Origin of the sequence: Pantoea eucalypti (assembly GCF_009646115.1) — a bacterium.
GTDB lineage: Bacteria > Pseudomonadota > Gammaproteobacteria > Enterobacterales > Enterobacteriaceae > Pantoea > Pantoea eucalypti.
The window spans coordinates 1-56,571 of record NZ_CP045721.1 but is presented as its reverse complement, the minus strand read 5'-3'; the positions used below and the strand labels follow the sequence as shown (position 1 = coordinate 56,571).

General features: G+C 51.6%; 56 protein-coding genes, 3 pseudogenes and 1 riboswitch (1 of these 60 only partly in view). Of the genes and pseudogenes, 34 read left to right on the top strand and 25 right to left on the bottom strand.

Annotated features, from left to right (window positions below):
* Positions 1–1,262, top strand: partial view of a hypothetical protein gene (locus tag EE896_RS19065; RefSeq protein WP_140915638.1) — the 3' portion only. 400 nt of this gene lie to the left of the window's left edge; the window shows 1,262 of its 1,662 coding nt (coding positions 401–1,662); its start codon lies beyond the left edge, outside the window; its stop codon occupies positions 1,260–1,262.
* A gap of 29 nt (positions 1,263–1,291) precedes the next feature.
* The gene (locus tag EE896_RS19060; protein ID WP_008924579.1) at positions 1,292–1,708 is read left to right on the top strand and encodes a hypothetical protein; all 417 of its coding nucleotides are present in this window, start codon (positions 1,292–1,294) and stop codon (positions 1,706–1,708) included.
* Between the two features lie 47 nt (positions 1,709–1,755).
* On the opposite strand, the gene EE896_RS19055 is transcribed toward EE896_RS19060, so the two are convergent.
* Complete coding sequence (locus EE896_RS19055) at positions 1,756–2,100, bottom strand: hypothetical protein (RefSeq protein ID WP_008924580.1); 345 nt, start codon at positions 2,098–2,100, stop codon at positions 1,756–1,758.
* 1,211 nt (positions 2,101–3,311) lie between these two features.
* Here EE896_RS19055 and EE896_RS22440 point away from each other — a divergent pair.
* The 4 genes and pseudogenes from EE896_RS22440 (at position 3,312) to EE896_RS19040 (ending at position 6,213) form a co-directional block, all read left to right on the top strand.
* Entirely contained in the window at positions 3,312–3,509 is a 198-nt protein-coding gene (locus EE896_RS22440; protein WP_003848181.1) for a hypothetical protein, read from the top strand.
* Positions 3,475–3,726, top strand: a pseudogene (locus EE896_RS19050) (DUF4113 domain-containing protein); the annotation flags it as partial. The gene EE896_RS22440 and the pseudogene EE896_RS19050, both read left to right, overlap by 35 nt.
* Positions 3,727–4,106: 380 nt before the next feature.
* Positions 4,107–4,847, top strand: coding sequence for a nitroreductase family protein (locus EE896_RS19045; protein ID WP_008924582.1), 741 nt, complete (start codon positions 4,107–4,109; stop codon positions 4,845–4,847).
* Between the two features lie 163 nt (positions 4,848–5,010).
* Positions 5,011–6,213, top strand: a complete 1,203-nt coding sequence (locus EE896_RS19040) for an MFS transporter (protein WP_008924583.1) — start codon at positions 5,011–5,013, stop codon at positions 6,211–6,213.
* Positions 6,214–6,276: 63 nt separating this feature from the next.
* On the opposite strand, the gene EE896_RS19035 is transcribed toward EE896_RS19040, so the two are convergent.
* On the bottom strand, positions 6,277–6,492 hold the full coding sequence (locus EE896_RS19035; RefSeq protein WP_003848189.1) for a YdgH/BhsA/McbA-like domain containing protein: 216 nt from the start codon (positions 6,490–6,492) through the stop codon (positions 6,277–6,279).
* Between the two features lie 109 nt (positions 6,493–6,601).
* Positions 6,602–7,519: a LysR family transcriptional regulator gene (locus tag EE896_RS19030; protein ID WP_003848191.1), complete on the bottom strand. Its 918-nt coding sequence runs from the start codon at positions 7,517–7,519 to the stop codon at positions 6,602–6,604.
* 161 nt (positions 7,520–7,680) lie between these two features.
* Between EE896_RS19030 and EE896_RS19025 the strand changes: the two genes are divergently transcribed.
* Positions 7,681–8,361 (top strand): type 1 glutamine amidotransferase domain-containing protein, encoded by a 681-nt coding sequence (locus EE896_RS19025; protein WP_008924585.1) that lies wholly within the window; start codon positions 7,681–7,683, stop codon positions 8,359–8,361.
* Between the two features lie 1,128 nt (positions 8,362–9,489).
* Positions 9,490–10,014 carry a phenolic acid decarboxylase gene (locus EE896_RS19020; protein ID WP_003854933.1) on the top strand — a complete coding sequence of 175 codons (525 nt, stop codon included), beginning with the start codon at positions 9,490–9,492 and terminating at the stop codon, positions 10,012–10,014.
* Positions 10,015–10,031: 17 nt separating this feature from the next.
* Here EE896_RS19020 and clcA read toward each other — a convergent pair whose 3' ends face one another.
* Positions 10,032–11,423, bottom strand: coding sequence for a H(+)/Cl(-) exchange transporter ClcA (gene clcA / locus EE896_RS19015; protein ID WP_140915639.1), 1,392 nt, complete (start codon positions 11,421–11,423; stop codon positions 10,032–10,034).
* A gap of 93 nt (positions 11,424–11,516) precedes the next feature.
* Positions 11,517–11,825 (bottom strand): YicS family protein, encoded by a 309-nt coding sequence (locus tag EE896_RS19010; RefSeq protein ID WP_003854940.1) that lies wholly within the window; start codon positions 11,823–11,825, stop codon positions 11,517–11,519.
* 163 nt (positions 11,826–11,988) lie between these two features.
* Here EE896_RS19010 and EE896_RS19005 point away from each other — a divergent pair, with 163 nt between their 5' ends.
* Together EE896_RS19005 and EE896_RS19000 are read left to right on the top strand one after the other, a co-directional pair.
* Positions 11,989–13,215 carry an FAD-dependent oxidoreductase gene (locus EE896_RS19005; protein WP_003854942.1) on the top strand — a complete coding sequence of 409 codons (1,227 nt, stop codon included), beginning with the start codon at positions 11,989–11,991 and terminating at the stop codon, positions 13,213–13,215.
* 151 nt (positions 13,216–13,366) lie between these two features.
* Positions 13,367–15,139: a sensor domain-containing phosphodiesterase gene (locus tag EE896_RS19000; RefSeq protein ID WP_003854944.1), complete on the top strand. Its 1,773-nt coding sequence runs from the start codon at positions 13,367–13,369 to the stop codon at positions 15,137–15,139.
* A gap of 33 nt (positions 15,140–15,172) precedes the next feature.
* Here EE896_RS19000 and EE896_RS18995 read toward each other — a convergent pair whose 3' ends face one another.
* The 6 genes from EE896_RS18995 to ascF all read right to left on the bottom strand — a co-directional run bounded on the left by EE896_RS18995 (position 15,173) and on the right by ascF (position 21,513).
* Complete coding sequence (locus tag EE896_RS18995) at positions 15,173–16,108, bottom strand: ABC transporter substrate-binding protein (RefSeq protein ID WP_003854946.1); 936 nt, start codon at positions 16,106–16,108, stop codon at positions 15,173–15,175.
* A 23-nt stretch (positions 16,109–16,131) separates the two neighbouring features.
* Positions 16,132–16,887, bottom strand: coding sequence for an ABC transporter permease (locus tag EE896_RS18990; RefSeq protein ID WP_003854948.1), 756 nt, complete (start codon positions 16,885–16,887; stop codon positions 16,132–16,134).
* Positions 16,884–17,624 carry an ABC transporter ATP-binding protein gene (locus EE896_RS18985; RefSeq protein WP_140915640.1) on the bottom strand — a complete coding sequence of 247 codons (741 nt, stop codon included), beginning with the start codon at positions 17,622–17,624 and terminating at the stop codon, positions 16,884–16,886. The genes EE896_RS18990 and EE896_RS18985 overlap by 4 nt, the downstream gene beginning before the upstream one ends.
* Complete coding sequence (tenA, locus tag EE896_RS18980; RefSeq protein WP_003854952.1) at positions 17,621–18,322, bottom strand: thiaminase II; 702 nt, start codon at positions 18,320–18,322, stop codon at positions 17,621–17,623. Before tenA ends, EE896_RS18985 begins: the two co-directional genes overlap by 4 nt.
* A gap of 68 nt (positions 18,323–18,390) precedes the next feature.
* Positions 18,391–18,493: riboswitch (TPP riboswitch) on the bottom strand.
* A 105-nt stretch (positions 18,494–18,598) separates the two neighbouring features.
* Positions 18,599–20,029, bottom strand: coding sequence for a 6-phospho-beta-glucosidase (locus tag EE896_RS18975; protein WP_003854953.1), 1,431 nt, complete (start codon positions 20,027–20,029; stop codon positions 18,599–18,601).
* 35 nt (positions 20,030–20,064) lie between these two features.
* A complete protein-coding gene (ascF, locus tag EE896_RS18970) occupies positions 20,065–21,513 on the bottom strand; it encodes a PTS cellobiose/arbutin/salicin transporter subunit IIBC (RefSeq protein WP_140915641.1) in 1,449 nt (482 codons plus the stop codon).
* Positions 21,514–21,770: 257 nt separating this feature from the next.
* On the opposite strand from ascF, the gene EE896_RS18965 reads away from it, so the two are divergent.
* Positions 21,771–22,787, top strand: a complete 1,017-nt coding sequence (locus tag EE896_RS18965; RefSeq protein ID WP_003854958.1) for a LacI family DNA-binding transcriptional regulator — start codon at positions 21,771–21,773, stop codon at positions 22,785–22,787.
* Here the strand turns inward: EE896_RS18965 and EE896_RS18960 are convergent.
* Positions 22,784–23,533: a DeoR/GlpR family DNA-binding transcription regulator gene (locus tag EE896_RS18960; protein ID WP_008924592.1), complete on the bottom strand. Its 750-nt coding sequence runs from the start codon at positions 23,531–23,533 to the stop codon at positions 22,784–22,786. The genes EE896_RS18965 and EE896_RS18960 overlap by 4 nt on opposite strands.
* Before the next feature lie 76 nt (positions 23,534–23,609).
* The gene (locus EE896_RS18955) at positions 23,610–24,875 is read right to left on the bottom strand and encodes a DUF1479 domain-containing protein (RefSeq protein ID WP_039661478.1); all 1,266 of its coding nucleotides are present in this window, start codon (positions 24,873–24,875) and stop codon (positions 23,610–23,612) included.
* Between the two features lie 254 nt (positions 24,876–25,129).
* On the opposite strand from EE896_RS18955, the gene EE896_RS18950 reads away from it, so the two are divergent.
* Positions 25,130–25,951, top strand: coding sequence for a Cof-type HAD-IIB family hydrolase (locus EE896_RS18950; protein WP_140034045.1), 822 nt, complete (start codon positions 25,130–25,132; stop codon positions 25,949–25,951).
* Between the two features lie 13 nt (positions 25,952–25,964).
* On the opposite strand, the gene EE896_RS18945 is transcribed toward EE896_RS18950, so the two are convergent.
* Positions 25,965–26,369 (bottom strand): winged helix-turn-helix transcriptional regulator, encoded by a 405-nt coding sequence (locus EE896_RS18945; RefSeq protein ID WP_003854965.1) that lies wholly within the window; start codon positions 26,367–26,369, stop codon positions 25,965–25,967.
* 110 nt (positions 26,370–26,479) lie between these two features.
* Between EE896_RS18945 and EE896_RS18940 the strand changes: the two genes are divergently transcribed.
* Positions 26,480–27,529: an NAD(P)-dependent alcohol dehydrogenase gene (locus EE896_RS18940; RefSeq protein WP_140915642.1), complete on the top strand. Its 1,050-nt coding sequence runs from the start codon at positions 26,480–26,482 to the stop codon at positions 27,527–27,529.
* 225 nt (positions 27,530–27,754) lie between these two features.
* On the opposite strand, the gene EE896_RS18935 is transcribed toward EE896_RS18940, so the two are convergent.
* Positions 27,755–28,441, bottom strand: a complete 687-nt coding sequence (locus EE896_RS18935) for a RipA family octameric membrane protein (RefSeq protein ID WP_140915643.1) — start codon at positions 28,439–28,441, stop codon at positions 27,755–27,757.
* Positions 28,442–28,778: 337 nt separating this feature from the next.
* Positions 28,779–29,003: a hypothetical protein gene (locus EE896_RS18930; RefSeq protein WP_039661474.1), complete on the bottom strand. Its 225-nt coding sequence runs from the start codon at positions 29,001–29,003 to the stop codon at positions 28,779–28,781.
* 229 nt (positions 29,004–29,232) lie between these two features.
* Between EE896_RS18930 and EE896_RS18925 the strand changes: the two genes are divergently transcribed.
* Positions 29,233–29,541, top strand: coding sequence for a hypothetical protein (locus EE896_RS18925; RefSeq protein ID WP_003854970.1), 309 nt, complete (start codon positions 29,233–29,235; stop codon positions 29,539–29,541).
* Between the two features lie 188 nt (positions 29,542–29,729).
* Positions 29,730–30,824 carry a sensor domain-containing diguanylate cyclase gene (locus EE896_RS18920; protein ID WP_008924597.1) on the top strand — a complete coding sequence of 365 codons (1,095 nt, stop codon included), beginning with the start codon at positions 29,730–29,732 and terminating at the stop codon, positions 30,822–30,824.
* Between the two features lie 36 nt (positions 30,825–30,860).
* Here the strand turns inward: EE896_RS18920 and map are convergent, their stop codons facing one another.
* A complete protein-coding gene (gene map, locus EE896_RS18915; protein WP_003854972.1) occupies positions 30,861–31,646 on the bottom strand; it encodes a type I methionyl aminopeptidase in 786 nt (261 codons plus the stop codon).
* Positions 31,643–31,888 carry a ParD-like family protein gene (locus tag EE896_RS18910; RefSeq protein ID WP_003854973.1) on the bottom strand — a complete coding sequence of 82 codons (246 nt, stop codon included), beginning with the start codon at positions 31,886–31,888 and terminating at the stop codon, positions 31,643–31,645. The genes map and EE896_RS18910 overlap by 4 nt, the downstream gene beginning before the upstream one ends.
* Before the next feature lie 222 nt (positions 31,889–32,110).
* Here EE896_RS18910 and EE896_RS18905 point away from each other — a divergent pair, with 222 nt between their 5' ends.
* On the top strand, positions 32,111–32,530 hold the full coding sequence (locus EE896_RS18905; protein WP_238343246.1) for a cell envelope integrity TolA C-terminal domain-containing protein: 420 nt from the start codon (positions 32,111–32,113) through the stop codon (positions 32,528–32,530).
* A 962-nt stretch (positions 32,531–33,492) separates the two neighbouring features.
* On the opposite strand, the gene EE896_RS18900 is transcribed toward EE896_RS18905, so the two are convergent.
* On the bottom strand, positions 33,493–33,741 hold the full coding sequence (locus EE896_RS18900) for a hypothetical protein (protein ID WP_003854978.1): 249 nt from the start codon (positions 33,739–33,741) through the stop codon (positions 33,493–33,495).
* A gap of 576 nt (positions 33,742–34,317) precedes the next feature.
* Between EE896_RS18900 and EE896_RS18895 the strand changes: the two genes are divergently transcribed.
* Positions 34,318–34,860, top strand: coding sequence for a GNAT family N-acetyltransferase (locus tag EE896_RS18895; RefSeq protein WP_140034043.1), 543 nt, complete (start codon positions 34,318–34,320; stop codon positions 34,858–34,860).
* A gap of 39 nt (positions 34,861–34,899) precedes the next feature.
* On the opposite strand, the gene EE896_RS18890 is transcribed toward EE896_RS18895, so the two are convergent.
* The gene (locus EE896_RS18890) at positions 34,900–36,072 is read right to left on the bottom strand and encodes an EAL domain-containing protein (RefSeq protein ID WP_003854980.1); all 1,173 of its coding nucleotides are present in this window, start codon (positions 36,070–36,072) and stop codon (positions 34,900–34,902) included.
* 609 nt (positions 36,073–36,681) lie between these two features.
* Here EE896_RS18890 and EE896_RS18885 point away from each other — a divergent pair.
* From EE896_RS18885 to EE896_RS18840, 10 genes and pseudogenes are all read left to right on the top strand, one after another.
* Positions 36,682–37,653 carry a D-2-hydroxyacid dehydrogenase family protein gene (locus EE896_RS18885; RefSeq protein ID WP_140915506.1) on the top strand — a complete coding sequence of 324 codons (972 nt, stop codon included), beginning with the start codon at positions 36,682–36,684 and terminating at the stop codon, positions 37,651–37,653.
* Between the two features lie 185 nt (positions 37,654–37,838).
* Complete coding sequence (locus EE896_RS18880; RefSeq protein ID WP_003854984.1) at positions 37,839–38,156, top strand: ArsR/SmtB family transcription factor; 318 nt, start codon at positions 37,839–37,841, stop codon at positions 38,154–38,156.
* Positions 38,153–38,680 (top strand): rhodanese family protein, encoded by a 528-nt coding sequence (locus EE896_RS18875; RefSeq protein ID WP_140033905.1) that lies wholly within the window; start codon positions 38,153–38,155, stop codon positions 38,678–38,680. The genes EE896_RS18880 and EE896_RS18875 overlap by 4 nt, the downstream gene beginning before the upstream one ends.
* Before the next feature lie 349 nt (positions 38,681–39,029).
* Positions 39,030–39,398 (top strand): annotated as a pseudogene (locus EE896_RS18870) (methyl-accepting chemotaxis protein); the annotation flags it as partial.
* 193 nt (positions 39,399–39,591) lie between these two features.
* Complete coding sequence (locus EE896_RS18865) at positions 39,592–40,152, top strand: fasciclin domain-containing protein (RefSeq protein ID WP_003854991.1); 561 nt, start codon at positions 39,592–39,594, stop codon at positions 40,150–40,152.
* A gap of 61 nt (positions 40,153–40,213) precedes the next feature.
* Positions 40,214–40,762 carry a sigma-70 family RNA polymerase sigma factor gene (locus tag EE896_RS18860; RefSeq protein WP_033763280.1) on the top strand — a complete coding sequence of 183 codons (549 nt, stop codon included), beginning with the start codon at positions 40,214–40,216 and terminating at the stop codon, positions 40,760–40,762.
* Complete coding sequence (locus EE896_RS18855; protein ID WP_003854997.1) at positions 40,759–41,436, top strand: anti-sigma factor; 678 nt, start codon at positions 40,759–40,761, stop codon at positions 41,434–41,436. Before EE896_RS18860 ends, EE896_RS18855 begins: the two co-directional genes overlap by 4 nt.
* Before the next feature lie 40 nt (positions 41,437–41,476).
* A complete protein-coding gene (locus EE896_RS18850) occupies positions 41,477–41,989 on the top strand; it encodes a GNAT family N-acetyltransferase (protein ID WP_238343245.1) in 513 nt (170 codons plus the stop codon).
* Positions 41,990–42,283: 294 nt separating this feature from the next.
* Positions 42,284–42,832, top strand: coding sequence for a GNAT family N-acetyltransferase (locus EE896_RS18845; protein ID WP_140033902.1), 549 nt, complete (start codon positions 42,284–42,286; stop codon positions 42,830–42,832).
* A gap of 115 nt (positions 42,833–42,947) precedes the next feature.
* A complete protein-coding gene (locus tag EE896_RS18840; protein ID WP_140915520.1) occupies positions 42,948–44,372 on the top strand; it encodes an alpha,alpha-trehalose-phosphate synthase (UDP-forming) in 1,425 nt (474 codons plus the stop codon).
* A 171-nt stretch (positions 44,373–44,543) separates the two neighbouring features.
* On the opposite strand, the pseudogene EE896_RS18835 reads toward EE896_RS18840, so the two are convergent.
* Positions 44,544–44,960 (bottom strand): annotated as a pseudogene (locus EE896_RS18835) (GNAT family N-acetyltransferase).
* A gap of 107 nt (positions 44,961–45,067) precedes the next feature.
* The gene (locus EE896_RS18830; protein ID WP_167518483.1) at positions 45,068–45,994 is read right to left on the bottom strand and encodes a LysR family transcriptional regulator; all 927 of its coding nucleotides are present in this window, start codon (positions 45,992–45,994) and stop codon (positions 45,068–45,070) included.
* Positions 45,995–46,075: 81 nt separating this feature from the next.
* On the opposite strand from EE896_RS18830, the gene EE896_RS18825 reads away from it, so the two are divergent.
* Positions 46,076–47,053 carry an MBL fold metallo-hydrolase gene (locus EE896_RS18825; RefSeq protein ID WP_140915518.1) on the top strand — a complete coding sequence of 326 codons (978 nt, stop codon included), beginning with the start codon at positions 46,076–46,078 and terminating at the stop codon, positions 47,051–47,053.
* Positions 47,054–47,163: 110 nt separating this feature from the next.
* On the opposite strand, the gene EE896_RS18820 is transcribed toward EE896_RS18825, so the two are convergent.
* Entirely contained in the window at positions 47,164–48,372 is a 1,209-nt protein-coding gene (locus EE896_RS18820; protein ID WP_140915517.1) for an MFS transporter, read from the bottom strand.
* A gap of 177 nt (positions 48,373–48,549) precedes the next feature.
* Here EE896_RS18820 and EE896_RS18815 point away from each other — a divergent pair, with 177 nt between their 5' ends.
* Together EE896_RS18815 and EE896_RS18810 are read left to right on the top strand one after the other, a co-directional pair.
* On the top strand, positions 48,550–49,167 hold the full coding sequence (locus EE896_RS18815) for a TetR/AcrR family transcriptional regulator (protein WP_003855012.1): 618 nt from the start codon (positions 48,550–48,552) through the stop codon (positions 49,165–49,167).
* A 114-nt stretch (positions 49,168–49,281) separates the two neighbouring features.
* Positions 49,282–49,668: a YkvA family protein gene (locus tag EE896_RS18810; protein WP_140915522.1), complete on the top strand. Its 387-nt coding sequence runs from the start codon at positions 49,282–49,284 to the stop codon at positions 49,666–49,668.
* On the opposite strand, the gene EE896_RS18805 is transcribed toward EE896_RS18810, so the two are convergent.
* Positions 49,649–51,610: a sigma-54-dependent Fis family transcriptional regulator gene (locus EE896_RS18805; RefSeq protein WP_140915516.1), complete on the bottom strand. Its 1,962-nt coding sequence runs from the start codon at positions 51,608–51,610 to the stop codon at positions 49,649–49,651. The genes EE896_RS18810 and EE896_RS18805 overlap by 20 nt on opposite strands.
* A gap of 186 nt (positions 51,611–51,796) precedes the next feature.
* On the opposite strand from EE896_RS18805, the gene EE896_RS18800 reads away from it, so the two are divergent.
* From EE896_RS18800 to EE896_RS18785, 4 genes are all read left to right on the top strand, one after another.
* Positions 51,797–53,245: a sugar porter family MFS transporter gene (locus EE896_RS18800; RefSeq protein WP_140915515.1), complete on the top strand. Its 1,449-nt coding sequence runs from the start codon at positions 51,797–51,799 to the stop codon at positions 53,243–53,245.
* A gap of 12 nt (positions 53,246–53,257) precedes the next feature.
* Positions 53,258–54,271, top strand: coding sequence for a Gfo/Idh/MocA family oxidoreductase (locus tag EE896_RS18795; protein ID WP_003855019.1), 1,014 nt, complete (start codon positions 53,258–53,260; stop codon positions 54,269–54,271).
* Positions 54,271–55,050 carry a TIM barrel protein gene (locus EE896_RS18790; RefSeq protein ID WP_140915514.1) on the top strand — a complete coding sequence of 260 codons (780 nt, stop codon included), beginning with the start codon at positions 54,271–54,273 and terminating at the stop codon, positions 55,048–55,050. Before EE896_RS18795 ends, EE896_RS18790 begins: the two co-directional genes overlap by 1 nt.
* An 86-nt stretch (positions 55,051–55,136) precedes the next feature.
* A complete protein-coding gene (locus EE896_RS18785; RefSeq protein WP_140915513.1) occupies positions 55,137–56,060 on the top strand; it encodes a substrate-binding domain-containing protein in 924 nt (307 codons plus the stop codon).
* 163 nt (positions 56,061–56,223) lie between these two features.
* On the opposite strand, the gene EE896_RS22480 is transcribed toward EE896_RS18785, so the two are convergent.
* A complete protein-coding gene (locus tag EE896_RS22480) occupies positions 56,224–56,571 on the bottom strand; it encodes a hypothetical protein (protein ID WP_003855026.1) in 348 nt (115 codons plus the stop codon).

The following is a 56,571-nucleotide window of genomic DNA, read 5'->3' as shown; positions in this document are numbered from 1 at the left end:
GAGGACCTGCGCTGCCTCCTCCTGCAGGAAACAGTCGCTGGTGGCATGGCTGGAATAACGGCGTCCCTCCTGGTGGATGGGGTGGCTCTGGCCACGGCGGTGGTAATGGCCGGCCACCAGGTGGAGGCTCATATTCAGCCGGTATGACCAGTCTGGCCACCGGCTATCTGGGCTTCAGCATGCTGAAGGGTTTTGTTGACGAGGCTGCCCGGTACCAGACCATGACTGAGAAGTTCAGACAGTTCGGCATGAGTCAGGCGACCACAGAGGAAGCAATGCATTTTGCCGAAACCACGTGGGTCCGTGGCTCATCGGCTACTGACATGCTGAAGTATCTGGTGGAGGCGCAGGGCGTATTCAGCGAATCCGGCATGAAGTCTGTGGATGAGCAGCTGCGCGCGGCGAAACTGGCTGCCCCCGTGCTGGCGCGTATCACATTCGCCTCACGCGTTCTGGATGAGCACCAGCGCGAAGCCACGGTTGCGAAGCAGATGGATATGCTGCGCTTTACTGAGACCGCGGGCGGCCTGAAAAGCCCTGAGCGGATTAACCGACTCATTGACGCTGCCTTCCGCGCAATCCAGTCCTCCGGGGGCAATGTCGATTTCACCCAGTACCGTCAGTTTATGGCCAAAGCCGGCACTGCTGCGTTCGGTCTGAGCAATAAAGCGTTGTTTGCCGAGCTTGAGCCGATTATCGGCGAGCTTAAGGGCAGCTCAGCGGGTGATGCGCTGATGACCGCTTACAACCGGTTAAACGGCATTATCAAATTACCTAATCAGGTCACGCATGACCTCATGAAAATGGGTATATGGGATGCCAGCAAAATTGAGCTCAACGGCCTGGAAGGCATAAAGCGCTTCCGTGGCAACCCGCTTATCAATGCTCAGCTCTTCAGCCAGTCGCCGGTTGAATACTATGAAAACGTCATCCTGCCCATCTATCGCCGTAATCATTGCACAGAAGAACAGAAGCAGCGTGAGAATGCCCTGATATTTGGGCGGACTGGCGGCAAGATGTTTAATCTTATTGACAAACAGCTTGAGACTATCCATCACCGTACCGACGCCTATGGCATCGTACGGGGACTGAATGACGCTTATGGTGTGGTCGGCGGCACCTATAACGGTAAGAAAATCGACTTTCAGAAAAAGTGGGAGAACCTGCAGCTGGTGATGGGCAGGGATGGCGGCATGCTGGACACCTTCACACAGGGGCTGGATAACGATGCTGATTATCTGGTTTTCCATGTATTGTTATAGGCCAGAACTTGACTAAGAAGGAGTAAGACTTGTCACGCGATATCGGTATTTACATAGCTAAAAAAAACTTCCCTCCTACTTCTCTTCTTAGGGATTCAATCATTCATGCAGGGTTTCCCTGCGTACTGGATGATGAATTTGATCCTTTAACGTTCAGCGGCTTCTTACCTTGCCCTGTTAATGGTTCAATTTCAGGTTTCGAGTATTATGTACATGTAGTGGATAATGATGGTGAACTTAATGAGTTAAATGCTACCTTCGTTCCGGATTTAGCAATTGTTTTATCAACAGGCAGATATGAACTTGAGTGGGTCTCTGCCTTAGCGACGGCATCCTGTATTGCAAGTCTTGCAGGAGGGCTTGTAGTTGATTATTTAACTGGTAATCAATACTTTGCTGATGATGCGGTTAAATGGGCTAAAGCTGAAGTATCGAAAATACAATAGTAGACTGTTAGGGTTCAGTCTTTCGTAACCTGCTACCAATGGCACTGTCAGTTCACGCTGTTATCGCTGGAATCTACGCCGAGATTGCTACTGTTTCCACCATTGTTAGCATAGCCGCTATTCTGGCAACCTACATACCCTCCAATAGCACCTGGAACTCCGCCATAAACAGCCCCTTCAGCAGCCCCGGCACCCGCGCCTGCTACTACCCCTCCAGGGCCGCCAGCGAGGCCCGTGACACCGCCACGGATAGCACCGGCCACAGCACCACCCGTTGCACCGTTAACACCCCCTTCAATCGCGGCGTTGGTGCAGTTTGAGCCTTCGTAACCTGAGTTAGCATTACCGCCAGAGACGATATTACTTTCATTTTCGGTCAGTTCTCTAAGCATGTCATTTATCCTCTTTTTGAAACTAAATTTGTTACTATCACGTTTGAGATAATTACTGCTACAGCAACTATTAATGAAATGGATAAAGAAGGATGTGAAACGTAAAAAGCACTTTTCGAAATGAACTTAACAATTACAGCTGTAATCGCAACGCAAAAAATTAAAGTAAGTATCTTCTCTTGGATAACTGATTTCATAGTCAAGTCCTCATATTCGCGTAAATAGTATTAACAAAAAGATTACACACAAAGAGTAATTAGTTGACAATATGGCGACGTTTTGAAAGAAATGCATACAAAATGTTAACGGTATTTTTTGGAAAGCTTAGTGAAAAAGCTTTTACAGCGTTGATTTTTATGGTTATTTATTAAATTTAATTCCAGGCTGGCCCCGTCTTTCTGGAAAGTGTCGCAATATTTTTTGTAATCATGATGACGGGAGATTATCAAATGCGGTTCATATTAACTGAATCTTTCAGGAACTATGAATGTCCGCTCTAAATCAAAAGCGAGCGTTTCCGAAGTGAAGTTTTGTTGCTCTTACAGACTGCAATCATGCGCTTTCAAAAGACTTATGTCATACATGGCTAATTGAAACGATTATACCAAAGCCGATCAACAGCAGGCTGAATGAATACTTTTGGATTCGCTGCAAATGACGGCTTTTCCAAAAAGCGGCCATACAAAACGATTACTCCCGCCGAATCACCTCTAATGATTTTGTAAATGCGCAGAGAAAAAATTTATGGGTAAGGTAAATTGTCCGCTTCTCGCTCTTTGCAGACTAAAGCAGTAGTAAAATTTGCGACGGAATAAATAACCTGCAAGCCATCTATTTATTCTGCGGGGTGGGTTTTGCGTTGGTAAGCTATCATTGGAGCGGCAATTTAACGGAAGGCATAAAAAAACCCGCGTTACACGGGCGTAAAGTTGTTCAATTGGGGCAAACCATCTATCAGCCCTGGCTGATAACACGGAGGATACACATAACGCCATTATTAGGAAATAGACGTTCAACAATTTATTTCGATTGACTCAGGTTGCAAAGTCAGCTTCGGATATCATGCCTTTAGGATGGCCTCATAACGACCGTCAGATAAAAATTCAGCGCCATCAGACCCTTTACAAATCTGTTGTAAGCTTCGCCTTGATCAAACCTGCCAACTGCAATTACTGTTTATCCATACAGTATTAATCAAAGGGGGAATTATCATGCCACGCGACTACGAAATCATGATGGCTTTCAGGCAGGCGATTAAGCGCGATGCTGAAGGCCGATTCACCATCAGCACACTCGACTTTGTAAAAGAGCCTGGCCAGATGAACTGGCATTACACACTTAACTCTGCGAATAAGTGGATAGAGACACACACGACACCGGCATATGAAAGCGGGCGTGATGCTTGGTGACTTCTTCAGCCAGGGGGTGGCTCAGCTAAGTCTGTTTGACGAATATCAGCCGCAGGCGAATAGCGAAGCTCTGATGCGGGTGATTGATGGGCTCAACCAGAGCGGCAAGGCCAGTCTTTTTTTTGCAGGGCAGGGTATCCAGAAATCCTGGTCAATGAAGCGGGATATGCTTTCACCGGCATATATCACAAGGGTTTCGGACCTGCCGGTAGTGTGATGATTATTTCGCATTTTCACGTGTGGTGGCATGGAGATACGCAATAGTTTATTACTGCCAAAACAGGGTGGCTCAATCTGTTTGTGGCTTTCGCCCTCTGTCATGCCTGGTTCACTGGTCCAATTATCGCGCATCATGAGACAGTCGACGGACCGGGGCGTAAGGGGATCATTTTGCCGGGAAACGTTACTGCCACGATTGAAACGGCAAATGATACGTAAGGTTTACAATCTAAATCTGGTGACTTCGCCATAGATTTCAAAAGTGTACATAGACATGTACATGATAAAAATCAGTTACAAAAGCCCGCCCAAAAACCCTCGAATTACCAAGCATGTATGCGCTGTGCTGTTATAGTTGCGCTTTATATGGGAGGAACCATGAGCGAACTGATTGATATTTTTACAAGTCATAAAAGTGAACGCAGTTTCACTGAGCAACCTGTCGATGAAGCGGTACTGGATCGTATAATTAGTACCGCTTACCGCGCACCAACATCAGTAAACTCGCAGCAGGTTTCTGTTGTCATTACCCGTGATGCCGGACGTCGTGCCGAGATCGCTGCCATCGCGGGCGGTCAGCCGTGGATCGCCAAAGCACCCGTGTTTATCACCTTTGTGCTGGATATGCATAAATCAGCGGTCGGCATGGCCGCTGTCGATCAGCAGCAGATCGCTCATCAGAGTATTGAGAGTATCGTATCGGGTTCAACCGATATCGGCATTGCGCTGGGGTCAGTGATGGCCGCGGCACGTGCAGAAGGTCTGGGCATTGTGCCGATTGGTGGTATCCGTCGCGATCCGCAGGCAATGATCTCACTGCTCAATCTTCCACCGATGACCTTCCCGGTTGCCGGCGTGGTAATCGGTCACGTTGACCAGCCCGCTCACCAGAAACCACGTCTGCCGCTGGCCACTTTCCGCCACGATGAGACCTACCAGACTCAGGGTCTGGAGCAGCAGATTGCGGCTTATAATGAAGAAATGGTTCAGCACTGGAAAAACATCGGACGTGATGACGGTGAGAGCTGGAGCGAGAGCGTCAGCGGTTATTACAAGAACATCTATTTCCCGGCTGTACTGCCCGCACTGCTGAAGCAGGGTTTCGGCACAGATAAATAATTAACTCTTTGTTGAGTGAAACGCAGGGCCACTCGCACACCGTTGCGGGTGGCCTTTTTCATTTTGTTACTATAACGAAATGTGACTTTCCAGGTTGTAACACATAATTTCCCTGTTAACCGAAGCGCAACTGCCTTTAACACTTACTTTCCAGGGAAATTACATGTCTCAGCGTTCACTTTATGCGCTCTGTTTAATGAGCTTTTTTCTGGCCGATGTCCGCGATGGTCTGGGGCCCTTTCTGGGGATATTTTTAACGGAACGACACTGGCGACCAGACGAAATTGGTCTGGTGATGACCTGTGGCGGAATAGCCGGATTACTTGCCACCCTGCCTGCGGGCATCGCTGCCGATGCAACCCGCCATAAAAAAATGATTGTGCTGCTGGGCTGCCTTGTCATCACCGTTGCCACGCTGCTGCTGTGGTACAGCAATCAGACATGGACGGCGATGGTCTCACAAATCGTGGCAGGTATTGCGGCGGCCTTCATCGGCCCGACCGTTGCGGGAATTACCCTGGGTCTGACCGGTCAGCGTGGTTTTAACCATCAGATGGGACGCAACGAAGCCTTTAACCATGGCGGTAATACCATTGCTGCCTTACTGGCGGGTTTCTCCGCGTGGTACTGGGGAATGGGGGCGGTTTTTATTCTGATGACCGTGATGGCGGTTTTCGCGGCCTTCGCGACGCTGGCGATTCGCGGTGACGAAATCGATAACGATGTGGCGCGTGGGTATGAAAAACAGGAAGAGCGACAGCCTGCGCTCAACTTATCGATGCTGATACGTAAACCCGCGCTCATGATAGCTGGCGTGACGTTACTGCTGTTTCATCTTGCCAATGCCGCGTTGCTGCCAATGCTGAGCATGCGCGTTGCTTCGGCTGGGGGCCAGGCGGCAGTAAGTCCGGGGCTGTATGCGGCGGCAACGGTGGTGATTTCACAACTGGTAATGATCCCGGTTGCGCTGTGGGTGTCAAAGCGCGTTGAAACGCAGGGTTATCGTCTTTTCATTATGGTTGCGCTGATGATTTTACCGCTGCGCGCGGTGATTGCGGCAGGTTTTGCCGAGCCGATTTTTGTTATTCCGGTTCAGGTGCTGGATGGTATTGCGGCTGGAATTCTCGGTGTGGCGGTGCCTGGCTACATTGTTACGTTGATGCGCGGCACGGGGCATGTTAACGCCGGACAGAGCGTCATTATGCTGATGCAGGGTGTAGGTGCTGCGTTGAGTCCTGCCATGACCGGCATGATCGCCGCACGTTATTCCTATAGCACGGCGTTTGCGGTACTCGGAGCGATAGCGCTGGCCGCGCTGATTTTATGGTGGCGTACCGGCAGTTCACACGCCACCCGTCTTGCCTGATCGGGCACAAAAAAGGCTGCCCGTTGGGCAGCCTCTCCTGGCAAATCCGTTTGCGACCATCCGTTATTTATACAGTTCTGCGGTCATGTGAACACGGTTATTGGTGTTCGCTTCCGTAATTTTGTACTGCGCGCCCTGTTCCTGAGCCTGAGCAGCGATTTTAGATTCTGCGCCATCCAGTGTGGATGAGGTCACAGAAACAGTCTCAGCAAAGCTGCCAAACGAGATCATTGAGAGTGCAGCGATAGCGGCGATAGAGAGTGCTTTTACGTTTTTCATGGTCATATTCCTGAGTGATGAATGGGGAGGGTGTCTGCCTCCGATGGGAATAATACTAACTCAGGTTATCATATCGTTATTAACTATTAGTGCGGCAATGGTGATTATGCTAATTGTTTGTCTGTGAGTCAGAAAGCTCCCGTGCCGTTTCCATGATTAACGTCCTGAACCAGCGATGGGCTGGATCGCTGCGATAACGTGTATGCCAGCCCATTTCCACAGGAAACGTGCCGAGATCGACAGGTGCGGGAACAATTTTGAGTCGCGGATCCCGGGAAAGGTGCTGACAGATCAGACGTGGCAGGGTGGCGCAATAGTCTGTGACTGCAATCATTTCTGGCACGGCGAGAAAATGTGTCACGGATACGGCAACCTGACGACGCAGACCGCGCTGTTCAAGCGCCTGATACAATCCTGCACGCATACGTCCAGGTGGCAGAACATTGACGTGTTTAAGCTGCTCATACTGTTCGGCACTGAAGCTATCGCCTGCAAACGGATGATCTGCGCGTAATACACAGGCCAGACTCTCATTCATCAGGTGCTGCACCACCAGATTATCGGGAGGATCAACGATTCGACCCAGCACCATATCGGTGTTGCCGGAAATTACGCCGGTTTCGGTGACGTCATTGCCAAAAGGGGTGAGGCGAAGCCTGACATTAGGTGCTGAAGTCCGCAGGCGAGCCACAATGGCAGGCATCATGATGAATTCAACGTAGCTATTCGGTGCGAGAGTAAATAGCCGTGTGGCATGCAGGGGATCAAAATCCTGCTGGCCCAGAATCACTTTATCGATGGATGACAACGCCGATCCAACCACCTGAGCCAGCTGTTCGGCTTTTGGCGTCGGGCGCATCCCATAACGTTCACGAATAAATAGCGGATCGTTGAGTGTCTCACGAAGCCGGTTCAATGCATTAGATAGCGCCGGCTGGGTGATACCCAGTCGTTCTGCTGCGCGAGTAACGTTACGCTCTTCCATCATGACCAGCAAAACTGGCAGTAAATTCAAATCGTATTTCATTGAGGCTATAATGCTATGTGAATAGCTGAAATTGAAGAGATAAATTTCATAAATATTCTTAAGCCCGCCATGATTAATGGGTCACGCCGTGACTGGCGGCTTACACGCAGATTTTGAATATTCTTACACCTGAAACCGACTGACTGTTATATGGAGCGTAAATGAAAATTTTAATGGTTTTGACCTCGCATGATGAGTTGGGTACCACTGGCAAGAAGACCGGTTTCTGGCTGGAAGAACTTGCCGCGCCTTACTATGCCTTTCTTGATGCGGGTGCTGACATTACGCTGGCGTCGCCAAAAGGCGGACAGCCGCCACTTGATCCAAAAAGTGATGAGCCCGATTCTCAGACCGATGAGACCCGTCGCTTCCATGCTGATTCTGCTGCTCAGGCTGCGCTGGCTTCGACTGTCAGACTTGATACGGTGAACCAGGATGCATTTGATGCCGTCTTCTATCCTGGCGGTCATGGACCGTTGTGGGATCTGGCAAATGACAAACACTCCATTTCATTGATCGAACAAACGCTGCAGGCTGGCAAACCGGTTGCACTGGTTTGTCATGCTCCCGGTGTCCTGCGTGATGTGAAAAATGCGGATGGCACGCCTCTGGTTAAAGGCAAAAAAGTTACTGGCTTCACAAACAGTGAAGAAGAGGGCGTTGGCCTGACGGACGTAGTACCGTTCCTGGTAGAAGATGCATTAAAACAGAATGGCGGTATCTACTCACGTGGCGATGACTGGCAGTCCTACACGGTTCAGGATGGCCTTCTGATTACTGGTCAGAATCCGGGTTCATCGGCTGAGACCGCAAAAGTGTTGCTGGCAAACCTGAAAAAATAAAGCAGGTTTTGGCATACACTGGTTGAGGGGCGCCTGCGGGCGCCTTTTTTATTACCGCCGTGCGTGGAAAATAAATAGTGACCTGCTGAATTATTTATATCGAATAGATTAGGCTTCAATTATTCTTAACCTTTAGAGGAAATCTGCGGGCTTGTGCAGAGATTAAATAATTAGTAAACCCTTCTACTGCAGATATAAACATGTCTTTAATAACAGTGTTGACATCGTTTTTTATATGCGTAAAGTAGAACTCATCAGCGGCATGAAGCAGCCCTGATACACCAGAAACCTGTGGTGTTAAGCGTAAAAGGTGTCGACGAATATTGGTTTAACATCGTCGGCGGTTCTGTTAAACATTGTTCTTTGAAACTAAACATTAGTTAATGATAACCCTGTTAAATGGAGTCGAAGTAAGTTTTAAGGTGTTGTAATATGTAGTTTGCAGTATCGCGTCGCGATGATGTAAGGCCTCGTAGTTCTGAACGTTACGTTACGACAGGATACGATTGCGGTTTAAACGTCGTAATGAAAGTAAGGCAACGCATCAAAGAGTATATATCGCGATGGGGGTGTACAGATTTATACGGGCCTGACCTGTCTTTGTCTCCTGAAAGACTATCAGGTGGTGAAAACCGCTAATGGTAATGACATTTTTCTTTCGTGATCATTATTATCCGCAGGATCTGTTCATAAATAGTAGTATCGAAGCAGTACCTTTCAATTAAGTTAGTTAATGGTAAACGTTAAATCTGTCGTACCTTAAAAGCCCTGGCTATTTCAGTCAGGGCTTTTATCATTTAGTGCCTCTGATATCAGCCCCCGATTTTAAGACTCAGATGTACACAGTCTTTCAGACTAATGACGACGACCCGTCAATTCATTTATCTTCAACAATGTATGACAGGTTTGAGAGGCTCTGCTTTATGTCTGGATGAATTCAATTCACTTGCGGTTTTATCAAATAAATAAAAAACGGTCCCCGATTTTTTATTTATCAGAAATATTTCTGGCAGCATATGGCAAAAAAAAGAATCTGCGCCATAGTCTAAATTCACTGACCTATTGTGCTAAAGCCTGTTTTTGACATTCATCCGTGCATTTCAAATGCGCTTTTTAACAGAGGTTAACATGTCAGGAGAATCTCCAGAGAATATCGCCAGCGATCTGTCTGAGTTCATTGGCACGCATTTTGTTTATACCTATGATAATGGCTGGAAATATGAGTGGTATGCTCGCAATGAAACTACCTGTGACTACCGTATCCATCAGGGATTGGTAGGTGGTCGGTGGGTAACCAACCAGAAAATGCACGCGGTGCAATTTGCGCCAGGCATCTACAAAGTTGACTGGCATGAACCTACCGGCACCTGCGTCAGTCTGTTGTTTGATTTGAATCGCACTCTGCTTCATGGAACGATCTTCTTCCCACAATGGATTGCGGGGGAAGGCCAGCATCCGGAGAAAACCATCTGCTATCAGAATGACTTTATCGATGATATGCACCGCTTCCGCGATGAAGGTCCGGCCTATCCGTACGTAATTATTCCTGAGTTTGCGAAAGTGACTTACATGAAAAACGAAGGGCCTGATAACGATAGCGTAATCAATCAGGCACCTGGACAGATGCCGTCTGATTATTTTGATAATAAGTAACTAAGCCGTCTACCCGCTCACTGCGAGCGGGTAGCGTCTGCCTGACGCGCCAGCGTGCGGGCCAGAATAGATGAGTAGAGTGGTTTTCCTCCCAGGAACTGTGCCAGTAGCGTAGCGCCCAGACAGGTAATGATCATCGGCAATATCAGCTGATAGTTATCTGTCATTTCCAGTACCAGCACAATGCCGGTGAGTGGTGCTCTTACCGAAGCCGCGAACAGTGCGCCCATCCCTGCGATAGCAAAAGTACCCGCATCAAGATGGTAAAACGGAAACAGATCCGTCATTGCCACCCCAAATGCTGTACCGAGTAGTGTCCCTAATGCCAGCATCGGGGCAAAGATACCGCCGGGTGCACCTGACCCAAAACAGAGCAGAGTCGTTATCAGCCTGACCAGGAAGATAACCAACAGCAGGGTGAACGGGAAGAGACCATGAACCGCCTGGGGAATCAGTTCAGAACCGCCGCCTGCGCCTGGAGCGAACATAAGAGCCAGAATGCCGCAACCCCCGCCCAGCAATGCGCCTGCCAGTACCACACGTGCCGTTTTACCCGCGTAAAAGCGGGCAAAAAGATCCTGCGTGATGAATATCAGACGGTTAAATAAGACGCCGACCATACCGATAACCATACCCAGTATCAGATAGAGCCACAGCGTCTGCACTGGCGCATCAGCCAGCTTGCCAACGGAGATGACTGCCTGTTCGCCGTTGAAATAGCGAAACACGATGCTCGCCATAATGACGCCGGTAAACACAGCTTTAATCGAAATCAGGTTATAACGAAACTGCGGGCGCATCTCCTCGATGATAAACAGGATGCCCGCCAGCGGTGCATTGAAAGCAGCAGCCAGACCGGCGGCCGCACCGGTAGCCAGCAGCGTATGTCGGGCTTCATTACTGCGCATTCCCAGAATATCAATGACCATGCGTCCTATGTTCCCGCCCAGCTGTACCGTTGGGCCTTCCCGGCCCAGCACCATTCCGGCACCCAGCGTGCCCATGCCGCCAAAGAATTTCACGGGAATGACCCGCCACCACCGCACAGGTCTTAGCTCTTCAAGCGCCCCTTCAATTTCAGGAATGCCCGAGCCACCCGCTTCGGGAGCATAACGTCTGACGAGAAAATAGCCGACCATCGCCAGCAGAGCCGAGATGGCAAAGGAAGTAGCGTAGAGTATCCAGCCTTGTAACTGCCCTGAAGTCAGCGTGTCGGCACGCCACTGCTGGATGGTTTCAACGGCGCGTGCAAATGCCACGCCTGCCAGGCCAACCAGCGAACCGACCAGCGCAGCACAAAACAGCATCGCCAGCGGCGTTTTATCACGATAGAGAAGGGCGCGGAACATCCGGCTACGCGCTGCAATGGAGCGAGGAACATAAACCGGCTGCGGTGATTCTTCGTTCATTAAGACATTCTTGTTTAAACAAACCAGCGTGCCAGTTTACTGAGTGGTAAAGTGAAAACAAACGCCAGGATCAATTTCGCCTGAGGAAAAGTGTTACTCGGTTTGTGGTGGACAAACCACTTGTGCCACGCGTTCGCGATAGGCTGGATTGTCATGATTTTTCAGGGCCTGCACCGCTGCTTTTAATGTTGCCTGATTCTGTTCCATGTTCTGTTTATCGTTGATAAACGTCTGCCGCAATTTTTCATCAGATACGGCGGGCAATATCTGACACTTCTGGCGCAGATCATCCGTTATTTGCTGCTGCCGCAGAGCAAACTTCAGGGTGTCATACGGCGCGGCGACCACAACCAGTGGGCTTAACAGCGGCAGAATAAAAAGCGTATTGCGGATCACGTTCATGATGATCTCCTCACTGCTGAATCAATAATGGCCGTTCAGCAGCTTCGATTGGAATAAATCGCATTGAGTGATTAGTCTGAGCACAGCACCATCAACCGGTGGCGGTCATATCGCCACGGCTGACGCAATAATCATAGCAATAATGGCGCAACAGGGAGCTGATATGCAGCCACATTCCACTGAAATTCTCACCACTGACTGCTGTATTGTGGGTGGTGGTCCTGCGGGATTAATGCTGGGCTATCTTTTTGCCCGCGCGGGACTGCGTGTCATAGTGATCGAAAAGCACGCCGATTTTCTGCACGATTTTCGTGGTGATACCATCCACCCCTCGACGCTGGAAATTATGCATCAGCTCGAACTCCTGGACGCTTTCCTGAGGCTACCGCATCAGCGTGCTGAAAAGCTGGAGGCGGAGATAGCAGGACAGAGCATTACAATGGCTGATTTCTCACGTTTGCCGGTTCAGTGTCGCTTTATTGCCTTTATGCCTCAGTGGGATTTCCTGAACTACATGGCAGAACAGAGCATCCGCTATCCCGGCTTCAGTCTGCTGCAATCAACGTCGTTTGAGTCGCTGAAATATGAGAATGGCACGGTCAGTGGCGTGACGGCTTCTCGTGGGAATCAGCAGCTGCATATCACATGTAAACTGGTGGTCGGTGCCGATGGCCGCCATTCCCGTGTGCGCGAAGCGGCCGGGCTGACGGGACAGGAATTTGGCGCAGCGCGCGATGTTATATGGTTCCGCTTAAGTAAGCAGCCACAGGATCCCGACATTGGGATGGGGCACAAAGGACCCCGTCAGAACTTTATCGTTATTGATCGCGGTGACTACTGGCAGTGCGGGCTGACCATTCCGAAAGGAGAGTTTGAAGCGAAACAGGCTGCCGGACTCGACGCGTTTAAAGCAGAGGTTGTGGCACTATCACCTTTTGAAGCGACGCGCATGGCAGAAATCGAGAGCTGGGAGGCGTTTAAGCTGCTGTCGATACGTATTGACCGGCTGGATAAGTGGGCCAGACCCGGCGTGCTCTGTATTGGTGATGCGGCTCATGCCATGTCGCCAATTGGCGGGGTGGGTGTAAATCTGGCGATTCAGGATGCAGTTGCGACGGCGAACCTCCTGACGGAATCCCTGAAGCGGGGTGAACTGCAACTGCGCGATCTGGAAAAAGTGCAGAAACGACGTCAGTTCCCTACCGTCGCCACGCAGTTTCTTCAGATTAAAATGAGTCGCAACAAAGCAAAAAGAAAACCCTCGGGCAGTAGCAAGATTCCTGCGATTATCCGTCGCCTGCCATTCTTGCGTTTCGTGCTGGGACGCCTGATTGGTCTTGGCTTCAGACCGGAGTCGCCACAGGTTGCGCGCGTGAAAGAAGAGCGTTAAATGGTTTCGACAGCGATCATATATCGTGCGACACTGTTTCGCTGTGAAAGTACTGTCAGATTGAGCCGTTATTTATCTGATAATTGGGCGTTAATTGAGCATTTGTAAGCTAAATTATTTCGATTTTTGCGCCTGCATAAGAGAGGTTTCAGTGCATAACGAGCAAAACGGCAGCGACGTAAAACGTCTTAGTGCAATTAAGGCACTTTTGTCACCAGATGAAGCACGGGACAAAGTGCTGGAGAGATTTGTTAATCTCGCCAGCCAGGTGCTGGGTATTTCAGGCAGTTTTATTTCGATTGTTGACGACCACAATCAGTATATTAAAGCCTCACGTAACTTTGATCTTAAGCAATCGACCCGTGATGAGTCTCTCTGCCGCCATGTTATTGATGGTGAAGGGCACCTGGTCGTGTATGACACCTTACTGGATGAGCGCTTTGTTACTCACCCGTTTGTTAAAGGCGACCCGCATATTCGCTTTTATGCCGGCGTTTCGCTGCAGAACCTCGACGGTGCCGTGCTGGGCACACTCTGTGTAACTGATACGCAGCCACATCCCTTTGCGGATGACAAACTCGTCACGCTGCGCTCACTGGCTACGCTGGTTTCCTCTTTTCTGGATGCCTGGAATAACGCGGGTTTTGCCGACGTTATTACGCATCTGCCGAATCGTCCCCGCCTGATTCGTGATATTCATCAGCTGACCCTGACCGCGCCTCATAGCCGTTTTCGCCTGATTCTTATCGACTGTCTCGATATCATTCGCGCTTATGAACTTACGCGCGCGGTAGGCGTTGCGCCGATGGAAAAACTCCTGAAGCAGATGGCGCAGGATGTCGCAAACCGGCTCAAACTGCCGGAGAATGAAACACTCTATTCGTTTGCACCTGGCCGTTTCGCCATCGTTCAGCCCTATTCGGATCGGTTTACAGCACACAATATGCCCGACCTGTTTAAAGGCATGAAGGCCGACCTGGCGGAAAACATTACGCTCGATCTGAATGTCTTTACTGGCGAAACAGAGTTTGTTCCGGGCCAGATGAATGCGAATGAAACGATACGTCAGGCCGTGAGCGCGCTGCATGAGGCCATTGATGAAAACATCAATGCAATGTCGTTTGACGAGAGTTACGACTCGCGGCGCACCGATGATTTTATGATCATGAACGATCTGGCTCAGGCGCTGAATAAAGATGAAGAGCTCTATCTGGCCTGGCAGCCTAAAGTGTGCCTCAGAACTGGTAAGACGGTCGGGCTGGAGGCGCTGATTCGCTGGAATCATCCTGAGCGAGGTGAGCTCTTTCCATCCGAATTTATTCCGTTAGCGGGTAAAACCAACCTGATTTCCGATCTGACCAACTGGGTTATCGATCACACCGTTGAACAACTGGCGCGCTGGAATCGAGAATATGATCTGATTCCGGTCTCAATCAACGTCAGTGAGCGCGATTTCGCCAGGCCCGATTTTGCCGATGAGCTGGTGGCTAAACTCGCGGCCGCTCAGTTGCCTAACGCTATCCTGGGCATTGAGTGTCTGGAGAATGAACTGATCACCAAAAGTGATGTGGCGATAAAAGGGCTGGAAGCGCTGAAATCTCACGGTTTTGTGATCTCACTGGATGATTTCGGCACCGGTTACAGCAACATTAGCTATTTGCAGGATATCCCGCTGGATGTGATTAAAATTGACCGGTCACTGATCTCGCGTATGGGTGAGGATGACGCATCGAAAATCATCGTCAGATGCATTATCCAGATGCTGAAAGAGCTGAATTATACCGTGCTGGCTGAAGGCGTCGAAACGGAAGCGACGCTGGGATTACTGAAAACCTACGGTTGCGATCAGATTCAGGGTTACTTCTTCTCAAAACCTCTGCCCGCCAGTGACATTGAACACTGGTTGTTTCAGAAGTCTCATTAATAACCTGCCCGCAGCGCTCGCTGCGGGCGCTTATCACTCACTGCCGATAGCGTAGCGCTGAACCGGCGTGATGCCTTTAATCAGCTTGTTATCAAACAGAAATTGCTCATAAGCCTGATAGCGTGCACGATCCAGTTTTGCCGGATCGGCGGCGAACAGCGGCAGCGTGGCACGCCATGCCTGATGGTTTAGCGGTGTATTCAGCTCAGGATGCTCGCGGGCAAAGATCAGCCAGTTCTCCTCAGGATGCGCCTGCAGCTCCGCATTTCCCTTCTTCAATGCCCGCAGAAACTTCTGAATCTTCTCCGAGTGCGCCTCGTCACGGTTGGCGACGATAATCAGCTCGTCATAAGCGGGAACACCATAATCCTCGACGTTAAGCACCACGGGTTCTTTGCCGGCAAGTTTCAACTCCAGCGCTTCAATATTGCGATAGCCGCCGATAACCGCATCTACCTGGCCGGTCATCAGGGCGCTGGTGAGCTGAAAATTAACGTTAATCAATTTGACCTGATCGGCTTTGACGCCGTCATGGGCCAGCATGGTCGCCAGCGTCGCCTGCTCAATGCCACTCACTGAATAGCCGATGCGTTTACCTTTTAAATCCGCCGGTTTTTTCACCGTTTTGTCTAACGTCATCAGTGTGTTCAATGGCGTGTCAATCAACGTGCCCACCCGCATCAGTGGCAATCCCTGATCGGCGAAGAAATGCAGCTGAGGCTGATAGGTAATGGCTAAGTCCGCCTGCTTTGCCGCGACCAGACGTGGCGGCAGGGCCGGATCGGAAGGCGGCACGATATTTACCTCCAGTCCTTCAGCGGCAAACGCGCCGGTCTGCTGCGCCACCATAATGGGCGCGTGATCGGGATTGATATACCAGTCGAGTACCAGCGTCAGTTTTTCCATCGCCTGAACCTGAGTGGTTAAGGTGGCGCTGAAGAGCAGGGTTAACAGGGGCAGTTTAGTCATGGGATTTCTCATTTTAAGGGTCATCAAATTGTCTCAGGAGCCCAGCTAATCAGGCGGCGCAGCAGGCGATCGATAGTCAGCCACAGGGCGAGGGTCATCAGCACCAGAATGAACAGGGCAGCGAAACAGAGGTCGCTCTGCATCCGGGCATTGGCATTCAGCATCACGAAACCCAGCCCTTCCGCTGAGCCGACCCATTCGCCGATAATTGCCCCTATCGGCGCGACGGCCGCCGCCATCCGTAACCCTGAACCCAGCGCAGGCAGCGCCGCTGGCAGCCTGACATGGCGCAGTTGTGCTGAAGGGGAAGCGCCCATAGTGCGAGCCAGGTCAAGGTAGCCGGGCGTAACGCGGCGCAGGCCATCAAAAAAGCTGGAGGTTACCGGGAAGAAGATCACCAGCACGGCCATCGCGACTTTGGCGCTCATGCCAAAGCCAAACCAGAGAACCAGCAGCGGAGCCAGCGCAAATACCGGAATCGCCTGGCTGGTGATCACCAGCGGCATCATCCAGCGCTGTAACCACGGTGAATAGGTCATGCCCAGCGCCAGCACACCACCCAGCAGCACGCCGAGCGCCATGCCGCTGAGGATCTCGGTCAGGGTAATCAGAGTGTGATAGCTGAGATAGTCAGCGTTCTGCCACAGCGCAATAGCGACTGCAGCGGGCGAGGGCAGCAGAAAGGCGGGAATGCAGGTCAGCGTGGCCAGCCACCATGCTGCAATCAGACCGGCAAACAGCGTAATTCCACGACGCAAACGGACGAAACGTGTGCTCATCTGGCTATTCCGCTTAGCTGTTTCAACAGTGCGGCCTGACTTCGTATTAAGCCGGCGTCATCGGCTGCCCTTGGCGGCAGGCCCTGTAGTGGTGGAGAGGCTTCGATTCCCGCCGCACCGATCACCAGCAGGTGATGACTGAGACGACAGGCTTCGGCGGCATCGTGGGTGATCAGCAGCACCGTGTGACCGACCAGCACCTCCGCCGCCAGCATCTGAATCTCATGACGGGTCAATGCATCCAGCGCGGAGAATGGCTCATCCATTAACACAACAGGCTGACGCGTGTAGAGAGTGCGGGCCAGCGCAGCGCGCTGACGCATCCCGCCGGAGAGTGTAGCGGGGCGCGCGCGGGCGCTCTGGCTCAGCCCAACCCTTGCCAGCAGATACTGCGCCCAGTCGCGATCGGCTTTCTCGCCTTTCAGCCGACTGGCCAGGCAGACATTTTGCTCAATCGTCAGCCACGGATAGAGCAAATCCTGTTGCCCCATCCAGGCGATGCGTCCGGTCAGCGGAAGGCCATCGCTGCCGCTAATCTGTCCCGAACTGGGTGGCCTAAGACCGGCAATGACACGCATCAGGCTGCTTTTGCCTGCACCGCTGGCACCCAGTAACGCCGTAAATTTACCCCCGGCGATCTCCAGATCAAGCTGACTGAAAAGTTGTTGCTGACCCAGCGTAAGGCTGAGCTGGCGAACTGAAATACCTGGCGGTGTGGCATTGCACAGCTGGCTCATGGTCTGACCCGAAGATCGGCAGCGTGATCTATCCCCATTTGCCAGAATGCCGCTTCCAGCCGGGTCGCAGTGGTGAAAATCTCCGCCAGCCGATCAAAACGTTGTTCTCCGGCGCGCTGCTGAGCCAGCGTTTCAAAAAGTATCAGTGACGAGCCTACCCCGGCCAGATAGGCTTCATCGCCGTAATTTTCAATCCATTCGGCGTAAGGGTTGCCCTCAATGCGCGTCGCAGGATCATCCAGCAAAGTCAGGCCGATTTCAGCGTAACCGGCAACACAGGGCATCAGCGCCGTTATGAGCTCCAGTGCATCGCCGGTGTGACCGGCATCCAGCACATAACGGGTGTAATTGAGCGTTTCCGCTGCTTCGGGTTCGCGTGCCATTGTTGCCTCGCTGATGCCCCATTGCTGGCAGTAAGCGAGGTGCAGCGGCAGTTCACCGATAATCGCGTTAAGTGATGCCGTAGCGCGTCGTAGAGCGTCAGGCTCAGAGAGTTTGCTGATCAGCAGACCCCAGGCACGGGCGAAGTGGAGCAGGAACAGATAATCCTGGGTGAGATAGTGACGGAAGGCGGCAGGAGGCAGCGTACCCTGACCGAGTTGCTGCACAAAATCGTGCCTTACATAGGCGTGCCATTGCGTGCCCGCCTGCTGGCGCAGACGACCATAGAAACCGGTCTCGAAAAGCGGATGTGACATGGGATCTCCATTAAAAGGGAGATCCGGGCATACGGTCTGGAACAGGGGATAGTGCAGGAAATGAGACAGAAAATCTGCCGACCCGTCCCTTCGCTGGCATGACCCAGATCAGGTTCAAAGGGTTCGGCTTTCGCCATCTCAGCCCATGACAGGACACCCCTCGGAGACATTCGTTATACGATAATTAGTGCCTGAGCACAACGGATGCGTCAGTGTTATGCTCAGGCACGTTTGCTACGCGACAGTGCATTCAGATGTGCTTTTTAAGTGACAGTGTCACTCAAGATCTGCGCCATTACTGGCAATCACTTTCTTATACCACCAGAATGATTTTTTTCGCGTACGCGCCAGCGTGCCGTTACCCAGATCGTCGCGGTCTACGTAGACGAAACCGTAGCGCTTGCTCATTTCGCCGGTCGAGGCGGCAACCAGATCGATACAGCCCCAGCTGGTATAACCCATCACCGGCACGCCATCTTCAATGGCGTCGCCCATCGCGCGGATATGTTCACGCAGATAGCTGATGCGGTAATCGTCATTAATCTCGCCATTCGCGTCGACTTCATCGCGTGCGCCCAGGCCATTCTCCACCAGGAAGAGAGGCTTCTGATAGCGGTCATACATCATGTTCATCGTGATACGTAACCCCAGCGGATCGATGCCCCAGCCCCAGTCACTGCGTGGCACATGGGGATTAGTCAGGGATTTCACCACGTTGGCGGCGCTACTGTTCTGCTCGTTCATTTCTGCCGACGCGCAGCGCGAAGCGTAGTAACTGAATGAGACAAAATCGACGCTGTTTTTCAGAATGTCGGCATCACCGTCAGCGATCTCCAGCGTCACCCCTTTTTCACGGAACACGCGGGCAGCGTAAGCCGGATAGGCACCGCGCGCCTGCACATCTATAAAAAAGAGGTTTTCGCGGTCTTTCTCCAGTGCAGCCCAGACATCTTCCGGTTTGCTCGACCAGGGATAGAAATTGCCGCCGGCCAGCATGCAGCCGACCTGATTGACCGGATTCACTTCATGCGCGATTCGCGTAACCAGCGCGCTGGCAACCAGTTCATGATGTGCCGCCTGATATTTTACCTGGTCTCTATTCTCGCCGGGTTCAAAGACCAGGCCAGCCCCGGAAAACGGACTGTGCAGCAGGATATTGATCTCGTTGAAGGTCAGCCAGTATTTCACCAGTCCATCAAACGCCTCGAAACAGCTTCGTGCGTAACGGGCAAAAAAATCGACCATTTTGCGATTGCGCCATGAGCCATATTCCGTGACCAGATGCATCGGGACATCAAAATGGCAAAGCGTGACCAGCGGTTCGATATTGTATTTCCGGCACTCTTCGAAGACCGCACGATAAAACGCAATGCCTTCCGGATTAGGCGTCAGTTCGTCACCGTTAGGATAGAGCCGGCTCCAGGCAATTGAGGTGCGGAACACGCTGAACCCCATTTCGGCCATCAGCGCAATATCTTCCGGATAGCGGTGATAGAAATCGATAGCGTCATGACTGGGGTAGAACTCGTCGTCACGCAGGGCAAAACGTTTTTCCAGACCCAGTTTAACCGGCATCCGGTTTGGGCCATGCGGGATCATATCGACGGTGGTTAAGCCCTTTCCGCCCTCACGAAAACCACCTTCACTCTGGTTAGCGGCCAGCGCGCCGCCCCATAAAAACCCTTGCGGGAACCTTGAATCAGACATGCAATCCTCTTTTTTGGGTCAGCCTGACCCTTTTCCTAATGGCTATTGATCGCGTTAGCGCGTTCGGTAGCAGGCGCAGGTTGCGCAGCGCTTTCGGGTTCTGTCTCAGGAATATCCTCGAAGCCTAACAGTAGCGTCAGCACGAATGACAACACCACCGAGAGCACCATGACCGCACCGACCCAGACAATACTCATGGGATTGGTGGGATCGAAGAACTGTACGCTGGTAAAGAGGCCGGGTGAGGCCATCGAGTGGCTGGCCAGCCCGCCAATGCCCGCAACCGCGCCACAGATAAAACCACTGATCAGACAGGCGATCAGTGGGCGTTTCAGGCGCACTGCAACGCCATACAGCGCCGGTTCTGAAATCCCTGCGATAATGGCTGATGCCGCTGCCGCCAGTGCGGTCTGGCGCAGTTCACGGTTTTTAGTGCGGAACGCCACCGCCAGCGACGATCCGCCCAGAGACAGATTGGCGCCGATCTCTGACGGCATCACCATGCCTTCTTTGCCGGTTTCGGCAATGGTCTGGATAATGGTTGGTGTGAAAACCCGGTGCATACCGGTCATCACCAGCAGCGGCCAGATAGCGCCCATAATCGCAACAGAAAGCCAGCCAAGATAACCATGCACGGTGTAGACCAGCGCGGAGATGCCGCTGCCGATCCAGATACCAATCGGGCCAATCAGCACAATCGCAATGGGTGCTGCAATCAGCACAATCAGCATCGGTTTCAGGAAGTTTTTAGTGACCGCAGGGGTGATGCGATCCACGCCTCGCTCAATGTGTGACAGGATCCACGTCATCACCAGCGCCGGGATCACCGTATAGGTATATTTCACCGCGGTGACCGGAATGAAAGCGAACTCGACCGGCTGGCCCTGCGCCGCTTTTGCCATCAGCTCAACAAAATTGGGATGGACCAGAACGCCGGCAATGGCAATCGCCAGCGACATATTAGTTTTGAACTTCAGCGCCGCTGAGGCGGCAACCATGATCGGCAGGAAGAAGAATGCCCCGTCGCCAATGACGTTGAGGATCACCAGCGTTGATGAACCTTTTTCAAACACGCCCGCCATATCAAGAATCATCGCCAGCAGTTTCACCATGGACCCACCAATAATGGCTGGGATCAATGGCGACATGGTGCCCACCAGCGCATCCAGAATGCCTGCGCCAATACTTCTCAGGGTAATTTTGCGTTTCACCGGCACAGTCGAAGCTGCGCCGGGCGATCCCAGTTCCAGCAACGCCTGGTAAGCCTGCGATACGTTATTCCCGATGATCACCTGGCACTGGGTATCGTTGTGTACCACGCCCATGACACCTGTGATGGCTTTAAGACGTGGATAGTCGACCTGTGTTTGATCCTTCAGGATAAAACGCAGGCGGGTCATGCAGTGAGTGACGGCTTCGATATTGGTGAGGCCGCCAAGCGCATCGACAATGGCGCGTGACACCTCGGCATAGTTCATGGGCATGATCGCTCTTCTCTGTAGGGTAAATCGGTCAAAATTTTTATGTTTTTAATGCCTGCAAGCAGACAAATAGGAAACCGGTTTCACAAAATCATGAAGGTCTTTACGTTCGGCGACAAGAGTATAAATCGGGCAGATTTCTATTTTGTGAAGTGCATCACCTGCTAAATGTGATGATGTGCGTATACATACCGGGTAAATATTTCCAATATTGAGAGGCTTAGGTAGACTGCAGGACGACGTAGCAAAGGAGCATCACATTGACAACGATTCAGGAAGTAGCAATTAAGGCGGGCGTTTCAAAAGCGACAGTGTCACGTGTGCTCTCCGGTAATGGCTACGTCGGACAGGAAAAACGTGAAAGGGTGTTGAAGGCGATTGCAGAAACCGGGTATCGGCCTAATTTGCTGGCCCGCAATCTGGCGACAAAAACGTCTCAGACAATCGGACTGGTCATCACCAACACGCTTTACAGCGGCAGCTACTTTACTGAGTTAATGGCCCACTCCGCACGCATGATGGAGCAGCAGGGCCGTCAGCTGATTCTGGCGGACGGCAAGCACACCGCCAGGCAGGAAGAGGCGGCCATTCAGTTTCTGCTCGATCTGCGCTGTGACGGCATCATCATCTATCCGCGCTTCCTCAGCATTGACGCGCTGGATGCGATTATCTCCAGCCACAAACAGCCCATTCTGGTTATTAACCGGCGGCTGCGCGTCAACCACAGCTACTGCATTTACAGCGATCAGCACGCCAGCAGTGCCACGGCCGTGGGCTATCTGCTGAACCAGGGACACCGCGATATCGCATTTATTACCGGTTCGCAGGATTCCCCGACCGGCGTTGAGCGCCTTAACGGTTATCGTGCTGCGCTGGCGGCAAAGGGCCTTAACGCTGACGACCGCCATATTGTGGCGGGTAAATGGACGGCGCAGAGCGGTATGGCAGCCGTCGACACGCTCCTTGAGCGCAACGTGTCATTTACTGCGCTGGTGGCGAGTAATGATGAGATGGCGATTGGTGCAATCAAACGCCTGACCGAGTGCAACATTGCAGTACCCGATCAGGTCTCGGTAATAGGCTTTGATGATATCCCGCTGGCACCCTATATCACGCCGTCATTATCGAGTATGAAGCTACCGGTCACAGAAATGATCGACGAGACGATCAACCGGCTGGTAACCATGCTGGACGGGGGTGACTGGCAGACTCAGGCGCCTTTCACGGCCAGCCTGATGATGCGGGACTCCGTGACTAAAGGCCCCTGGTCGGCTTAACCTGTCGCGATCTGTATCACCTCGATCCCCTGTTCGCTGAGTTGCACGACCGTCGCGGAATCCAGTGTCTCATCAGTAATTACATGCCCGACCTGAAAGCCGGATGAGAGCGGATAGGGGTGAATCTGACCAAATTTAGACGCGTCAGTCAGCGCATAGCTTTCAGCGCCTTTCGCCAGCACTGCATCTACCACATCACAGCGCAGCATATTGCGGCCGGTGAAACCCGTCTCCGGATGCCAGCCATCCACACCAACAAACGCTTTGTGAAAATGGACCTGCTGAATGGAATAACGCGTCAGCGGACCCACAACGGATTCACTGCTTTTCTGCAATAATCCGCCAAGCACAATCACTTCACAGGCAGCCTCACGCAGAAGCTGGGCAATATAGTGGCTGACGGTAATCAGCGTAAGGTCCGCACGATCGGCCAGCGCCCGCGCCAGCAGCGCATTGGTACTGCCCCCTTCGATGAAAACCGACTCACCCGCCTGCACCAGGCTGGCCGCATGTCGTGCCAGCGCCTGCTTGGTAGAATAACGGGTATTCATGCGGGTGCCGACGTTATCGCTATCCAGTGCCAGCGCAGAGCCATGAACCCGGCGAAGCAGCCGATCACGTTCCAGCAGTGTCAGATCCTGGCGCACCGTCACTTCCGAAACTCCGGTATGCTGCGCCAGTTCACTGACAGTTACGCTGCCCCTGTCATTAACTAATTGAATGATCTGATGATGTCGCGGGTTCATAATCGCGCTTCGCCGTTAAATAAAAGAGGCAGTGTAACAGGGATTATCCCGCGCCGGTGCGCGACGCGGGGTTGCGTCAGGCTAAATTCAGAGACCGTCGGCCATTGAGGTTGAGATCTTCCGGCATGAAACGTTGCTCCCATTCTGCTTCATAGTCTTCAGGCGGGAAATCGGCCGGTGAACGTCCCTGCTCCAGCGCCTCTGCAACACGACGGGCATAAGCGCGGTTTTTCTCACACATCGGTGCTGCGGGGATATACATCACGTTGCCCCAGCCTTGTTGGTTCTCAACCGGTGCAACAGCGTGAATCACATCACAGTGCCACCACACGGAATCACCCGCCTCAAGAGCCGGTATTGAACAGAGCCCGGCAATCAGGTGCGGATGCCACTGTTCATTCACGGGCAATACCCGACCCGGCGCCACACCGCACAACTCATCTTCAGGCACATCCGAAAGCAGCGGACGCAGCAAAACGTAAGCCATCGCCTGCGGCACCGGCACCACATGCAACAGGCCCTGGCCGGGGATCATATCGGAGAGCGCGGTCCAGCCCTGAAAGGTGCGAAACACAGAACATTTGGTGGTGCCTGGCAGATCATATTCGTTTACGTCGGTACGGTGAGCCGCGTCCCAGGGATCGTATGCGGCAAATTCACCGTGGAACAGCTTACTGAAAACCTGCTGATAAGCGGGCAGCAACCAGCGTTCAAGTGCTCCTGAATCGGTGTGGGCACCCAGGCCTTTAGAGGTTGTACCCGGCAAGCGACGACGGATGCGATCGGGATAGATAACGCTGACATCCGGATCAAACCACTGCTTGCCCTGGGAATTAAACGTCCATAGCCGGTTAAGAAAAGATTGTGCCTCTGCCATTGCCGGGCTCTGCCGCGCCTGCATTTGCGCCTGCGACCAGTAGATGGGATAGATTTCAGGGCGGGAGGCAGCCAGGGTGCCAAAAAAGTCATCACCGGGCCCACGATACTGTTCATCAAAATGATTGTGATCCAGATAGTCGAGCATCGACTTATCCCAGGCCAGAGCCTGATTTCGTGCAAAATGCTGCTTAATCACCACACAACCGCGACGTTTAATCAGCAACCGGGTTTCATCTGAAACCTTTCCTTCAGTAATGTCCTGCATTGGCACGACCGGCCAGGCCGTGCCGGTTTGCGCTTCCTCTGTTTTTGCCTGCGCAATGGCAGTGGTGATGTTGTCGCAGACCTGTTTGAACAGAGCATCAACATCGCCGATTTGTTGACGTAACTGCTGTTTCATTTTGCGGATAGCGGTTTTGACGTCGTCAGGTAATGGCGTAGCCAGGGTTTCATCACGGATCATATTCTGCTCCTTTATCGTCATGGTTGAGTTTCGAATGTAATTTAAATAATCTTCATTCGTAATTTGTCGTTGAGCTTAACATTCTTTTAACGACATAAACCGTGCGCGCTAACACAACTGATGAACCGGAACGCTCTGAAATCCGTTAGCAATGTCACTATTTGCATTCTCATTAATCCACACAGCGAGTAAGCTTTATGAATCAAATCAATCAGCCGAAAGGACAGAACGGCGAACGTAAAGGGGCAGGCGAAATGGCGGTTAAGATGATTGCGGTGGATATGGACGGCACCTTTCTGGACGATAATAAGCAGTACAACGTCCAGCGGTTTTCACGTCAGTATGCGCTGCTGAAGCAGAAGGGCATTCGTTTTGTGGTGGCGAGCGGGAATCAGTACTACCAGCTCCAGCGCTATTTTCCCGACATTAAAGATGAAATCGCGTTTGTGGCAGAAAATGGTGCGTGGGTTTCGGACTGCAATGAAGAGATTTTCTGCGGCGAGTTAGCGCAGGAGAAAGTGCATAAGATCCTCGATATCCTGGCGCATGAACCCGACATCGCGGTTGTGGTCTGCGGACGTAATGGTGCGTATGTGCATGCATCCGCTTCAGACGAGATGATGGCGCAACTGGCAAACCATTATCACCGACTCGAAAAGCGTGATGACCTTTATGCCATCGACGACACCATTTTCAAGTTCTCGCTGAAGCTGGAGCACGAAGGCGTAAATGCACTGCTGCAAAGACTGCACGCCACACTTGGCGAGCTGGAAAACATTATGCATCCGGTCTCCAGCGGCTTTGGCTTTATCGATCTCATCATTCCCGGTTGCCATAAAGCACACGGCATTGCGCTACTACAGGAAAAGTGGGGCATCAGTGACTGTGAAGTGCTGGCGATTGGTGACAGCGCCAATGACATTGAGATGCTGCGTCAGGCCTGCTATAGCTTCTCGATGGCAAATGCTGCTGAGGCTGTCGCCGCCGTGGCGCACTATCAGACACAGAGCAACAACGACGAAGGCGCGCTAAATGTGATTGCGCGCGTGCTGGCGCGCGAATTCCCGTTCGATTAATCCGTAACGTGCATCACTGGCGGTCATCTCCGCCACTCTCCTGATGGCTGCGCGCATGATTTTCCATTTCATCCAGCGCAGCCTGATTCTCCAGACCCCATTCATACATCTGCTCAATCGGTTCTGCAAAGGTATGGCCGAGTGGTGTAAGGCTGTACTCCACTTTCGGCGGGACAACCTGCCAGACATGACGCGACACCAGCCCGCGCTGCTCAAGCTCGCGCAGCGTCTGAATCAGCATCTTCTTTGAAATTCCCTGCAGGCTGCGCTCCAGTTCCCCTGTGCGCGCCCGATTTTCCGGCCAGTGATAAAGCGCATGCAGCACCATCGTGCTCCATTTCACGGAAAAGAGCTCAAGCAGGCGACGTGGTGGTGAGTCCGCATAAAAATAAAGTTTTCCTTCAACCCAGACCGGCACAGTCTCTCCTCACATTCATGGTAACCAAAAGGTAACTACTACCAAACAGGTTCCTGCATGTCTATAGTGGGCCGCTTTCTTTACGACCATCAGATGAGAAGAGGCAACAGATGAAAATTAACGCGCTGGTAGCCACCCAGTCAGATCAACCGTTAAAGGCGGGTCAGATTGAGTTACGTGACGTGCAGGCTGACGATGTCAAAATCGAAATCCTGTATTGTGGCGTCTGTCATTCTGACCTTCATATGGCACGGAATGAATGGGGCGTGAGCCGCTATCCACTGGTTCCCGGTCATGAGATTGTAGGACGCGTGGTGGATAAAGGTGACAATGTCACACGCTTTTCTGTCGGAGATACCGTAGGCGTGGGTGTTATGGTCGATTCATGCCGTGAATGCCATTTTTGCCAGCAGCAGGAAGAGCAATATTGTGAAGCGGGCTTCACACCAACCTATAACGGCACCGACAAATACACTGGCAATACCACCTTTGGCGGGTATGCGCAGCATGTCATTGTCAACCAGCATTTTGTGGTGACGGTACCCAACAATCTGGCGCTGAGCGCTGTGGCACCGCTGTTGTGTGCAGGTGTGACTGTCTGGTCACCGTTGCAGCATTTTAATGTTAAAGCAGGCGACCGCGTAGGTGTTATCGGCCTTGGCGGACTGGGACACATGGCGGTTAAGCTCGCCAGCGCATTGGGTGCAGAAGTCACTCTGTTTACCACTTCTCCTGCAAAAGGGGCGGATGCGCGCCGTCTGGGTGCTAAAAACGTGGTCATCTCGCGAGACACGGCACAAATGGCAGCGTGTCAGGCCTCCCTGGATATCATTCTGGACTGTGTGGCTGCGGCTCATGATCTCGATCCTTACCTCAATGCGCTGAAAACTAATGGTCAGCTGGTGCTGGTCGGCATCCCCGATCAACCGCATAAGTCACCGAATGTCACCCCAATGGTGTTTCGCCGCCTGAGTATTAGCGGCACCTCAATTGGCAGCATTAAGGAGACGCAGCAGATGCTCGACTTCTGCGGTCAGCACAACATCACGGCTGACGTTGAGATGATCACCGGTGACGACGTTGAAAAAGCCTTTGAACGTATGCTGATTGGTGACGTGAAATACCGTTTCGTTATCGATATGCAGAAAACTCACTGGTAATGACGGCAGGCCCGCTATCAAAGCGGGCTTTCTGGCGGAGATTCGTCAGCGCTAAATGGGGTATAATAAGGCCGTCATATAGTTACAACATACAAAGGTTGTGTTCGTTTCGCGTTTCATTGAATTCGCTGCAAAAATGGGCCTGCCAGTAACAATGGCCAGTTTGTGGCAAAAAAATACCCGGCTCACAGTGGCCGGGTATTCTGACACCGCAGAAGATCCTGGTTAATCCTGTTCTTTATCCGCGTCACGCTTTTCTGATTCCTCTTTATCCATCACATGGATGAAAGGCTTAAGCAACTGAATATCCAGAATCACATACACCATGGTGCTGATGAACAGCGAAATCACACTACCGAATACACCGCTGGTGGTGAATGTAAGATAGTTATAAATCACCAGCCAGGTTACACAGATAAACATCGCCAGTGAAATGGAGAGATTAGGCACGGAATAATTGCTGGTGCCGCCACCCTGGCTGTGTGTCACCTTGAACAGGTTTCCGATGGCGTATTTCTCCAGCACCAGAATCGTCTTTTCCCAATTACGCTGTTTACGCGCACTGGCGCGAGTCAGGAAAAGATAGAGAATAGAGATGAAGAAACCGGAGAAGGCGATAAGTACCGGAATCGCTTCCAGCGCATAGGCAATACTTTTATGGCCCGTGCCCGGGGCGCTGAGATCAAGCGTCAATGAAGCACCCAGCGCAGCATACAGAAAGAGAAACAGCAGCAGAAATGTCAGGCTACGTTTCCAGTCGCCATAGGCCTCTGCACCTTTTTGCTGAATGGCCAGCTGAAGAGATTGCTGAATTTTTTGAGCCTGCGGCGATTCTGTTTCGAGAGTGTGGCAGGGTGCATCAAAGAAGTTTTGCATAAACAGCTCATCTTCTTTGTGAATGGTGATTTTCATCAGAAACCTGTATTCGGGGAGTTTGCTTTATTCTAATCAGCACCGGTTGAATTAACACTAAATTTGGGGTTGAACCGGATGAACACTCTCCGGCTTATCGGGTAGACAGGCGCAACAGGCTGCTTTCCATTGATTTCGTTGCAAACGATTGTGCGGCATTCATTTTCAAGCCGCATCGGCTGATCGTGCTGCAGGGCTGCAATGGCGTTATCGGGTGCTGCACGCCATATACCTTCTTACAGACCCTCGAAACTTCGACCATCCTGATTATCCTGCACCACAACGCACACGTTTCTGACGGCGTGATCCCTCTGAAACAGGTCATGATCAGGCAGGGTTATTTCTCATCAGGGTTATCCAGCGCTTTAAACTGCTTAATGGCTTCGTTGATATTGTTAGTTTCTACAGTCGCAATACAGCGGTCACCATTGAAAACATCATAGCGGGCGTTATGCAACTGAAACAGCAGATCTCTGCCTCTGAAGTGTATGCGTTTCTGTTTAATGCCAATCCCATGCCGCCGTAATAATGCCTGTGACAGGCGATCGGTCTCTCTTATCATTGGTTCTGCTCTCTGGCGGTACGTGGTCACTACCATTAAACCTGATGAACATTAGTTTAATATTAAGAGAGAAACCTGATTGAGTCAGGCTTACGAATAGGATCAGGCGTATTTGTCCTGCCGGAAGGCTCATGAAACTATCACGTCGACGGATTAATGCCATTCCCTGCATTAACGAACGGCAAATGCGGTACACTTGCCTGAATAACTCGCCACAGGACATGCCGCTATGAACGATAAGAAGATGATTTCCATTGATCAGTTCAACGCTGATGAACGTCTGGCCGTCGAGCAAACCTACAACGGACTTGCAGAGAAGTACCGTCAACGAACCGGTAAAGAGCCTGATAGTAAGAAAGAAAAAGAATTTAATAGTGAAGCACGTCAGATCGTCATGACCAGTAAACTGGAGAAGGAAAAAGCGCTGGCGCTAAAAGCGCAGAAAAAGCCGCTTCGTAAAAAGAAGCCCTCTTCATTGACCGCCAGTGAAGTCAGCGATTTCAACTGGTCTGCCTCAATCGTTAAAGGCCGCAGATAATCTGCATCAGAGATGCCGCGCGTTATTCACGACGCGTGGCAATCTCTCACCGCTGTTTCCAGTCCCGTAAGTTAATTACACCTTTTAATTAACTCGCGTACAGGCAATAAGAATAATCTGCAAATAATTCACAATTTTTCTTCATTTACCGATAAACTTACCTGACCTGTAACTGCTTCAGTACGCGTATGAATTATTACACCCCCGATGATGTACAACTGAAGCGACGTTCGACGCGATTTGTCCGGCGAATGTTTATGATGCGCCAGCTTGGTACCTTTCTTTGTTTTCTGCCCATTCTTTCTGTCCTGATGGAGATGGGAATGTGCCCGCAGCTCTGCGCCTTATTGTTTACTAATGCGTTTGTCTGGCCTTATGCAGCGTACCGACTGGCGTTGCGATCCCGCGACCCCACTGGATTTGAACGCAAAAGTTTAACGCTGGATGCCGCCTTTGGCGGATTCTGGGTTGCAAACATGGCGCTCAGCCCGTTGCCCTCAATTATTATCATGGCGGTGCTGATCTCCGATCGCTATTCGGCTGGGGGCTGGGTTCAGCTGAAATCCGCAATAAAGGCTTTTCTGTTTACCTTCATGCTGGCCTGGCTGGTGGAAAAGGCGCCCATTCTGCTTAATTTCAGTACCCGTACCGTCTGGCTGACCTTGCCGCTGGCCAGCGGATATCTGCTGGCACTCAGCGTGGTGTCACATAATCTGACCCTGAGTCTGCGCAAAAAGAACCGCGAGCTGGAACGTATTGCACTGATGGATCCCGGGCTGAAAATCCCAAATCGACGTCTGTTTGAGCAGCGTCTGGAAAGTGAGTTTTTGCGCACCCAGCGAGGTGAGGGTAAAGCCTGGCTAATGCTGCTGGACGTTGATCATTTCAAGCAGGTGAATGACACCTTTGGGCATGAGGCTGGTGACTTTCTACTGGCAGAGATCTCGGCACTGCTTCGTAATAGCGTCGGACTGAAAGATATTCCTGCCCGTTTCGGGGGTGATGAGTTATGCGTCATTGTGCGGGATGCAGACGAAGCCAGCATTACGCTGCTGGCAGAGCAGATTAAACAGGGCATTGCGCTGCTGCGGCTGCCAGCGTCTCCCACTTTTCAGTGCTCGGTGAGTATTGGAATTGCACCGGCAAGTGATGCGGAATCAATCCATCAATGGCTGAGATGCGCTGATGAAGCGCTTTATCAGGTTAAGCGCGCCGGTCGCAATAACATACAGGTCTGGCATTCGGGCACGCTGGAAACGCTGGATGAAGTCAGAAGCAGATAGAGAACACTGCCTGAGACAGTGTCTCAGGCAGGGGGATTAAATTGCGGGATAGTCGCCGGTGCCTTCAGGCCACGGCGTCAGCAGATCAAAACCTTCTTCAGTCACTGCGACGGTGTGTTCCCATTGCGCGGAAAGCGAGCGATCTTTCGTGACCACCGTCCATCCATCTGACAGCACGCTGGTGCCTGCTTTACCGGCGTTGATCATCGGTTCAATGGTGAAAATCATGCCAGCTTTCAATGGCATCCCTTCACCGGGTGTGCCGTAGTGCAGCACCTGCGGATCGGTGTGGTAAATCTCCCCGACGCCGTGACCGCAATATTCACGCACCACCGAGAAACCTGCGGCTTCCGCAACGCGCTGAATTGCTGCACCCACATCACCTAGCGTCGCGCCAGGACGAACTGTTTTAATACCCGCAACCATCGACTGATAGGTGATCTCAACCAGACGTTTGGCCCGGACTGATGGGGTGCCGACAAAGTACATGCGGCTGGTATCGCCGTACCAGCCATCTTTGATGACCGCCACATCGATATTCACAATATCGCCATCCTTAAGCGTCTTACTGGCCGGAATACCGTGGCATACCACATGATTAACCGATGTGCAGGTGGTGCGGGTATAGCCGTGATAGCCAATGTTCGCGGGTGTGACCTTAAGTTCATTCACAATGAAGTCGTGGCAGATATCATCCAGTTCTTCCGTGGTGATACCGGGACGCACATGAGGCGTGATCATTGCCAGTACCTGAGCAGCAGCCTGTCCGGCTGCGCGCGCCATTTCAATTTCCGCTGCGGTATGTATTTTAACGGTGTTCATGACACGTCTCCTTGTGGGATGAGGCTCTCTTTTGGGAGCATACTGCGAATATCAGCGCTGCCTTCCAGTTCAAGCCGGATCAGCATTTGCGCCAGTTGGTGTTGAGTCTGCTGCGGATAGAGTTCAGCCAGCATGCCAAGCTTAAGCCAGTGTTCTGCCTGGGCATTGATCGAGCGGCTCATCGCCTGGCTGGCGATGCGGAGATTCTCATGCATCAGATCGGAAATTTTTACGATACCCATACAAGCCTTATATGAAGTGTATACGTTTCGTATAGAGTAACGGTAGCGGATGTGATTTGCAAAGAGGGCGTGAATGGCTGTATGAATTTCCGTACAGGTTTTATAGACTTTGTCGGGTTGCCGGTGTGGAGATCGTGGTATTTGCTTTGAAGAGAGTCTATTGGCGGTGTCTACTCAATTGCACTATTAATGATACAAATCAGGAAAATCGACAGGGAAGCCATGATGAAAAAAATTGTTGTTTTAACATTCGCACTGGTCCTTTCCGGATGCAATACACGGACAAACCCTATCAATCATAAGGGAATTAAGTCTCCAGACGCATCAGAGATTAAATCACAGTGTGAAGCTCAGACACCTCAGCAAACGCAACAACGCGAGGTGATGCTTTGGATATGCCAGGCCTCAACATCAATACAGCATCGCTTCTTCGATGCAGATACTTATCGCGGTAAAACATGTGACATAAGAATTAAGCTGGCGCAACGTGATCATTCGGTAAAGATAAATGTGGTGGGCGGCGATCCGGATCTGTGCGTTGCGGCTACTGAAGCCATTAATCAGGCAGTAGATAACAATACTTTCCCCGTGGGCCGCCCATTCCAGAAGGACAGTATGACAATCCATTTTGCTCCGCAGTAAAGGATGAGAGCTATCCGGAGTGTAACGCACTGGATTCAATGCTGATCTGTTTACGTGTTACGCTTCTGAAACCCAGACTACGCTCTCTCATGCTGTATCAGGAATAATGTCACTTACCGATATAAATATTATCAAAGCCGGAAGCTGGGCTTCGATCAAGTACGACAGTGAACGTTGTGGTTGTCGGATTAGCAAATTTCAGGTTGAAACGGCAGAGGGCCGTTTTAAGTGGAATGACAACGCGTTGCCATTTTGAGGTGTAGCAGAACATGACGTTCTGAAATGAATAACCCTGTTCCTGTGTAAAGCGCTGAATAGATTCTATCATCTCTGCAGTAATGAGGTGTGATTCAAATGTCACGCTATGATAATTTTTATTTTCAAGATCCTGTAAACACTTTTTAAGTGAAATAATAACGTCGCTAAGATCGGACGTGTCTCCTGGTGTGCCAAAAACTGACAGGCGTAATGAGACATCTTTTTTTCTTTATCAAAATAGATAAATCGTCCTGAAAAGCTGCGTGTAATTTTCAGGTAATATATCCAGAAGGCAATAAGAAACAGCATAGCTAATTTGATGGAATCTGAGTCTGTCATCATGCCTCCGCAGCGAATAATATACAGGACAGGTTTCGCCAGAGTGCAGAGAATATCACAAGGGTATGTCGGATGAGCCTGATCTTTTAAGGACGACTACAACGTTATACCCTCTCAGCTTGCAGCCCATCCGATGAATCAGACGCGAACGTCGCCTTGTGTTCAACACTCAGTTTACGACTGATCAGCCAGACCGCTGCACGGGAAAGCCTTTGCGAGGTGGGTGAAACCCAAAGCAACCTGAAAGCCTGGCGGTCGAGGCCCAGGTCCGCCTCGGACGGATGCGTCATTCTGTTGAACAATTACGCTATGCGGCCGGAGACCGACTGCTAAAAACGGTAAACAGATGTCGAACTGCGATGCAGTTACACGTTGCCAGCAGCAGGCAACAGATTCTCACGCCGATAGGAGCACCATTGTGACCAGCAATGCTCAGGATTGATATCAAAATAGCCCCGGCATTCGGCCATCGTGAAAGCAACATCACGCGGCACTTCGATAAACGTGGCGTTATCCCGGACGTGGCGGACTTCATCCTCTGTCAGTGGGCTTCCTTTCTCATTCTCTTTTTTCATCAGTAAGGGAATGAGGGCAGGTATATAAACGATGCTCATTTTTCATTTCCCGCAGTAGTGAAAACAGACGCCGTCGGGACGTCACGTCTTTGTGGGCTCTTCATCATGCTATAGGTCACGTTCCGGACGTCTCTGCTTCCTGAAATATATCGGTTCATCGTTGTTCCAGTGCTGCCAGACTACTTAAAGTGCATTGCTCTGGGAAACAGGCAGGAGCGTTAAGCCCGGCTGGCTTGCCAGAGAGCGTGATGAACATGCAGGAGCAATATCTTCTATTACTCCTCCCTTTATGTTTTTATTTTCTCATTATGTTTTCGACAAAAATCACGATATCTTCAGCCCGATTAGTCATATTTTTTAGATTGAGTTAAGTCATTAATCGCCGGCGATCTTAAAACAAGTCCGGATGGTAAAAAGAGGATTAATAGTGAACAGTAGCGGCGTCTGTTAATTTGACTTACCGGGACGTAAGCACAATGAAATAACGGCTATCACGTTATCACAACGTTGTTCAGGTGACGTATTGACTGGGTGACCGGCACCTTTTACTGTGTTTATTATCAGTTGTGCCCGTTTCTTTAACGAACACAGGAGGTTCTTTTGCAGCCAGACGTCATGCGGTTAGCCCTTCGTCCAGTCAGCGAAGCAGATGCAGGCGACCTTTTCAGGATTTATGGTGACCCTGCGACGAACGTGTTTAATCCAGCCGGTCCTTACCCGAATATTGAACATGCACGGGATGTCTTGTCTCGCTCAATAAGCCACTGGGAAACACAGGGTTTCGGCAATTGGGCTATTTCGCTTCGGGATGATCCTGACAGAATCATAGGCTTCGGAGGGCTGAGCATCCGAAACTTCGCCGATATCACGATCAATAATCTGGGGTATCGGTTCTCGCCGGAATCCTGGGGAAAAGGGCTGGCGACAGAGTTTGCCCGATATGCAGTCAGATATGGGTTTAGTGAGTTAAAACTCACGGAAATCTCTGCAGTGGTGAGAGCAAACCATCTGGCGTCACAAAAGGTTTTGATTAACGCCGGACTTCGGCATATTCGCGATGTCTATGATGTGCCAGATGCGGCTGCAAGCATGGTTTTTACGCTGAGCCGGGATGACTGGCATCAAACATTTTTGATTGATAGAAGGAGCGGACAATAAGGTGATGAGTGCTGTCTGATTCGTAATTCTGACAGCAATCTATTTTGCTTCATTGCCGTGACGACCCGTTAGTTTGACACCGAAAACGCAGAAGCCTAACAGGTCCTTTGCTTCATCTTCAACACGCGTAACCATGACAAGATCGGATGAACCGTCGGGCAGTACGACTTCATATGGCGGGTAGGGTAGCCCTTTTATTCGGAATTCCTGCAGCCAGAGCAACTTGTCCGCCTGAGAGGGTATCACCTCATAAATGTATTTGTGAATAACATCCTGTGGGGCCCAGCCAAGCCTTTCAGCAAAGGTGTCGCTTGCATCAACAATCATCAACTCCGGGTTAAGAAAGCAGATGGAGGTACCAGGAACTGCGTACATTGATGATATCTGATGCGCCCGCTGGTCAAGAGAAAGACGCACAACCCGGCGAAGAAAACCTTTTTCGGGCGCCCTGGCGAGCATCAGGTGGCTTTCTGCCGCGGTCACCGGCTTGCCGAACAGATAGCCCTGCGCATACAGGCATCCAATTCCACGTAACATTTCAGCCTGTTCATCCGTTTCAACCCCTTCGGCGATCACATCCATATCAAGGCTTTGGCCTAGCCCAACTACGCTGGAGATAATTTTTCGGCTATCCTTTTTTTCCAGCATGGAGCGAATAAAGCTGCTATCAATTTTAAGAGTATTGACGGGTAATTGAATTAACCAGGAAAGACTGGAATAGCCTGTCCCAAAGTCATCCATCGCAATCGTACAGCCCATATCAGACAAGGCTTCAACCTCTGCACGGGCTGTTATGATGTCATCTAACAGGGCAGTTTCGGTTATCTCAATCTTTAATCTTGTCAGATCAAACTGAAATCGATTAGCAGTTTGACTGATCATTTCAGCCAGGTCTCTGCCATTGAGCTGAGAGGGTGACACATTCATCGACAGAAACTGCTGTTCCGGCCATGCAGCTGCCGTTTTGAAACCTTGCGCTATCAGGCTGAGCATCAGCTCGTCCAGCAGACCGTTTTGTTCCATGGCAGGAATGAAGTCTGCTGGTGGCGTAACGGTTCCTTGCGGGGAAATGTGGCGTGCGAGCATTTCAAAACCCATCACGCGCAGGTCTTCCAGTGAGACGATAGGCTGAAAAAACGGGTGAAACTCACCGCTGTTAATACGCCGTAGCAAAACTTCACGCGGCTCGTCATTTTTCACAACAGGTTTCATTTTATTCCTGTAAATCCATAATTTTCAGCCGGTTAATAAACTATATACATTCTAAACAATGAAAATTGAACAAAAATGAGAGCATCCCATTTCAACTTTTAAATTATCAGCCTGATCACATTATATAATGTATGTTTAATAAGAGTTGTATGTTCAATCCTGCTTAACATTATTAACGGGTTGATATTCTGATGTTATCATTTTCAAATTATAACTGACGACGTAAGTTCACGTTCCAGATGTCTGTCATTATCGGCTAAGCCTCACTTTTCATTACCTTCTGATTGTAAGATGTTGACACAATCCCTCCTTTACATCCTGTAATGACTTCGCTTCCATTGACGGAATCTCGTCTCCACATGCAATAAGCTCTGGACACAACATTGAACCCTCGCGGATTCGAAAAGCGAGTGTTCTGAAATGTTCCGGAGAGGGTATGCGGGAAGCCCCGCGATAAGGATAAACGGATCTGCTCTCCTGCAGAAATAACTCACATATCATGTAATTAAATATCCGCTATGGCACAAAGTCTGGAAGCCGTTAGTATGACATAACGTTATTTGATTAAAGTTAATGCTCTCCGAAAATACCCCACAAAGAGGATGATTGATGGCCATTCATATAGTGATTCCAGACGATTATCAGCTCGCTACTCAGCAGTGTGACTTTCTTCAGCACAACGACAAATACCTGTGCTCGGCTCTGGGAGACCTCACTAAAGATTCAATGGCTGATCACCATCTCTCTGCAGCAGAGGCATTGATACTCATCAGGGAAAGAACAGTGGTTGATGCAGCCTTTCTGCGACGCACACCGCGTCTTAAATTAATCAGCCAGACGGGTAAGCTGGCGAGGAATGTCGATGTTGAGGCCTGTACAATGGCGGGTGTGGCAATTGTAGAAGGGACCGGTTCCCCGGTCGCGCCTGCAGAATTAACCTGGCTGCTGATCATGGCATCACGCAGAAAATTAGTCTCTTCGGTGAATGCAATGGCCGAAGGACGATGGCAAACAGAAATAGGCTCTGCAGTCAATAATCAGCTCATCGGCATTCTTGGCTATGGGAAAATAGGAAAACGTCTCGCTTCCTTTGCAGCCGTTTTTGGGATGAGAGTGCAGGTATGGGGAAGTCTTCGCGCACAGGAAGAAGCCCGTACTGACGGATGGATAGTGCCGGAGAGTCGGGCGCAGTTTTTCGCCACCAGCGATGTGGTAACCGTACATCAAAGGTTGGTCGCGTCGACGGAAGGTAATATCACGGCGGCCGATCTTGCACTGATGAAAACGGATGCGTTATTTGTGAATACCAGCCGTGCTGAACTCGTTTCGAAAGGCGCATTGTTAAACGCCCTGAAACTGGGGCGCCCCGGATTTGCGGCACTGGATGTTTACGACGATGAACCGTTGTACGACGCGCAACATCCTTACCTGCAGATGCCAAATGTGCTGTGCACGCCACATCTGGGCTATGTCGAGAAGGCCAGCTATGCGCTCTACTTCAAAACGGCCTTTGATAATGTCGTACGTTACTTTAGTGGTGATAGATCACATGTGATTAATGCTGGGGTATCAGAACGATAAATTTACCCGTGATATGGCGGTAAAGGCTTTTTCTGACCGTGCATTTCTGATGCCGGACGATTCAGTTGCAGGCTGTGTGCTTACCGTCAGGCCTCTTCAACAGTCATCGGCAAAAATTAGCCATTGCATCCCGCCTGCTTGTATTTTAGTATTTACTTAATTTAGAGAATCCTAAAATAGTAAACATGAAAAACAGTCAGCTTGTTCGGTTGCAGGAAAGCGCTTCGCTGGCGACAACGTTGCTGAAGTCGATGAGTAACAGCAATCGCCTTTTAATCCTCTGCATCCTTATTGAAAAACCCGGCACCTCGTCAGGGGAGTTGGCCCAGCAAAGTGGGCTGACACCTTCTGCCACCTCTCAGCACCTGGCGAAAATGAAAGAAGATGGTCTGATTGAGTCTTCAAAGGTGGCTCAGCGGGTGAACTATTTCATAAAAGACGATGCGGTTAAAAAAGTTGTCTCCACACTAAAAGATATCTATTGCCCGGAGGATTTAAAATGAAGTCTGAATCGATATCGCCGTTGCAAGCCAGTGAGCTTATTGCGCAAGGAGCCGTGCTGATTGATATCCGTGAACGTGCAGATTATCTCAGAGAACACATTCCGGAGGCGGTCTCACTGCCACTTTCCGACATCACCGCGGGTAAATGCGTCGATAACGCAGGCTCCCGTCCTGTGATTTTTCACTGTCAGGCAGGGATGAGAACCACCAGTAACGCTGATGCACTTATAAAAGCGGCAACCTCTGAAAACGTCTTCCTGATGTCCGGAGGCATTAATGCGTGGAAAAGTGCCACGTTCCCGACCGTCGAAGATAAAAAACAACCGTTGCCTGTCATAAGACAGGTTCATATTACGGCGGGTTCACTGGTTCTGCTGGGTGTGGTATCTGGATATACCCTCGATAGCCGATTATTTTTGCTCTCAGGAGTGATAGGTGCCGGTTTAATTTTCTCTGGCGTGACGGGTTTTTGCGGGATGGCAACGTTGTTGCAAAAGATGCCCTGGAACAGAACGGCGAAATAGATTCCAGGACGCATCTTAATTCTCAGCTTTCATCAATTGTAGGCAGATGCGCACTGTTTTCATCGTATAAACTACAGCGATATTTTATGTCATTAAGACCACTCTTTATGTATCGATTCCAGCATAGAGACTGTGTCTATAGTGATGTCAGCACGCATGACCGGACTGGTCAGCCTGTTACTGTCCAGGCACGCATGTATATGCTGAACTTCATAAACAAGCTCAAAATCGCAGGGAAAATGCAGCTCTTCTGTTTCGCCGATGGAATAATGCACGGTCGCCCGTCTGGCTTTCCAGTAGTCGGGTATTTCAATGTAGCCTTTTTCACCATAGATAAATGCTTTGTTGGTTCGCTGTGGTCGCCGGTGAAGTCAGGACGCTGGCGCAGCGCAGCGCGACGGCTGCCCGGGATATTAAACATCTGATTGAAGAGGCTGTGGCGCAGGTTGAAAGTGGTGTTGTCGTTGCAACCGGAACCGGCAAGAGTATTCTGGATATCAACGCTATGGTCGGAAAACTGGCTGTGGCAATGGATAACATCTCGCTCGCCTCGGCTGAACAGATGCAGGGTATTTCTCAGGTCAGCATTGCGGTAAACCAGATGGATGGTGTGACGCAGAATAATGCGGCGCTGGTGGAAGAATCCTCTTCTGCATCGCAGTCTCTTTCAGTTCAGGCGCACTCTTTACGTGAAGCCGTTAACGCCTTCCGCATCTGAGCAGACAGGTAACTACTCAGGTCCGAATGGACTTATGACAAACAGTGAGTGACATCTGTTCAGGCCCCGGCAGCAGGGCCTGAACAGGCAGCTCAAAAAAAGTAAAATTTTTTGCATCCGTTTCCCTCCCTCATTCGTATTAACAGATAAGGGCACTTCGGCCCTGTCCGCAAACTGAATGAGGGAAGTGAAAATGAAGCCATTCCTGCCAACTCTGCTTTTATCTGCATTAGTCTTCAGCGGCGCCACTTTCGCGGCGAGTATGGACAGCGACACGGTGATGGTCGGTGGAGCGGCCATGTACCCGTCAAAAAATATTGTTGAGAACGCAATTAACTCCAAAGATCACACCACGCTGGTGGCCGCCGTCAAAGCCGCCGGGCTGGTTCCGACGCTTGAAGGCAAGGGGCCTTTTACCGTATTTGCACCGACTAATGCGGCGTTTGAAAAATTGCCGAAGGGTACCGTCGACTCCCTGCTGAAGCCCGAAAATAAACAAAAACTGACCAGCGTGCTGACCTATCACGTAGTCGCAGGAAAAATGGACATGAAAGCGCTGGAGAAAAAAATCAAAGCCGGTGGCGGTAAAGCCGAGCTGAAAACAGTCAATGGCGAATCACTCTGGGTGATGTCCAACGGCCCACATAACATTCAGCTTAAAGATGCTCAGGGCAATATTGCTAATATCACCACCTATGATGTGAACCAGAGTAACGGTGTCATCGACGTTATCGATACTGTACTGATGCCATAAAGCGTTACCTATACTGTGTGTGGCCACTGATTGCGTGGCCACACCTTTTACAGGGAAGCCGATGACAAAAAATGTGCCCCACATTCAGGCCGACTTAATGAACCAGATAGCCGGCGGTGATAAAGCTGCTCTTGAGCAGCTTTACCGCGTCCTGTCGCCCCGACTTTATGGGATCATCCTGCGGATGGTCAGGCGCCGGGACTGGGCAGAAGAGATCCTGCACGACACGTTTATCCACATCTGGCAGTCGGCAAACTATTACGATGATGCGCGCAGTGAGCCGCACATCTGGCTTAGCCACATAGCCAGAAATCGGGCGATTGATTTCCTGCGAAAACATGAGAACCGATGCTGTTCACTGGAAGAAATCAGCGAAGCGGAATCGGGTTTTCAGGCGTTACTTCCCGCGGATGACAGTCCTGCAGAGGCGCGTCGTCTTCAACATTGTATGGCGCACTTACCTTCAGAACAGCGACAAAGTATTTCGCTCGCTTATTATCGTGGCCTGTCGCAGAGTGAGATTGCGCTCTCCATGAGTCAGCCTGAGGGTACGGTTAAAAGCTGGATCCGTCGCGCGTTAATCCATCTTCGGGAGTGCATAGGCCTATGACTGCTCAGGAACACAATGATCTCACTGCGGCGGAATATGTGCTGGGTCTTACCGACGATGTGACACGCCATCGGCTTGATAAACGCCTCAATGACGATTCACACTTTGCTGCAGAGGTGCTGCGCTGGCAGAAAGCGTTTAACGGCATCGATTTGCTCACCCACGACGTTATTCCTCCCGCTACGGTCTGGCCGCTGATCAGGCAGGACCTTAACCGGAACGCTGGCGCCTCTGGCACGATATCAGTCCGCAGGCAACCTGGCTTCTGGCTCGGCTGGAGTCTGGCGGCGGCAATGGCGGGCCTCCTCATTTACACCCAGGTGATTAAGCCGGATACCCCGCATTCCCTGCAGCCCATTGCAGTACTCAGTGGCGCGCAGCCCAACGCACAGTTTGTGGTGAGTCTGGATAAGTCAGCGTCACGCATTCAGGTCTCGGCGCTAAACATCACGCTGCCAGAGAATAAAGCCCTGCAACTCTGGCTGATCAGGGGCAGTGCTGCGCCACAATCGTTGGGACTGATCAATCACACCGACAGTAACGCTTTCCGATTAGCACCAGGCGAGTTAAACAATCAGACAGTGCTGGCGGTGAGTCTGGAGCCTGTTGGGGGTTCTAAACTCAGCGGGCCGTCCGGGCCGGTGATTTTCCAGGGCAAAGTGACGTTGCTCTGATAGTCAATGGTGCAGGTTCAGCCGGAATTCAGGAGACAGGGTGAGTGGGTGGCAATCCGAATGGCAAACCGCCATTTCTTTACATTCACAACATCAGGGGGAGGACAAAAGAATGGAAATCAGAGCGGCCATTGAGTCTGATGCGACAGGCATCAGTGAGCTGATACACAGTGTGTCGATAAAGTGTAACTTTTCAGAGGCAGAGCCCTGTCCGCACTGGTTTATCGAGAGCATAAAACCCGATGTGCTTAAACCTTTGATCGTTGCAGATGACTATCTCTGGCTGATTGCCGTGGAAAGAGGTGAGGTAACAGGCGTACTCACCCTTTTCGAAGGCAATCTTGTGAAATACTTTTTTGTGCATCCAAAGTTTCACCGTCAAGGGGTGGCAAGGGCACTCTGGCAGCAGGTAGCACCCATGCTGCGATCAGAAATCAGTGTACGGTCCTCACTCTTCGCCGTTCCCTTCTATGAAAAACTGGGATTTAAGAGAGTGGGAGAGGTTAAGTTTTTCAACGGCGTATCATTCCAGACAATGATGGCTCGGTTCTGATTTAAAAGAGATTTCTTCATTTCTGCAGTAAATATGGCCCTGCCACGCATTTAGTAAACCCGCTTTGGGAGCGAGTGGACCCGGGCAGGCCACTCTTCTTGACTTATCACTGCGTACATTCTCTGTATTCAACTCGCTGACTTATTGCACCTTCCCCGTCCGGCGATGCCAGGGCGGCGGATGTTTTGCAGCGTTTTTACGTTTCATCTGCCTCTTTTTACGCCTTTTTTACAGGCCGATCGGTTTAATTAACGGCACCGGGCGCTGATGCGCCTATGTTCAAGGAAGCCGTGGATGAAATGCATTAACAAACCCTGGTCCATACCAGGGTGCAGCGATGCTGCAGTCACTGAACTTGCTGAGCAACAGCGCCTTCGCCTTGTTTCGCCCCGCAAATGGTTCAGAGATGCCATCGAGGCCAGTACCGATCCGGCACTGCTGAACTATCGCCTGATCTCTCAGTGGCTGGGTGAATCGATACCGGACACCCGCTCTCTGACTCTGGCGCTGAACAATAGCCTCTGTTTTGGACTTTACCGCAATGGCCGACAAATCGGTTTTGCCCGCGTCGTGACCGATATGGCGGAGACCTGGGTAATCCGGAACCTGTTCATCTCGCCGGAATATCGTTTTATCGGGCTCGGCTCATGGTTGCTGCACTGCTGTCTGTCTCATCCTGGCGCCAGGGGCTGCCGGAGCATCATTGCAATGGGTGAGCCTGTACCGGATTTCTTCGAGCGTAACGGATTTATCTCTTTTCCCTCGCTGCCCGGTGTCTACGTGACGACGCTGCACGAAGGGGGATACGACCCGATTTGCGCCAAAAGCGCCAGCAGGCACTAAGCCCGGGCGCACGCAAATGAGCGGTTTTCTCCAGTTTATTATCCGACCTCCGATTAATAGCGGCTCACTGCCAGGCAATGTTGCCTTCTCGCAGCGGGTTCTTAAGGAACACACCATGTCAGGCCTTATCCTTGTTTCTCATAATCAATGTCAACGTTCGACGCTTACTGCCGTTTATGAAGGCATACTTTCCCGTCAGGGCGGGCTGTGGATTAGCTGGGATGGTGAGAGCAAAATGATACCCAGCGACGCGTCAAGACCCTACTTAGTGCAGCAGGCTGGCCAGTATGAAACCGTGACCTTCTCCTATACGCCGGGCGAGCTGAATGAGGGTTACCACAACTATATTCACAAAGGACTCTGGCCTGTTTTTCACCAGCGCCCTGACATGGCCCGATTTTCCACTAATGGCTATCAGGAATATAAAAATATTAATAAAGCCTATGCGCGCGCCATTTGCGAAAATGCCACACCCGACGATGTTATCTGGATTCAGGATTATCATCTGCTTGGCTGTGCTTCCTATATTCGTGAAGAAGGGCTGACCAACTCAGTGGGTATTTTTCTGCATCAGCCTTTCCCGGCTGGCAGGATGTTTGAAACCATTCCCGAATGGCGCTGGTTCACTGACTCATTACTCTGTTGTGACCTGATTGGCTTCCAGACAGTGCAGGATATGAATAACTTCCTGGTCTGGCTGGAGAGCGAATTCAGACTGGATCGACTGGAGGCACAACGTTTTCGAATCAATGGCCGGATAATAAGAGTGGGTGTATTTCCGGTCGGGATTGATCTTGATGATGTGCAATGTCTGCGCGAGAGCAACAGCTGTGCTTACATGGAAATGCAGTGCCGCGAAAGTCTGCCAGAAAATACCGTGCTTAGCGGCGGCCATCTTGATGAGAGTTCGGGGCTGCCTTACCGCATCAGTACCCTGGAGGTACTATTAAGAAGACATGATTGCTATCAGAAAAATATCACGCTATTGCAGCTGGCACCTCCGGCAGCCGGACACGCGCATGATGCGTCTGAACTCGGTCATGCGCTGGAAGCACTGTGCGGCGAGCTGAATGGCGTACATGGCACAATGAACTGGTATCCGGTGAACTATCTCACTCATGCTTATAGCCGGGAAGAGCAGGCTGGTATCTATCGAGCCTCACGCGTTGCGCTGGTAACGCCATTAATGGCGGGTATGAGTCTGATGGCAAAAATGTATGTCGCCCTGCAGGACCCGAAAAATCCCGGTGTGCTTATCCTCTCGCAGTTTGCCGGTGCAGCCGAGCAGATGGAGGGAGCCATCATCGTCAATCCTTATGATCCTGACGCCATGGCCAGTACGGTGCATCGCGCCCTGCAGATGCCGTTACACGAACGGCGAAGTCTGCATGCACGTCTGATGAAAGGCCTGCATATGCACAACAATCATCACTGGGCCGGGGCGTTCTTAAGCATGCTGAACGCTGAGCCGGCGGCGCCTCAGGCTCTCCCGCCACCGGCATTTTTTCCGCGATTAAGCAGTAGCCGGGCGAGATACTGAGATTCTGAACGTAAACGGTGCTTTATAAAGTGAAGGTGTGGAAGTTAACAGGTTCACGCTGATAGAGAGCAGAGCAGGTAACGTTTTATCTACCTGCTCATTAATGTGTTATTTGGATCAGTACTTAATGATGTGATGTTACGGTCTGCATTAAACGGGAGCATCACTATTTCATGACGTTTTGGTATTTTTCCAGATCCTTGCCATACCTTCACTCACAGGGCTGACGCGCGTAAAACCAAATTTTTCGTACAGCCCCGAACATCTGCCATCAATGTGACATAAGCACATCACAGGCATTTTTATCGAGCCACTTTGTCAGCGTTTCCATTATCATGCGGCCCAAACCTTTTCCCTGATGCGTGGATCTACAGCGACATCGACAATATCCATATTCAGCGCGGCGTCGCCTACGTTACGTCCCATTCCGATGACGGTTTCCCTATAAAGGATATGAACAACATAACAGCTGTCAGGAAGTCCCAGACGGGCAGCTTCGGCGGGACGTGGCGTCAGTCCTGAGATAATACGTAAGCGGCAAAAATTCTCTACAGATTGAACAGTTCCAGCAAGCTGGTAGTCAGACAAATTTTTATCCTCTTCTCAGCATCCATTTTCTGCAAAGTCTGGTTTTCGACGTTGTTCAGGGCGGTTGAACTGCAAAGCAGGTTTTAGCATCCCACAAGAGCAGCTACTCAGATTCGCTCTGTCATTACCCCACGCAGTTCCTCCCTGAGCCAGCTCAGCGGCATATCGTTATCACAGCGTTTATGCCAGAGCAGCGAAAGAGCGATTTCGGGAGTCGCCGCCGGTACAGGGCTGGAGCATAAACCGTAATGGGTTATCCAGTCATCCGCCAGCCCGGCGGGGACGGTAGCTAACGCGGGCGTGCGCACCAGTAGCGGCGGCAGAGAGGAAAAATGCGGCGTCACGTAGCGAATCGAACGTGCCTTTCCAAGGGTCGCAAGCTGGTCATCAATGGCGCTCCAGGTTGATCCACGATAGGAAACCAGCAGATGATCATGCGCCACGTAATCCTCCAGCGTCAGCGGCGCAGATAACGAAAGCTGCTCCGGATGCCACAACGTACAAAAGCTATGTGAAACGATTTTCTCGCGCTGCAGCGTGGCGGGCGTGTTATCGCCCACCGATATGGCAAGATCGATCTCGCCACGTGCGACCAGTTCCACATCCCTGAAGGGATCGCTGGCCGTGACCTGAAGCGTCACGCCCGGCGCGGTGCGCGTGATGCGCGCATACAGTGCCGGCATGATTGAGCGCTCAACCCAGTCGCTCATCCCCAGCCGAAAAACATGCGTCACCTCAGAAGGCGTGAAGGATGCTGGCTGAAAAAGGACATTCTGCATCTGCGCCATCAGAGGCCCCAGCTCAGCTATCAGCGCCTCGGCTCGCGGGGTAGGCTCCATTCCTCTTGCTGTACGCACAAAGAGCGGATCGCTGAACATCACCCGCAACCGGGCCAGTGCATTACTGACCGCAGGCTGGCCCAGATGCAGCTTTTCTGCTGCACGAGAGACGCTGCCTTCCCGCTTCAGAACTAACAGCACCGTCAGTAAATTCAGGTCGATACGATGAAAATCATTTTCTCTGATAGTGAGCATCAGTTTAATCAATTTGAGTGATATGGATTGTCTGAGGATACTGCCCACCACGTTGTGATGAAACATTCTGGAGAATAATTGATGAAAATTTTACTGATGCTGGTGGCGTCACTTATGGCATTCAGTCCGGCCTATGCAGCCGAACAGCCGTCTGCACGGGATCAACAGGTTCCGGGTTATTACCGGATGATGTTAGGTAAATTGCGCATTACCGCCGTTTCCGACGGCACGGTGACCATTCCCCTTAATACATTACTGACAAACATTTCACCGGATAAACTCAGCAAGGGAATGGCCAGAGAGGCGATGACGCCGCAGGCTGAAACGTCGATTAACGCCTTTGTTATCGATGATGGCAAAAAGCGCATCTTAGTCGATACTGGCGCCGGTGAGCTTTTTGGCCACGATGGCGGACATCTGCTGACTAACCTGGCTGCTGCTGGCTATCCGGCTGAATCGATCGATGCTGTGCTTCTGACTCATGTTCATGCCGATCATTCAGGCGGTGTCTCGCGTGCAGGCAAGCCGGCTTTTCCTGAAGCTGAAGTGTATGTGGATAAACGGGATGTCGATTTCTGGCTTAATCCGGCCAACGTCAGCAAAGTGGAAGCCAGTCAGGCTCACACTTTTGCGGATTCTGAACGAACGCTTCGCCCGGTCATGAATGCTGGCCTGCTTAAAACATTTATTGCACCCGCTACATTACCGGGAGGAATCCGTGCTGAGTCGACCGCTGGCCATACGCCGGGCAGCGTACTTTATCGCGTGGAAAGTCAGGGACAGACGCTGGTGTTATGGGGAGACATCATCCATGCCAAAGCGGTGCAAATGCCAGACCCCGAAGTGGCCATCCATTTTGATGTCGATCAGAAACAGGCTATTAATACACGTGAAAGGGTACTGAAACAGGCTGCCGATCAGGGCTACTGGGTGGCTGCGGCGCATATCGCTTTCCCGGGTCTGGGCCATGTTCAGCACGAGGGTAATGCTTATCGCTGGGTGCCCGCTAATTACACCACCCAGCTCGGGCAGTCAGTTTCTGACGAGGCCAACAATTAACACATAATGGGTTTGGCAAAACGCGTTCAGACAGATTTACCGGTCACAAGCTCAAAGCAAAGCAGATTGGATATTTATCGGGCGTCCATTGCGGACGCCTTTCAACATCACTATTTCACTGGGCCTCCTCTGGCACCCGGCCTGAAAGCATGCTTTTTCGCCCGCCAGGCGATGATCAACGCAACCGCCATAAAGGTGAGTAGCGCCCAGGGGAAAGAGACCGCACCGGCATTATTGAGAAGCAGTCCTCCAGTAACGCCGCCGCTGGCGATAGCCAGATTCCATGCGGTTGTCACCATCGCCTGAACAACGTCGACATGATTGCCAGCCGAATCAGCGGCGGCCGTTTGCATCTGGGTTGATGCACCACCAAACGACCAACCCCATACGATGACAGCCACATAGACCACAATCTGTTCCCGCATGCCTGCGACCAGCACCACAGAAACCGCCGCCAGTGCTGCAAGGCTGAGCAGAACCAGATGTCGCAAATGACGATCTACCAACATTCCGGTGATCCAGATGCCGACCAATGCCGCGATGCCAAAAATCAGCAGGATAAGTCCGACGTTTCCGGTCAGTCCCGACAACTGCAGGAATGGTCCGATGAACGTATAAAGAATGTTGTGAGCCGTCATCCACAGAAAGATAACCGCCAGAACGGGCCTGACGCCGGGCATACGGAAAACCTGCCATACCGGCAGTCGACGGTCAGCCTGCTGGCCCGGCAGGTCAGGAACCGCCACCCATGTCCAGATAAAGAGAATAATGGCCAGTGCTGCCATGATCCCAAAGGGGACTCTCCATCCCATCATACTGCCCAGCCATGCGCCTGCCGGGGTTCCCAGCGACAGGGCAACCGGTATTCCAACCATCGCAATAGCCAGCGCGCGGCCCTGTAATTCAGCAGGAACGAGGCGGCGCGCATAGCCCGCCAGGACTCCCCATGCAAGTCCGGCAGCCACACCGGACATGAAGCGAGCCCCCATCGTCAGCCAGTAGCTGGATGAAAGGGTGGTAACGGTGTTGAAAATCAGGAAAGTCCCGACGGCAAGCAGCAGCACTTTTTTACGTCGCCATCCACTGGTCAGAACCGTTAAAGGAATCGCCGCCAGCAGCGATCCCAGCGCATAGATACTGACCAGCTGGCCTGCCATTACCTGAGAAACACCCAGACCTTTTCCGATCTCCGGAAGCAGACCCGCCGGAAGGGTCTCGGTCAGAATGGCGATAAAGCCAGTCATGGCAAATGCCAGCAGGGAAGCCAGAGGCAGGCCTCGTTGTGTTGTGGTTTCACTGAATGCGGTATTGGCGTGCACGTTGAGTCCTTTTTTAAGTTTGTAACGCTTAAATATTGCGAAAACCCGCTTGATAACAGGCTGGCTGATATAAATATCGATCGGTATATATATTCGAAACTATAAGCCCCCGCGCAACTTGTCAAGAATATATGTATCGATTAGTATTTATGTCTGGCAAGTCAAAAAGGAACGGATATGGCTCAGATGGGACGTCCACGAACATTTGACCGTGACGAAGCAATTCGTCAGGCGATGACACTTTTCTGGCAACACGGTTACGAGTCCACTTCGCTTGCCATGCTCAAGTCGAATCTCGGTAACGGTATCACTGCCCCCAGTTTTTACGCCGCATTTGGTTCTAAAGAGGCGCTGTTCGAAGAGGTTGTCGAATGCTATATGACGACTTATGGTCAGGTGAACGATTGTCTATGGGACGACTCGCTTGAACCCCGACAGGCTATCGAACTCGCCTTGCGTCGCTCCGCAAAGATGCAGACAGATCAGGGACATCCCAGCGGTTGCCTGATCGCGCTGTCCGTTAATACCTGCTCACCTGCAAACGCGCACATTCGTGAGCTTCTGGCAGCGCAACGCGATCGAACCAGAGCGGGATTTTTGCGATGTGTCACCAGAGCGAAAGAGGCGGGGCTTCTGGTTTCCGGTACAGATGTGCAGGCACTGGCCAGGTTTTTTCACAGTTTTGAAATCGGCCTGTCGACCGAAGCCCGCGATGGCGCAACCGGTAAAGAACTTGATGCGGCGGTATCAACTGCCATGAAGACCTGGGATGCCGATTGTCGTAGTGTTGATTGACTGAAATGGCGCCCGGACTCAACACGGAGCGTGAGTCTTTGTGAGGAGCGTTGTACGAAAGCGGAATAACCGTTGTCCTCAATAAGGAAAAGACGTTTCGTGAAAAGTAAGCTTATGACTGACATCAAAACGTGGGCACGAAACATCAAACGGGATGTGCATGCGGTATGGCTCGCCGCCCGCGATCCCCGTACACCGTTAGTGGCTAAAGTGCTGGCGATGATTGTCGCGGCCTATGCGGTTTCACCCATCGATCTGATCCCCGACTTCATTCCCGTTATCGGCTATCTCGACGACCTGATCATTGTACCGCTGGGGATCATGCTGGTGGTACGTCTTATTCCCCCCGAGGTGATGCGCGAACATCGTGAAACTGCAGCGCAAGCCAGTACACATCCGGTCAGTCGCGTAACGGCAGGAATCGTTATCGCGATATGGATTGTTGGTGCCACTGTGCTGTTCAGCCAAATCGTCGCAGCGTTCAGGCATCATTTTTCCTGAAAGCACGGTAGTCGATTTTCCATGCATTGAGCTTGTTATATAACGCCGTTCGTGAGATCCCCAGCAGTTGCGCCGACTGACGCAGATTCCCCTGTTGTTCACTGACAACCTGTAAAATATGCATCCGCTCCAGATTTTGCAGTGAGGGTTGAATCTCTCCAGGCGCATCACTGGCTGAGACTTGCTGCAGGGATTCGGGCAAATCGGCGCGGGTTATTTCTAACCCTTCACTCAGGTTGACGACACGCTCAATCACATTTTCCAGTTCACGTACGTTTCCCGGCCAATCCCAGGCTTGCAGACAGGTCATTGCGTCCGGCGCGACCACAGGCGGAATACGCTTCAGACGTGTGCAGAGCGCCTGAATGAAAATATTCACCAACTCCGGTATGTCTTCACGACGGTCACGCAGCGGAGGAATTTCTAATGAAATTACATTCAGACGATAATAGAGATCGCGCCGAAAGGCATTTTTCTCCACGGCATCCAGCAGGTTGCAGTGCGTTGCCACGATAATGCGGACATTCACTTTCACGGGCTGAGCCGCGCCGATACGCAGCACTTCACTCTCCTGCAGCACGCGTAGCAAGCTGGTTTGCGCTTCGAGCGGCATCTCACCAATCTCATCCAGGAAAAGGGTTCCGCCGTCAGCCAGTTCAAACTTGCCCGCCGAACCACCACGCCGTGAACCGGTGAAGGCGCCATCCGCATAGCCAAACAGCTCGCTTTGCACCAGATCGCGTGGCAGTGCGCCGCAGTTAAGAGCGATAAACGCTTCCTGCTGACGTGGGCTGGCATTATGAATGGCCTGCGCAAACAACTCTTTGCCGGTGCCACTTTCACCGCTGAGCAGCACTGTGCTGTCGGTTCGGCTGCTGACCCGGGCCTTATGAATTGCCTGCTGCAGACGCGACGAGCGGCCGCGAATCATGTCAAAGGTGTAACTGGCATTCACGCCCATGACACGTCGTGTAATGGCACGGATACGCTGATTTTCACGCAGCGACAGCACGCGTCCGCCATCCGGCGCGGGCATCAATGATATCAGGCAGGAGAGGGGGGCCAGGCCGGCTGGCCTGAACTGCAACTCAATGTCATTACAAAAAGGCATGGTCAGCAGCGATCCGCCCTGTGGCTGTAGCAGTTCATCAATCGGGGTATTGCCTGGATTCAGCCCGCTGAAAATCTGGCGCGCATAACGGTTAAGGGTTTTAATGCGCCCCTGTTTATCACAGACAATCACACCTTCATTCAGCGTCTCAAGAATGGACTGCTGTTCAGCCAGCAGGCGTCGTAGCATCAGTTGCTGTCCGACTGCTTCTGCCGCCGCCTGGACCGTGCCAAGTGTGTGGACGTTGAAATTATCAGGCGTGGCGGTCAGTGTGAGCACACCTATCAATTGTCCGTTTTCATTACGGACGGGGGCCGCAGCGCACTGCCGGCGGCGTTTTCGCAAATCAAACTTCCAGTTTTCACCGCTCAACACATAGACCAGCCGCTGTTCAATCAGGCAGCGCGCGGTACAGTTAGTACCCAATACCTCTTCACGCAGAATACTGCCGATCGGTGTCAGGTCGGCACCGCAAAAATGGAGTGTGACACCCTGCGCATCGGTGAGGTTAATGTGCCCGTCCGGATTATAGGCGAGCAAATTTTCCATAATGCTGCGTGCAACAAGAATCAGTTCTGCATTGTTTTCAAGAATCGCAGTCAGTTCGCTGGCTGGGGGCGCGGTATAGATAAATCGATCTGGATCGATAGCGTACTGCTGCGAGCGTTGCCAGGAGTGCAGAATAGTTTCACGAACCGCTGGCGACGGTTCGCCCTGGGTAAAGCTCTCCCAGCTTCGCCATAACAGCGCGTCCCAACTGTCGGCGGCCTCCCTGTCTGGCAGGCTGAAGATCGCCTCGCTCTCATCTCGTAATAACAATTGCTGATTCACACGCCACTCCAGTGGAATTAAATGTCCATTTTATGGACATGTTAAGTTGACATGTAAACATTGTTGCCAGTTTGAGGTGTGACGTTGTGTCAGCGCTCACAAAATTTCCCGGATTTTGGTTGGCACCACCTTTGCAAAGGTTGATGCAATCACCTGAATCAATCATGCGAAGGGAAATAAGTTGTTATGCGCAAACATAATTTACGGCTGATTCTGTTTATCTGTGCCATTGCTTCACTGAGTGGCGTGATTCTCGGTTATGACGCTTCTGTAATCTCTGGCGTTATCGACCCGCTGACAGAACATCTGAATTTAACGCCATGGGAAAGTGGCTGGGCGGTGTCCAACGTCATTCTCGGCTGCATCGTCGGCGCATGGAGTGTTGGCTTCATTTCTGATCGTATCGGTCGCAAAACGACCCTAATCGTTACCGCTCTACTCTTTTTGCTCTCCGCAGTGGGCGCTGCGCTGGCGGGATCGCTGACCGATTTCGTTATCTGGCGACTGACTGGCGGGCTGGCGGTCGGGATGGCCTCTGCGATTACGCCGCTTTACATCGCTGAAGTTTCACCCAAAGACTGGCGCGGACGGATGCTCGGCCTGCAGCAGATGCTGATGGTGGGCGGACAGGTTACCGTCTATATCGTGAATTACCTGATTGCACGCGGCATGCCGCATCAGTGGATTGTCAGTGAAGGCTGGCGCTGGATGCTTGCTTCGGGCGTGGTGCCTTGCGTGCTATTTCTGCTGCTGGTGCCGTTTATGCCAGAGTCACCGCGCTGGCTGGCGCTGAACGGCAAAAAAGAGCGGGCCCTTGAGGTGCTGACGCGTCTTTCAAATGCCCAACACGCCGAGCGACTGTTACAGGAAATCCTGACGTCAAATCGGGATGACCACATCCAGACCCGTCAGCGCGGCATCCTGCGGGATGCGCGGGCACGCTATATCCTGCTGGTGGGTTGTGCCATTGCTATTTTGCAGCAGATCTCCGGTATCAACATCCTGCTCTATTACGCGCCGTCACTCTTACAAAATGTCACCGGCAGTACCCAGTCTTCCCTGTTTCACAGCATTTTCATTGGTCTTGCGCTGCTGGCTGGCGTGGCCGTTTGTCTGAGTACCATTGATCGTCTGGGCCGGACAGTGCTGCTGCGCTGGGGGGCACTGGGATGCGCGTTCTCTATGATCTTCACCGCCCTGGCATTTATCGCCGATGCAGGTGGCCTGCTGCCGGTGATTGGACTGCTGGCCTTCGTGCTGATATTTGGCCTCTCATGGAGCCTGGGTGCCTGGCTGCTGATCTCAGAAATCTTTCCTAATCGGATTCGCGCCGTGGCGATGGGCTTTGCGTTCGCCTCGATGTACGTCGCTAATTTTATCGTTACCCAAAGCTTCCCGATGATGAACCGCAGCCAGGTGCTGATGGAACACTTTCATGGTGCCTTCCCACTGATGTTATGCGCGGTGGGATCGCTCATCGCGTTCTGGTTTGTCCGTCGTTTTTTACCGGAAACCCGGGGCGTGTCGCTGGAGCACATTGAACCGCTGATGCTCTCCAAATCCCGTCGTTTCGCTGCTGAGGTGAAGCGATCTGAACAACACCCTTCATCGCCCGCCTGGGCAAAAGCAAAATAATAAGGAGTTTTTATGAACCATCAAACAGTACGCGTGGGTTTAATCGGCGCAGGCCGCATGGGCAGCTTCCATGCGGAAAATCTGGCCTGGCGTGTGCCTGGTGCCACCCTTGCGGCAGTGGCGGATCCGTTCCCTGGCGCAGCAGAGAAGCTCGCCAGCCGGCTTGGGGTGAGCAAATCGTATAGCGATCTGCATGCGCTGCTTCAGGATGATGAAATCGACGCCGTTGCGATTGCCGCGCCAGCACGGACGCATGCGGAGTGGGTGATTGCCGCGGCCAGAGCCGGCAAACATGTGTTTTGCGAAAAGCCTATGGCTGTCACGCTGGATGAGGCCGATCGCGCCATCGCGGCGGCAAAAGAGGCAGGCGTCGTGTTACAGGTGGGCTTTAATCGCCGCTTTGATTCCGGTTTTGCGGCAGCAATTGCAGCGGTAAAAAATGGTGAGAATGGCACGACCCAGCTTAGTCGCTCTGTGACCCGTGACCCAGGCCTGAACGATCCAGCGCCGATTCCGCAATGGACCATCTTCCTTGAAACGCTGATTCACGATTTTGACACGCTACTGCACTTCAATCATGGCGCAAAGCCGGTAGAAGTCTATGCGCTGGCCGATGCGCTGGTGCGGCCAGATTTTAAGGATAAAGGGCTGCTGGATACCTCGGTTGTGACTATTCGCTTCGACAACGGCGCTATTGCTATAGCTGAGGCAAACTTTCAGGCGGTCTATGGCTATGACGTGCGCGGTGAGGTTTTTGGCAGTAAAGGCATGCTGCAGGCGGGCCACATCAATGCCAACCACTGCGTGCGTTACACCGCCAGCGGAATAGCCGTCGATACGTCGCGACTGGATTCAGATCTGCTGCGAGAGGCCTATGTGGCAGAAATGACCGAATTTGCCCGCTGTATCCGAAGTGGTGAAACGCCTCGCGCCACGGGCGAAGATGCGCGCAACGCGCTGGAAATTGCGCTGGCCTGTATCGAATCTGTACAGAGCAACCTGCCGGTTAAGCTGGGGGCGCGCTGATGGCTGATTATCAACTTTCCGTCTGCGCTGAAATGGTATTTCTGGAGCTGCCATTTACAGAGCGCGTAAAACGCATTCATGAGCTGGGTTTCGGCGTCGAAATCTGGGGATGGGCCAACAAGGATATTGATGCGCTGGTGGCGACCGGTGCGCGCTTTACCTCTATGACCGGTTATCTGAGCGGTAATCTTACCGATGAAACAGAGATAGCGCAGTTACTGCAGAGTGCTGAAGCCTCACTGGCTGTGGCCGAACGTCTCAGTTGTCCTGTACTGAATCTGCATGGCACCGGACTTGACGACCGCGGACTGCCGGTAAAACCCGTGACAACGGTAACGGGCGCTATGTGGCTCAAGGCCGCCGATACGCTGCGCCAGGTTGCACAACTTGGTGAACGAGCCGGACGCGTTTTCACCCTCGAAAACCTTAATCTGCCGATCGATCATCCGGGCACACCCTTCGCCCTGGCCTCTGAAACGCGGGCGCTGGTCGAGGCGGTCAACAGCCCGGCGCTGAAGATGAATCTGGATCTCTACCATGCACAAATTGGCGAGGGCAATCTGATTGAACTGGTACGGCGCTGCGGTTCAGCGATAGGGGAAATCCAGGTTGCCGATGTACCCGGCCGCCAGCAGCCGGGCACCGGCGAGATCAATTACCGGGCTATTGCACGGACGCTGCAGGAGATAGGTTACAGCGGCACCGTCGCCATGGAGGGCTGGGCCAGCGGTGATAGCACAGCGGCTGTCCAGCAGTTCCGCGATCACTTTACGTTGTAAGCAGCATGCGTCGGGTATTTGCCTGTTACCCAACGCACAATAATGTTAATGAAAACAATAACAACCTCAACCTACAGGAATTGACTATGAACATCATAAACCTTCTGCTTTGTCTTTGCTCCTTGCTGTTTAGTGTGGGAATCAGCGCCAAAACGTTTACCGTTGGCGTCGCGCTGGCTAACTTCGACCTTAACTTTGTCTCCATCCTTCGCACTCAGATGCAGAAAGAGCTTAACGCCAGTGAACTCAAGAGCCAGTTTGTTGATGCCAAAGGCGATGTCGCGCTGCAGGTGCAGCAGGTTGATGACTTTATCAACCAGGGCGTTGACGCCATTATTCTCAATCCGGTTGATACTCAGGGTGTTTTACCGATGATCACGGCCGCCAAAAATGCCGGTATTCCGCTGGTTTTCGTAAATCGTAAACCGGAAGTGAAACTGCCAGCAGATATGGCATATGTTGGTTCTGATTCGGCGCTGGGTGGTGAAATGCAGATGGAGGCGCTGGCAAAGAAAATGAACTACAAAGGTAATGTAGCGATACTGATGGGCGCGCTGTCGAATGAAGAGGCCCGTGAGCGTACCCGTGCTGTGGAAGCGGTTATCAGTAAATATAAAGACATGAAAGTTATTGAGAAGCAGACAGCGAAATGGCAACGCAATGAAGCGGTTGATGTGGTTTCTGGCTGGCTGCTAAATCAGCGTCCCATTGACGCCATTGCTGCAAACAACGATGAGATGGCGATTGGCGCGATTATGGCTTTAAACCAGGCGAAGAACGATAAAATCCTTGTGGCGGGAATTGATGGAACACCCGATGGTCAGCAGTTCATTAAAAACGGCAGGATGGTGCTCACTATTTTTCAGGATGCAAAAGGACAGGCTACCGGCGCAGTTCAGGTGACCAAAGCCCTGCTGAACAAACAAAAGGTTGAGACGCTTAACTGGGTGCCTTACAAGCTGATTACACCTGAAAATTATCTGAACTTTGTTGCTGAGAATTCAAAGTAGTCCCACGTTCAGGGTTATTTACGAACATCTCTTTCAGGTGAAAATGATCAACCGGGGTACCTGAACAATGATGAATATGCGCGCGTATTCTGGACCGTGAACGGTGAAATGGGGAATTGAACACGCGCGCAAATTGCCAGTGAATGATTTTCAGCCGTCTCTCTTACAAACCGACCAGCGTAATCTGTTTCTTGATGGTCAGCGCTTTATAGAGTGCTTTAGCCAGGCTGCCAGGCTCAACGTCAGGCCTGACGCCCTCCGGATCAGTCCAGAACGATTTAATCCGCAAAATGGTGTTGATGCTGGTCACGCGCTCCAGTTCCAGAACGGCCAGTACAGGGTGACGCATTTCGCCGAGTTCTTCTATTGTATCGGCTTCAATGACCGCGGCACGGGATGCCTGACTATCAAAGATCACGTGGCAGCGTGCCCCCTTGAGGTTAAGAATGTCGATGACTTCATAAAGGCATTCAACAGCCTCTGCACTGTAGGTTGCGGACACATTAAACAT

Excerpts from the sequence above, each read along its gene's own strand:
- EE896_RS18985 (WP_140915640.1), bottom strand. The coding sequence starts at position 17,624 with ATGAGCCAGCTGTGCAATGCCACACCGCCAGGTATTTCAGTTCGCCAG.
- EE896_RS18845 (WP_140033902.1), top strand. The coding sequence starts at position 42,284 with ATGAAATGCATTAACAAACCCTGGTCCATACCAGGGTGCAGCGATGCT.
- EE896_RS18930 (WP_039661474.1), bottom strand. The coding sequence starts at position 29,003 with ATGATAAGAGAGACCGATCGCCTGTCACAGGCATTATTACGGCGGCAT.
- EE896_RS19045 (WP_008924582.1), top strand. The coding sequence starts at position 4,107 with ATGAGCGAACTGATTGATATTTTTACAAGTCATAAAAGTGAACGCAGT.
- EE896_RS18840 (WP_140915520.1), top strand. The coding sequence starts at position 42,948 with ATGTCAGGCCTTATCCTTGTTTCTCATAATCAATGTCAACGTTCGACG.
- map (WP_003854972.1), bottom strand. The coding sequence starts at position 31,646 with ATGAACACCGTTAAAATACATACCGCAGCGGAAATTGAAATGGCGCGC.
- EE896_RS18925 (WP_003854970.1), top strand. The coding sequence starts at position 29,233 with ATGAACGATAAGAAGATGATTTCCATTGATCAGTTCAACGCTGATGAA.
- EE896_RS18875 (WP_140033905.1), top strand. The coding sequence starts at position 38,153 with ATGAAGTCTGAATCGATATCGCCGTTGCAAGCCAGTGAGCTTATTGCG.
- EE896_RS18895 (WP_140034043.1), top strand. The coding sequence starts at position 34,318 with ATGCGGTTAGCCCTTCGTCCAGTCAGCGAAGCAGATGCAGGCGACCTT.
- EE896_RS18815 (WP_003855012.1), top strand. The coding sequence starts at position 48,550 with ATGGCTCAGATGGGACGTCCACGAACATTTGACCGTGACGAAGCAATT.
- EE896_RS18855 (WP_003854997.1), top strand. The coding sequence starts at position 40,759 with ATGACTGCTCAGGAACACAATGATCTCACTGCGGCGGAATATGTGCTG.
- EE896_RS18975 (WP_003854953.1), bottom strand. The coding sequence starts at position 20,029 with ATGTCTGATTCAAGGTTCCCGCAAGGGTTTTTATGGGGCGGCGCGCTG.
- EE896_RS22480 (WP_003855026.1), bottom strand. The coding sequence starts at position 56,571 with ATGTTTAATGTGTCCGCAACCTACAGTGCAGAGGCTGTTGAATGCCTT.
- EE896_RS19030 (WP_003848191.1), bottom strand. The coding sequence starts at position 7,519 with ATGAAATACGATTTGAATTTACTGCCAGTTTTGCTGGTCATGATGGAA.
- EE896_RS19020 (WP_003854933.1), top strand. The coding sequence starts at position 9,490 with ATGTCAGGAGAATCTCCAGAGAATATCGCCAGCGATCTGTCTGAGTTC.
- EE896_RS18950 (WP_140034045.1), top strand. The coding sequence starts at position 25,130 with ATGGCGGTTAAGATGATTGCGGTGGATATGGACGGCACCTTTCTGGAC.
- EE896_RS18785 (WP_140915513.1), top strand. The coding sequence starts at position 55,137 with ATGAACATCATAAACCTTCTGCTTTGTCTTTGCTCCTTGCTGTTTAGT.
- EE896_RS18865 (WP_003854991.1), top strand. The coding sequence starts at position 39,592 with ATGAAGCCATTCCTGCCAACTCTGCTTTTATCTGCATTAGTCTTCAGC.
- EE896_RS18890 (WP_003854980.1), bottom strand. The coding sequence starts at position 36,072 with ATGAAACCTGTTGTGAAAAATGACGAGCCGCGTGAAGTTTTGCTACGG.
- EE896_RS18795 (WP_003855019.1), top strand. The coding sequence starts at position 53,258 with ATGAACCATCAAACAGTACGCGTGGGTTTAATCGGCGCAGGCCGCATG.
- EE896_RS18860 (WP_033763280.1), top strand. The coding sequence starts at position 40,214 with ATGACAAAAAATGTGCCCCACATTCAGGCCGACTTAATGAACCAGATA.
- EE896_RS18990 (WP_003854948.1), bottom strand. The coding sequence starts at position 16,887 with ATGAGCACACGTTTCGTCCGTTTGCGTCGTGGAATTACGCTGTTTGCC.
- EE896_RS19055 (WP_008924580.1), bottom strand. The coding sequence starts at position 2,100 with ATGCTTAGAGAACTGACCGAAAATGAAAGTAATATCGTCTCTGGCGGT.
- EE896_RS19040 (WP_008924583.1), top strand. The coding sequence starts at position 5,011 with ATGTCTCAGCGTTCACTTTATGCGCTCTGTTTAATGAGCTTTTTTCTG.
- EE896_RS18995 (WP_003854946.1), bottom strand. The coding sequence starts at position 16,108 with ATGACTAAACTGCCCCTGTTAACCCTGCTCTTCAGCGCCACCTTAACC.
- EE896_RS18810 (WP_140915522.1), top strand. The coding sequence starts at position 49,282 with ATGACTGACATCAAAACGTGGGCACGAAACATCAAACGGGATGTGCAT.
- EE896_RS19035 (WP_003848189.1), bottom strand. The coding sequence starts at position 6,492 with ATGAAAAACGTAAAAGCACTCTCTATCGCCGCTATCGCTGCACTCTCA.
- EE896_RS22440 (WP_003848181.1), top strand. The coding sequence starts at position 3,312 with ATGCCACGCGACTACGAAATCATGATGGCTTTCAGGCAGGCGATTAAG.
- tenA (WP_003854952.1), bottom strand. The coding sequence starts at position 18,322 with ATGTCACATCCGCTTTTCGAGACCGGTTTCTATGGTCGTCTGCGCCAG.
- EE896_RS19025 (WP_008924585.1), top strand. The coding sequence starts at position 7,681 with ATGAAAATTTTAATGGTTTTGACCTCGCATGATGAGTTGGGTACCACT.
- EE896_RS18940 (WP_140915642.1), top strand. The coding sequence starts at position 26,480 with ATGAAAATTAACGCGCTGGTAGCCACCCAGTCAGATCAACCGTTAAAG.
- EE896_RS19005 (WP_003854942.1), top strand. The coding sequence starts at position 11,989 with ATGCAGCCACATTCCACTGAAATTCTCACCACTGACTGCTGTATTGTG.
- EE896_RS18955 (WP_039661478.1), bottom strand. The coding sequence starts at position 24,875 with ATGATCCGTGATGAAACCCTGGCTACGCCATTACCTGACGACGTCAAA.
- EE896_RS18885 (WP_140915506.1), top strand. The coding sequence starts at position 36,682 with ATGGCCATTCATATAGTGATTCCAGACGATTATCAGCTCGCTACTCAG.
- EE896_RS19010 (WP_003854940.1), bottom strand. The coding sequence starts at position 11,825 with ATGAACGTGATCCGCAATACGCTTTTTATTCTGCCGCTGTTAAGCCCA.
- ascF (WP_140915641.1), bottom strand. The coding sequence starts at position 21,513 with ATGCCCATGAACTATGCCGAGGTGTCACGCGCCATTGTCGATGCGCTT.
- EE896_RS18790 (WP_140915514.1), top strand. The coding sequence starts at position 54,271 with ATGGCTGATTATCAACTTTCCGTCTGCGCTGAAATGGTATTTCTGGAG.
- EE896_RS18825 (WP_140915518.1), top strand. The coding sequence starts at position 46,076 with ATGAAAATTTTACTGATGCTGGTGGCGTCACTTATGGCATTCAGTCCG.
- EE896_RS18910 (WP_003854973.1), bottom strand. The coding sequence starts at position 31,888 with ATGGGTATCGTAAAAATTTCCGATCTGATGCATGAGAATCTCCGCATC.
- EE896_RS18900 (WP_003854978.1), bottom strand. The coding sequence starts at position 33,741 with ATGAGCATCGTTTATATACCTGCCCTCATTCCCTTACTGATGAAAAAA.
- clcA (WP_140915639.1), bottom strand. The coding sequence starts at position 11,423 with ATGAACGAAGAATCACCGCAGCCGGTTTATGTTCCTCGCTCCATTGCA.
- EE896_RS18905 (WP_238343246.1), top strand. The coding sequence starts at position 32,111 with ATGATGAAAAAAATTGTTGTTTTAACATTCGCACTGGTCCTTTCCGGA.
- EE896_RS18800 (WP_140915515.1), top strand. The coding sequence starts at position 51,797 with ATGCGCAAACATAATTTACGGCTGATTCTGTTTATCTGTGCCATTGCT.
- EE896_RS18830 (WP_167518483.1), bottom strand. The coding sequence starts at position 45,994 with ATGCTCACTATCAGAGAAAATGATTTTCATCGTATCGACCTGAATTTA.
- EE896_RS18935 (WP_140915643.1), bottom strand. The coding sequence starts at position 28,441 with ATGAAAATCACCATTCACAAAGAAGATGAGCTGTTTATGCAAAACTTC.
- EE896_RS18920 (WP_008924597.1), top strand. The coding sequence starts at position 29,730 with ATGAATTATTACACCCCCGATGATGTACAACTGAAGCGACGTTCGACG.
- EE896_RS18960 (WP_008924592.1), bottom strand. The coding sequence starts at position 23,533 with ATGAACCCGCGACATCATCAGATCATTCAATTAGTTAATGACAGGGGC.
- EE896_RS18880 (WP_003854984.1), top strand. The coding sequence starts at position 37,839 with ATGAAAAACAGTCAGCTTGTTCGGTTGCAGGAAAGCGCTTCGCTGGCG.